Genomic DNA, 57,671 nt, shown 5'->3' with positions numbered 1-57,671 from the left:
CGGAATACCGCTATCCCACAACTCGGGGTTCACGCTGCCACGCGCGTTGTGCAGCAGGTAAATCTGCGGCACCGAGATATCGAGTCGCTGCTCGCTGGTGTCAAAGGCGATTTCGGCATGCGGAAGCTTCTTTTCCAGATCGAGACAGCGCTCGCCCTGCTGAAAAGGCATCAGGAAATCTTTAGGCAGCTTTTCGTAATTAAACGGGATGGTTTTAATTAACTCGGGCGTCAGACAGACGCGGCTTGATTTATCGGGTTGCGCCACCACGTCGATTTCACGGGTCATCGCCGCTTCCCCGTTGACATAAATCAGCGCGCGATAACGCCCCGGCAGTGCCGCCGCGCCATTGGCGAAACGGCTTAAATCCACCGCGTTTTTATTTTCCAGATTCAGGAAAATATTATCGAATTCGACATGCTCTGCGATATCGACGGGTTTTTCCGTCGGCTTTCCCGGCATATTTTCCGCCTCTCCCGGCGCCGCCAGTAAAAAAGACATCACAGCCACAATGCCGCGGGCGCGCGTCGCCGCACATCCCTGGCGCAACCTGTTTTTCATCACGCTTCTCTTTTAGGGTGAAAATGAATAAACCGTGCGGCGACTTATTTCAGCGTCGCCTCAAATTCATTCAGCGCGCCATAATCATTGACATAGACGCCTGCGAGTTTATTTCCCGCATTACCGGGCAATTTCACCGTCATGGTGGATTTCGGGGATATCATGTCGCCGTCAACGCTTTTTCCGTTGAGCTTTAGCCTGACCAGAGAAATAAAATAAGGCGTCGGGTTTATCGCCTCGATCGTTTGTCCGTTCGCGCGCCAGGTCACTTGCTCCACCGCCAAGTTCGGATTGCCCTCAAGCCCTTTCGGGCGAAGAAATAATTTAATGCGTGACCGAAACGCGACCTGTAAATAGTTATCGCTCACCGGGGACGCTTTTCTGGCGGGGATTTCCAGCACATTAAGCCAGTAAACGGATTCACGATCCGCCGGCAGTAATTTTCCGGTAAACGTAATGCGCAGCGTCTGGCCTTTTCCCGGCTCTACGCGGTTAATCGGCGGCGTTAAGATAAAAGGCACCTGCAACGTTTCGGGCGCGGCGTCAGCGTTGCCGTTATCGATCCAGCTTTGAATTAATACCGGCGAGCCGCCTTTATTATCGAGCTTAACGCTCACCTCCGGCGCGTCGCTCGGGTAGATAACGCGAGTGCCGGTAATCACGACACTGGCATTGGCCGCCGGGCAGGCGAACCACGCCGCCAGTGCAAAAAGCGCGCCTTTCCAGGAGAAGGTATCCGCCATGCTATTCACTCCCTTGAAGAGAGACAGGAGGGTTTACCCCTCCTGTCGCGTTTTTACTTGTACATCAGCGAGTAAACGACGCTGCTGTTAACCTTACCGGCAGCGGCAGCACCTTCTGCGTAATATTCCACTGCGTAAGGCAGCGTTGCGGTGCCTTTGGTGGCGTCATACGCGATATAGGTGGTTTCAGTGGCCTGACTGGCGTTACCGGCTTTGATGACGGCATATGAGGAGCTGGAGCCATCACGCAGCTGGAGGCTGACGTTTTTCGCGTTATCCGTGCCCGTTGCGTTTAGCAGGCGACCTGTGACCGGATCAACCGAGGCGCCCGCTTCAAAATAGGCTGCCACCGTCGTCAGGGTGCCCTGGCAGTTGGTCAGATCCATCAGGAAGTTGGTGCGACCTGCGGTTTTGCCCGCCGTATCGAGCTGAGAAATACCCAGCGTCGGCAGTTTCACGGTTGCATCTGCGCCCTGACCGTCAACTTTGACGTCGCAAGACGTGGCAGTCAGCTCTCCTTCAAAAGTAATCGTCCCAGTGGAAGCCGCCTGCGCGGTCGCGGCAAATCCCATCGCCGCGGCTAAAGAAAGGCTAAGTGCTAACTTTTTCATATATCATCCTAATTACATTAAAAGTTAAGCTATTTATAAAAATAGCCGTTTTATATCCACAGCCTGTGAATATAATATTTACCCCGAGTGCGCCTTGCGTATCAGGACAAAACCGGTGCTCATTTGACGAGATAAAACGTAACCGTTCTCGCGATTACCAGACAGCGATGCGTCTTTATGCATTTTATTTAATGGCGCTCATGCTTTTCGGCACGTCATTTACTGCGCTATCGCGAATAAATCACAGCGCGCGTCATAATGATGGGCGCATTATAAAAAGCGGCATTCTGGTGACAATAGACGAACCTTTAACAGGTTCAATCAACAAACGACTATCTTCTAAAAAAATACTTTTAAAAATAACCATCTGAATAACATCAGGGCTATTTCCTAAATCATAAAAAGCATTCGATTTAGCATAATGTGTTCAACCGTTAAAAGATCATCACTCTCCCCTCAGTAAAATAAGAAGGAAAACGACACAGTAATAATTTCCCACGATATGAAAAATAATGCGCGTTATTATTTATTTGAATAGAAAAATAGTAAAAAGCCAGACAATACGGCCTCGCAAGCCTCTCGCATGCCCTGTTTTATTACAGCAATCCTTAACAGTGTTGCAAAAAAAGGGAGGCCACTGGCCTCCCTTTATCGCACCGCGTGGCTGCTTACAGCGCCATATCGTGCTGCGGGCTGGCCGCCTGTGCCGGTCTGGCCTCCGGCAGCTTCTGCTCCATCGCTTTCATCTGAATAACCGGCGGCTTGGTGAGCTGCAACGTCGAGGCTGTTTCATCCCACACCTGCTGGGTCAGTGCCACGTTACCGTTCAGCTTCTGGCCGTAGCTCGGCACGATCTCACGCAGTTTGCTCTGCCACTCAGGCGAGTTGAACTGCGCCGGGAACAGCTGTTTGAGCACGTTGAGCGAGATAGGCGCGGCGGTAGATGCGCCAGGTGACGCGCCAAGCAGCGCCGCCAGGGTTTTCTGCTGGTCGGTGACGATTTCCGTACCCAGTTTCAGCACACCGCCTTTCTCGGCGTCTTTCTTGATGATCTGTACGCGCTGACCGGCCTGGATCAGTTTCCAGTCCTCTTTACGCGCCGAGGGATAGTACTCTTTCAGCGCTTCGAAGCGGTCTTCATCGCTCAGCATGACCTGGCCCACCAGATATTTCACCAGATCGAAGTTATCAAGACCTACGTTAGTCATCGGCATAACGTTCTGCATGGTGGTGGTGCTCAGCAGATCAAAGAACGAGCCATTTTTCAGGAATTTGGTAGAGAACGTCGCAAACGGCCCGAACAGCACCACGCGTTTACCATCCAGGAAACGAGCGTCAAGGTGCGGTACAGACATCGGCGGCGCGCCAACCGAGGCCTGCCCGTAGACTTTTTCGCCGTGCTGGCGCGCGATATCCGGGTTCTCTGAAACCAGGAACGAGCCGCCGACCGGGAAGCCCGCATAATTATCCGCCTCCGGAATACCGGTTTTTTGCAGCAGCTTCAGCGCGCCACCGCCTGCGCCGATAAAGACATACTTCGCGTCAACGGCATGCTCTTTACCGCTGTTCACGTCAGTAATGGTGACATGCCAGGAGTTATCGGCGTTGCGTTTGAAATCGGTGACTTCAGACGAGGTCTCCAGCGTAAAGTTGCGGGTTTTCTTCAGACTGCCCACCAGCTGGCGGGTAATCTCCCCGTAGTTCACGTCAGTGCCGACCGGCGTCCAGGTCGCGGCGACTTTCTGGCTCGGATCGCGGCCTTCAATAATGAGCGGCGCCCATTTTTTGATTTGCTGCTGATCGGTAGAGAATTGCATTCCCTGGAACAGCGTAGTCTGTTGCAGCGCTTTATAGCGTTTGGTCAGGTACTCCACATTTTTATCGCCCCAGACGAAACTCATGTGCGGCGTGGAGTTAATAAAGGTGTGCGGGTCGTTCAGCACGCCGCGCTTCACCTGAGAAGACCAGAACTGGCGCGAAATCATAAATGCTTCGTTGATTTCCAGCGCCTTTGTGACGTCAATAGAACCGTCTTCACGCTCAGGCGTATAGTTCAGCTCCATATTCGCGGAATGCCCGGTGCCCGCATTGTTCCAGCCGTTCGAGGATTCCAGCGCCACGCCGTCAAGTTTTTCGACCATCAACTGTTTCCAGTCCGGCTGGATTTCCTGCAGAACGGTGCCGAGCGACGCGCTCATGATGCCGCCGCCAATCAGCAGGACATCTGTTTTTTCCGTAGTGTTTTCCGCGTAAGCGGCTGAACTAACCAGTAAGGCAATAAGAGAGAAAGCGGGAACCGGCTTTCTGCTAAGCGTAAACATAGACATCACAATCAACTATCATTGAAAAATTAGCCGATTATTTTAACGCATCAAATAAAATTTTAAAAATGTTTAAACAAAACATTAACAACCTTACAGCCTGTGCGGCAATATTCCCGGTTTCGCCCTTGCGTTTTGACACGCAGAGATACCCGGCACAAAAAAATACCCCTGTCATTTTCCTTAACACACGGAAATAACAGGGGTATATATCACGACGTCAACGCAAACCGATAAAACCTGACAGTCGTTGTGCTTATTAAGCGTAATGGCGCGGCCATCAGGCACTAATGGCTTTACCGATGGCGTTAACGGCTTCGAGAATATTTTTAGCGTAGCCTTCAATCTCTTTTGTCAGCGTTAACGCCTCGCGGGAGATCGCCGTCGTCGAGGCCACTTCTTTTCCGCTGCGGCAGATAGAATCCAGTGCGCTTTTTGTCAGATGATCGTTCTGCTCGGTAATGCGCGTTATTTTCCCGGTGGCGTCATCAATGCGATCCGCCAGCGATTTCACTTCGGTCGCGACGACAGAAAAGCCTTTACCGGCATCCCCCGCGCGCGCCGCTTCCACCGAGGCGTTCAAAGAGAGTAATTTAGTCTGGGTCGCGATTTGCGCAATAACGGATGACAAATCCGTTATGCTTTCAGAATCATTTTTCAGGTTAGTAACGATTGCGATAACCTGCTCCATATTGGTCTGGATGTTCTCCATCGCCGCAACGCAGTCATCTAAGGTCTTTCTTATCTCTACCGTTTTAGTCAGCGTTTCGCGAGAAACCGCTTCCGCACGCTCCGTCGCCTGACGCTCGTCACGGCTTTTCAGCACTTCAGCGGTAACGTCATAGGCGAACTTCACGACGCGATAAAGGCGGCCTTTATCGTCAAATACCGGGCTGTAGCTGGCGCGCAGCCAGAGCTCCTGGCGGTGTTTCGTCACGCGGCGGAAATCGCCTGAGGCAAATTCGCCGTGATTCAGCTTGCGCCAGAAATCCGCGTATTCCGCACTCATAGCGTATTCACGCTCGCAGAAGATACGGTGGTGTTTACCGATGATTTCACTAAGCGAATATTGCGAAGCCCGGCAGAAGTTCTCATTCGCGGAGACGATATGTCCGTCTGGCGTAAACTCAATGATTGCCATAGAACGGTGCGCTGCCTTGAGGATGGCGTCTTTGTTCAGCGCGTCGTGGATCCTTCCAGAGATATCACGCGCCAGTTTCAGAACATACTGCACCTCATTATTTTTGCCGCGAACCGGAATATAGTTCGCCTCCAGCCACATTTCGCTGCCATCTTTTTTATAGCGCAGGAATTTATCGCTGAAGGTTTCACCACGCGCAAGCCGTTGCCAGAACTGTCTATATTCCGGGCTCGCGCTATATTCCGGTGAGCAAAAGATGCGGTGATGTTTACCCACCAGCTCATTAAGGGAATACCCCACGGCATTCTGGAAAGCCGTATTCGCCTCCACAATAGTGCCATCGGGGCGGAACAAAATAACCGCCATATGCTCTTTTATTGCCGCAAGCGCCGCATTGTTTTTCAAAATATTGGTTATCGTGCTAATCATTATTACTATCCTGGAAGGTTTCTTACACAGGATATCGGCAATAAGCAGGAAGACATAATGTGTATTTTTTTATCGCTACGATAGCCATTATCCCTGGTGTTCGTCATACCGCATGATAAGCGGTAATAATGCGTTGATCGTGAGTAAGAAATAGCGATTGAGGGTTACCACTCTAAAAAAGGCGGCAAAAACGCACTGAGATTTACCTTAAGAAAAAAGATTATAGGCATGCCGGTTATTGGCCGTACGTCGCGCCCAACCATGCGGAATATATGTTTTGTAACAATAGCGTGAATAACCTGAGAATGGCAGGGCAATAAAAAAGGAGGCGTGCGCCTCCTCGTAACGTTAATCCCTTTATTATTATGCCGTTTTTAATTCCAGCGCAGGGCGGACACCGAGAGTGTGGCAGATCGCGTAACTCATCTCCGCGCGGTTAAGCGTGTAAAAGTGGAAATCTTTCACGCCTTCGCGGCTTAATATTTTCACCATGTCCATCGCGATGTTCGCGCCGACCAGCTTGCGGGTTTCGGCATCATCATCAAGGCCCGCGAACATCTGTGACATCCATGACGGAATGCGCACATTGGTCATGTCAGCGAATTTCTTCGCCTGTTTGAAGTTAGAGACCGGCAGGATGCCGGGTATGATTTCCACATCAATGCCGGTTGCCGCGCAGCGGTCGCGAAAACGCAGGTAGCTTTCGACATCAAAGAAGAATTGTGTGATGGCGCGGTTCGCGCCTGCATCGATTTTACGGCGCAGGTTGAGTAAATCCGCCTGGGCGCTTTTCGCCTCTGGATGGACTTCCGGATAAGCGGCCACAGAAATATCGAAATCGGCCACCTCTTTTAACAGCGCCACCAGATCGCTTGCGTACATGTCAGGCTTACCGCTCCCTGGCGGCAGGTCGCCGCGCAGCGCGACGATATGGCGAATGCCGTTGTTCCAGTAGTCGCGCGCGATGGTGCGCAGCTCATCCGCCGTGGCGTCGATACAGGTCAGGTGCGGGGCCGCTTCAAGACCGGTGCGGTCTTTAATGCCTTTAATAATGCTGTGCGTGCGGTCGCGCTCGCCGGAGTTCGCGCCGTAAGTCACCGAGACAAATTTCGGTTTCAGGCTGCTTAAGCGATCGATAGAGGACCAGAGCGTCTGCTCCATTTCACTGGTGCGCGGCGGGAAAAATTCAAACGAGACGTTAATCTGTCCCTGCACTTCGGCCAGGCTCTGATTCAGGGCCTCCCGCTGGTTGGCGTGAAAAAAGCTCATACCTTACCTCATCAATCGCTGTGTCATAGTCGCGTGGGTTGACTTCTATACGTTTAGACGTCCAGATGTAAAAATGACGGAAAAGCCGGGTGCCGTCAACAGGTAAATCATCACTTGATGTGAGTATTTTTCAGTGAAGATGAAAAAGGTTCATGACAAGAGAATGAACAATGATTGTACAGACGTGCGGTGGTGGTGATGCGGGGAGGTAGGTGACGCTTCGCTTAACCGGATTACGCCTTCGCCCCTCACCCCGACCTTCTCCTCAAAGAGAAGAGGGATGCAGCATAAGCCTTGCCCTCGCCGGGGCGCCCTTTTACAAGGCTGGGCCAATTCATCGGCTTCCCCACCGGAAAACAAAAAAGGAGCCATCGGCTCCTTTTTTATCGCGAACGCGTATTACAACAACTGCGCCAGACGGTTGAGATCGGACTGAATCGCGCCGGCGGTCACGTCGCGGCCCGCGCCTGGCCCGCGGATCACCAGCGGGTTGTCGCGATACCAGCGGCTCTCTATGGCGAAGACGTTGTCGCATGGCAGCAGCGAGGCCAGCGGATGTTCAGGACGCACCGCCTCGACGCCGACGCGCGCTTTGCCATTCGCATCGAAACGCGCCACATAGCGCAGCACCAGGCCGAGTTCGCGCGCCGCTTCCAGCCGTTGCACCATCTGTTCGTTTAGGGCATCGCCATATTCAAAGAAATGATCCACCGAGCCTTCCTCGCAGCCCGCAGGCACCAGCGATTCCACGCGCACCTGGTCAGGCTCAATATCGTAGCCCGCCTCGCGCGCCAGGATCACCAGCTTACGCATCACGTCTTTTCCTGAGAGGTCAACACGCGGGTCAGGCTCGGTCAGCCCCTGCTGCCAGGCCTGGTCGACAAGCTCGGTAAACGGCACCGTGCCGTCGAACTGTAAAAACAGCCACGACAGCGTGCCTGAAAAAATACCGCTGATGGAAAGAATCGAATCGCCGCTGTCACGCAGATCGCGCACCGTATGGTTTACCGGCAACCCGGCCCCGACGGTCGCGTTATACAGCCAGTGGCGGCCCGTTTTCGCAAACGCGTCGCGGATCTGGCGATAGTTCTGGCTGTTGCTCGCACCCGCCAGTTTATTGGCGCTAATGACGTGAAAACCGTAACTGGCGAAATCGAGATACTGATCCGCCAGGTTCTCACTTGCCGTCACATCCAGCACCACCAGATCGTCGTACGGGTGCGCGCGCATCCACAGAAACAGCGACTCTTCATCCTGCTCGACCGCTTCATCATTAAAGAAGGCCAGCGCGCGGCTCGCGTCCAGCCCCTCGTAGTTGAGCAGGCTACGGCGGCTGTCGACCACGCCCGCCAGCACAAACTCAAGCCCGGTACGCGCAGAGAGTGTCTCCTGCTCGCGCGCGAACAGTTCAAGCCAGCGCGAACCGATATTCCCTTTGCCGAACAGCATCAGGCCGATGCGCTTTTCCGCCCGGAACAGCGACTGGTGCAGCCCCTGAATCAGGCTCTCCGTCGGGCCCGCGCGCAGAACGGCGACAAGACTGATACTCTCTTCCGACTGCCAGATAAACTCGACCGGCTGATCTTTAAGCTGCTGCCAGAAACGGTGGCTGTGCAGCGGATTACGGCAGACGCCCGCGCCGACCAGCGCGACCAGCGCCAGACCTTCGCGCAGGCGCAGTTCTCCCGGCAGCGCGGCGTCTTCAAGCAGCTTCAGGGCGCTGCCCACCACTTCCGAGGTGTAGCAAAGCTGCAACAGGCGGCGGTCAGGATGGACGCCCACTGACAGCGGACGCAACTGCGCGCGTTTAAGCTGCGCGTCAACCTCGTGATGCGCCAGCTTGAAATCCAGGTGCGACGGTACCGTGAATTCGATAAGGCAGACGTCATCATGGCTGGTCACGATACGTGCGCCGGTGCCGGAAGCCAGCACACGCTCGATACGCGTGGAGCCTTGCTCCGGGCTGTAGCTGCAACGCAGCTGAAGATCGATATCACTGCCTGAAACTGGCTGTAACGTGCGGGCATGCAGCACCGGCGCGGCGAGACGCGCCAGTTCGCTCGCCTCATCCAGGCGCAGCAGCGGCAGCAGACAGGCATCTTTGACTTTGCGCGGGTCGGCGCTGTAAACGCCCGCCACGTCGCTCCAGATGGTGACGCGGGACACGCCGGCCAGCGCGCCGATTTGCGTCGCGGAGTAGTCCGAGCCGTTACGGCCAAGCAGAACGGTTTCGCCCGCGTCATTACGGCAGATAAAGCCGGTGACCACCAGTCGTTTGCCCGGATGCTGCACGAGCAACTGCTGCAACAGCGGGAAGGAGAGGCCTTCGTTAACCTGTGGCTGAGCGGCGCGTTCGGCGCGCAGGAAATCGCGCGCGTCGAGCCAGGCGGCGTCAAGCCCCTGCTCTTTCAGTACGGCGGCCATCAGACGCGCCGACCAGATTTCGCCATGCCCCACAACTTCGGCATAAACCGCGTCGGTGATGGTGCCGTCAAGCAGCGCCGCGAGACGCTCCAGATCGCGGATGAATTCGCTCACCAGCCCGTCAGCGACCGAGGCTGGCAGCAGTCCGGAGATAAGCTCACTCTGGTAACGGCGCAGCGCTTGTTGCACCTGATGGGCGGAGAGACGATCGTTCTGGCTTAACTTCAGCCAGCTTATCAACTGGTTGGTTGTGCTGCCTGCCGCGGAAACCACCATCATATCCCCGGCGCGGGAATAGTCGGCCATGATACCCGCGACGCGCAGGTAACATTTCACGTCGGCGAGACTGCTGCCGCCAAATTTGTGCAGCTGACGACCGTTCGTCCCTGCAGGCGCTGTAACACTCATGCTTACCCCTTAACCTGCCGCCTGGAATGCTTTTTCCAGGTCGGCAATTAAATCTTCGCTATCTTCAATACCCGTCGAGATGCGCAGCAGCGTCTCGGAAATGCCGGCTGCGGCGCGCGCTTCCGGCGCCATGCCCGCATGGGTCATCGTCGCGGCGTGGGAAATCAGGCTTTCCACCCCACCTAAGGATTCCGCAAGCGTAAACAGCTCCAGCGCGCCCAGAAAACGGCGCAGCGTCTGTTCATCGCCATCAAGTTCAAAGCTCAGCATCGCGCCGAAGCCTTTCTGCTGACGCACCGCGATGTCATGGCCCGCGTTTTCCGGCAGCGACGGATGATACAACGTTTTCACCCGCGGCTGGGTCTTCAGGAAGTCAACAATCGCGCTGGCGTTACGCTGCGCCACTTCCATACGCGGGCTTAGCGTGCGCAGGCCGCGCAGCAGCAAATAGCTGTCGAACGCGCCGCCCGTCACGCCGATGTTATTCGCCCACCAGGCAAGCTCGGTCACGGTGTCCGAATCTTTGGCAATCACTACGCCCGCGACCACATCGGAATGTCCGTTGAGGTATTTGGTGCAGGAGTGCAGCACCAGATCGGCACCCAGCGCCAGCGGGTTCTGCAATGCCGGGCTCAGGAACGTATTATCCACCACACTTATGGCTCCGGCCGCGCGCGAAAGTTCGCAAATTTTCGCAATATCCACCACGCGCAACAAGGGATTACTCGGGCTTTCGACCAGCACGAGTTTCGGCTGCTCCGCGAGCGCCGCCTTTAACGCCGCCTCATCGCCCTGATCGACAAACTTCACCCGATAACAGCCGCGTTTCGCGAGGCTGTCGAACAGACGATAACTGCCGCCGTAACAGTCGTGCGGCGCGACCAGCAGATCGCCAGGCTTCAGGAAAACGGTGGTCACCAGATGAATTGCCGACATGCCGGTGTTGGTCAGCACGGCGCCCGCGCCGCCTTCCAGCTCCGCCAGCGCACGCTGGACAACATCGCGCGTCGGGTTGCCGCGACGAGAATAGTCGTGTGCGCGCGGTTCGTTAAAGCCGGTGAAGTTATAGGTGCTGGAGAGGTGGATCGGCGGGACGACGCAGCCGTACTGCTCGTCGTCATTAAGCCCGCTGCGAACTGCGATGGTGGCCTGTTTACGCGTCATGAGGAGTCGTTTCCTGGCATTATCGGAGAAAAGTCAGGTGACAGAGTAAACATTGCCATTATGGACGTCAATACATCTGGACATCTAAACTTCTTTGCGTATAGATTGAGCAAAACAGGATTAGCCGTTAAAATCATGTGTTTTATTGCGCAGTGATGCAGCATCCGTACTGAAGTCACGGTATTATCCGTCGCTGCTAAATAACAGACTATCGGGTTAAGACCGTGAGACCTATCCGGTTTTAATCTTTTTCTACTGACTGAGAGGATTAAAGGTATCTCATGGCTGAATGGAACGGCGAATATATCAGCCCCTACGCTGAGCACGGCAAGAAGAGCGAACAGGTCAAAAAAATTACGGTTTCCATTCCTCTGAAGGTGTTAAAAATCCTCACCGATGAACGCACCCGTCGTCAGGTTAACAACCTGCGCCATGCCACCAACAGCGAGCTGCTGTGTGAGGCTTTCCTTCACGCCTTTACCGGTCAACCCTTACCGGACGACGACGATCTGCGTAAAGAGCGCAGCGACGAGATCCCGGAAGAGGCGAAGGTAATCATGCGTGAAATGGGTATCGACCCGGATACCTGGGAATACTGATTAGCATCAACGACAAAGGCGCCCATCGGCGCCTTTGTTTTGTGCTCGCAAGCAACAAAAAAGGCGCCGTCTGGCGCCTTTTTTCGGGAAACTTATTTGCTGCCCGGGATGCTGAAGCGTTTGTTGAAACGCTCAACACGACCACCGGTATCAACAACACGCTGTTTACCAGTGAAGAACGGGTGGCAGTTGCCGCACACGTCCAGGTTCAGGTCGTGGCCAACGGTGGAGCGAGTTTTGATCACGTTACCGCAAGAGCAGGTAGCGGTGATTTCAACATATTTCGGGTGAATATCTTTTTTCATGGGAAACCTCAGTTAAGGCCGCGTCGCTCTTCCAGCCCTTACGCCAGACACCACGCGATGTTGATAAAGTCGGTTTGATACTTTTAAAGGGCATCAAAGGCGGCGAATCATACAGAAAATAACCGCCCCATGCAAACTGATCCGCAAATTTATGAACACACAGTGTACACTATGACGCTCCTTTTCTCAGCCCGGATGCCTTCATGCCTGTAGCCCGCGTTGCCCTGCCCGTTCCGCTTGCCCGCACCTTTGACTATCTGCTGCCCGACACCATGACGGCGGTGGCGGGGTGTCGCGTGCGCGTGCCGTTCGGGCGTCAGCAGCGCGTCGGCGTCGTGGTGGCGGTGGGCGACGAGAGCGAACTGCCGCTCGGCGAGCTGAAAAGCGTGGATGAGGTGCTGGACGGCGCGTCGCTCTACCCGCCTACGCTCTGGCGAATGCTGCTCTGGGCGGCGGATTATTATCATCATCCCGTGGGCGAAGTGCTGTTTCACGCGCTGCCGGTGCTGCTGCGCCAGGGCAAACCCGCAAGCCCCGCGCCACTCTGGTACTGGTTCGCCACCGAAGAAGGCCAGGCGGTCGATCTTAACAGCCTCAAACGTTCGCCAAAACAGCAACAAGCGCTGGCGGCGCTGCGTCAGCGCAGGTTGTGGCGCCATGAAGTCGCACAGATGGCCTTTAACGATGCCGCGCTTCAGGCGCTGCGCGCCAAAGGCCTGTGCGAGCTTGGCAGCGAACTGCCACCGGTCGCCGACTGGCGCAGCCAGTTTTCGGTGGCGGGTGACCGCCTGCGGCTTAATACCGAACAAGCGACGGCGGTCGGCGCCATTCGCGGCGAAGCGGACAACTTCTGTGCCTGGCTGCTGGCGGGCGTAACGGGCTCGGGGAAAACCGAAGTCTATTTAAGCGTGCTTGAAAACACGCTGGCGCAAGGCAAACAGGCGCTGGTGCTGGTGCCGGAAATCGGCCTGACGCCGCAGACCATCGCGCGTTTTCGCGAGCGGTTCAACGCGCCGGTAGAAGTGCTGCACTCGGCGCTGAACGACAGCGAACGGCTGGCGGCCTGGCTGAAAGCCAAAAGCGGCGAGGCGGCTATCGTTATCGGCACGCGCTCGGCGCTGTTCACCCCGTTTAAAGATCTTGGGGTGATTGTTATCGATGAAGAGCATGACAGTTCGTATAAGCAACAGGAAGGCTGGCGCTACCATGCGCGCGATCTGGCGGTCTACCGCGCGCACAGCGAGCAGATCCCGATTATTTTAGGCTCCGCCACGCCTGCGCTGGAGACGCTGCACAATGTGCGCCAGCGTAAATACCGCGTGCTGAAGCTGACCCACCGCGCGGGTAACGCGCGCCCGGCGCAGCAGCATGTGCTGGATCTCAAAGGCCAGGCGCTACAGGCAGGTCTCGCACCAGCACTGGTCGCCCGGATGCGCCAGCATTTGCAGGCCGATAATCAGGTCATTCTGTTTCTTAACCGCCGCGGCTTCGCACCTGCGCTGCTGTGCCATGACTGCGGCTGGATAGCCGAATGCCCGCGCTGCGATCACTACTACACGCTGCATCAGGCGCAACATCAGTTGCGCTGCCACCATTGCGACAGCCAGCGTCCGGTGCCGCGCCAGTGTCCGGGCTGCGGCTCCACGCATCTGGTGCCGGTAGGGCTTGGCACGGAGCAACTGGAACAGAGTCTCGCGCCACTCTTCCCCGGCGTGCCGCTCTCGCGCATCGACCGTGACACGACGAGCCGCAAAGGGGCGCTTGAAGAGCAACTCGCCGAAGTTCATCGTGGCGGCGCGCGCATTTTGATTGGCACCCAGATGCTGGCCAAAGGACATCACTTTCCCGACGTCACGCTGGTGGCGCTGCTGGATGTCGATGGCGCGCTGTTTTGCGCTGATTTCCGCTCGGCGGAGCGCTTCGCCCAGCTTTACACCCAGGTGGCAGGCCGCGCCGGGCGCGCGGGAAAACAGGGTGAAGTGGTGTTGCAAACGCACCACCCGGAACATCCGCTGTTGCAGACGTTGCTGCATCAGGGGTACGACGCGTTTGCCGATCAGGCGCTGACCGAGCGCAGCAGCGTCTGGCTGCCGCCTTACAGCAGCCATATTTTGATTCGCGCAGAAGATCACCATAACCAGGACGCGCCCGCGTTCCTCCAGCAATTGCGTAATCTGCTTCAGGCAAGCCCGCTTGCGGATGACAAGCTCTGGCTGCTCGGCCCGGTGCCCGCATTACAACCAAAACGCGGCGGCCGCTACCGCTGGCAACTCTTGCTGCAACATCCGTCGCGTTTGCAGCTTCAGCGTATCGTCGCGGGAAGTCTGCCGCTGGTGGGCACGCTGCCTGCCGCGCGTAAAGTGAAATGGACGCTCGACGTTGACCCCACCGAAGGCTAAGCGCCCCGCCCGCTTCTGCGAAACGGATCGTAAAATTTAATATCCGTCACATCTCTGATGTAATTTTTGTAACCGCCGCGCTCAAGATCTGTTAAGAATGTGAGGCGTGTCAGATTACAGGACGAGTCTGCGCCTGCGCGCGACGAGGAGATGAAGTGAAGTCCAAAAAGCAGGTTGCCGCCGCAACCATGAAAGATGTCGCCGTTCGCGCCCGCGTCTCTACCGCGACGGTATCCCGAGCCCTGATGAACCCCGAAAAAGTCTCTCAGGCTACCCGTAACCGCGTGGAGCAGGCCGCGATAGATGTCGGTTATCTGCCCGGATCGTTAAACCGAAACCTCAAACGTAATGAATCACGCACCATTCTGGTGATTGTTCCGGACATCTGCGATCCGTTTTTCAGCGAGATTATTCGCGGCATTGAAGTCACCGCGGCGGAACAGGGGTATCTGGTACTGATTGGCGACTGCGCGCATCAAAATCAGCAGGAAAAAACGTTCATTGATCTCATCATCACTAAGCAGATAGACGGTATGCTGCTGCTCGGCTCGCGCCTGCCGTTTGACGCCAGTAAAGAAGAGCAGCGCAACCTGCCGCCGATGGTGATGGCAAACGAATTCGCACCAGAGCTGGAACTGCCGACGGTGCATATCGACAACCTCACTGCCGCCTTTAACGCGGTGAATTATCTGCATGAACTGGGTCATCAGCGCATCGCGTGTATCGCCGGGCCGGAAGAGATGCCGTTGTGCCATTATCGCTTGCAGGGCTACGTGCAGGCGCTGCGCCGCAGCGGCATGACGGTCGACCCGCATTACATCGCCCGCGGTGATTTCACCTACGAGGCGGGTGCCAGCGCGCTGGAACAGTTGTTGAGCCTGCCGCAGCCGCCGACAGCAATTTTCTGCCACAGCGACGTAATGGCGCTCGGCGCGCTGTCACGGGCGAAGCGTCGCGGCTATCGCGTACCGGAAGATCTCTCCATCATCGGCTTTGATAACATCGCGTTAGCGGAGTTTTGCGATCCGCCGCTGACCACCATCGCGCAACCACGGTTTGATATTGGCCGTGAAGCGATGCTGTTACTGTTAAGCCAGCTCAACGGCCACACTGTCAGCAGTGGTTCGCGCCTGCTGGATTGCGAACTGGTGCTGCGCGGCACCACCCGTGCCCCGAAGCCGCGAAATTAACCGGCTTTAAGACTCCTTATCTGGTCAAAGGCCCGTCCCTTAAGTAACATGGCGGGCTGATAACGAATGGATACAGCGAAACGATAGTGGCACAACGAGATTATGTACGCCGCGGACAGCCGACGCCCGCGCGGCGCAAGAAAACCAACACCCGCAAAAAGCAACGTAACCTGCCTGCTGTTTCACCGGCGATGGTCGCTATAGCAGCGGCGGCGCTGGTCGCCTTTATTGGTGGTCTGTACTTTATTACGCATCATAAGAAAGAAGAGTCGGAAACGCTGCCGGGTCATAAAGTCACAGGCAATGGCCTGCCGCCTAAGCCTGAAGAGCGCTGGCGTTACATCAAAGAGCTGGAGAGTCGCCAGCCGGGCGTATTGAAGCCGACCGAGCCTTCCGCAGGCGGGGAAATCATGAATCAGGATCAACTGACCAACGAACAGCGTCAGTTGCTCGACCAGATGCAGGCGGATATGCGCCAGCAGCCGACCCAGCTCAGCGAAGTGCCGTGGAACGAACAGACTCCGGCGCAGCGTCAGCAAACGCTGCAACGCCAGAGACAACTTCAACAACAGCAACAGCAACAGCAACAACAGTGGAATAACACGGCGCAACAGCCGATGCGTGCCGCACCGCGTACGGAAACGCCGCGCGTTGAAACGCGTCAGCCGCCGGCGTATCAGCCGCCGCAGACCCGCACGGTGCAGACCCCGCCACCGGCGCGCACTACGCAACCAGCGCAGCTGCGTTCGCAGCAGGCGACCAACGCGCCGTATCAGGATTTGCTCCAGACGCCAGCGCATACCTCGCAGCGTGAAACCGTGCAAAGCAAGCCCGCGCAGACCGCACCGGTGACGCGTGAAGCAGAGACAGCGAAACCTGCCGAGAAAAAAGACGAACGCCGCTGGATGGTACAGTGCGGTTCGTTCAAAGGTACCGAACAGGCAGAAACCGTCCGTGCCCAGCTGGCCTTTGAAGGTTTCGATTCGCGCATTACCTCTAACAATGGCTGGAACCGCGTCGTTATCGGGCCGATTAAAGGCAAAGATAACGCCGATGGCACCCTCAACCGCCTGAAGATGGCGGGCCATTCAAACTGCATTCGTCTCGCCTCCGGGGGTTGAAACCCCCGAAACGCCCCCCATCTATAATTGCATTCTGCCCCGTATCACCTGCGGGGCGCTGTCTTCAGCTTATGCAATAAGGGGTTTGCTCGTGACAACAATAGTAAGTGTGCGCCGCAACGGCCAGGTAGTGATCGGTGGTGACGGCCAGGCCACCCTGGGCAACACCGTAATGAAAGGCAACGTGAAGAAAGTCCGCCGTCTGTATAACGACAAAGTTATCGCGGGCTTTGCAGGCGGCACCGCCGACGCCTTTACCCTGTTTGAACTCTTTGAACGCAAACTGGAAATGCACCAGGGCCACCTGGTGAAAGCCGCTGTTGAACTGGCGAAAGACTGGCGTACTGACCGTATGCTGCGCCGCCTTGAAGCGCTGCTGGCAGTGGCGGACGAGAACGCCTCACTGATTATCACCGGTAACGGCGATGTAGTGCAGCCGGAAAACGATCTGATCGCCATTGGTTCCGGCGGGCCTTACGCGCAGGCTGCGGCACGCGCGCTGCTGGAAAACACCGAGCTTGGCGCTCGTGACATTGTGGAGAAGTCGCTGGGGATTGCAGGTGATATCTGCATCTACACCAACCACTTCCTCACTATCGAAGAATTGACCTCCAAAGCGTAAGGACCCTCCCATGTCTGAAATGACTCCACGCGAAATTGTCAGCGAACTCGACAAACACATTATTGGTCAGGACGCGGCGAAGCGTTCTGTCGCTATTGCGCTGCGTAACCGCTGGCGCCGTATGCAGCTTGATGAAGAGCTGCGCCATGAAGTCACGCCGAAAAACATTCTGATGATTGGCCCGACCGGCGTGGGTAAAACGGAAATCGCCCGTCGCCTGGCGAAACTCGCCAACGCGCCGTTTATTAAAGTTGAAGCAACGAAATTCACCGAAGTGGGTTATGTTGGTAAAGAAGTAGATTCTATCATCCGCGATCTGACCGACTCCGCCATTAAAATGGTACGCATGCAGTCCATTGAGAAAAACCGCTACCGCGCCGAAGAGATGGCCGAAGAGCGCATTCTTGATGTGCTGATCCCGCCGGCTAAAAACAACTGGGGCCAGCCGGAACAGCAGCAGGAGCCATCCGCCGCGCGTCAGGCGTTTCGCAAAAAACTGCGCGAAGGCGAACTCGACGACAAAGAGATTGAAATCAATCTGGCCGCCGCGCCAATGGGCGTTGAGATCATGGCGCCTCCGGGCATGGAAGAAATGACCAGCCAGCTGCAGTCCATGTTCCAGAACCTGGGCGGCCAGAAGCAGAAGCCGCGCAAGCTCAAAATCAAAGACGCGATGAAACTGCTGGTCGAAGAAGAAGCCGCTAAGCTGGTCAACCCGGAAGAGCTGAAAGAACAAGCCATCGAAGCGGTCGAGCAACACGGCATCGTGTTTATTGATGAGATCGACAAAATCTGTAAGCGCGGCAACGTGTCCGGTCCGGATGTCTCTCGTGAAGGCGTACAGCGTGACCTGCTGCCGCTGGTGGAAGGTTGCACCGTATCGACAAAGCACGGCATGGTGAAAACCGACCATATTCTGTTTATTGCTTCCGGCGCGTTCCAGGTGGCAAGCCCGTCCGATCTCATTCCGGAACTGCAGGGTCGTCTGCCTATTCGCGTTGAGCTTCAGGCGCTGACTGCCGAAGATTTCGAGCGCATCCTCACCGAGCCGAATGCTTCCGTCACGGTGCAGTACAAAGCGCTGATGGAGACCGAAGGCGTGCACATTGAGTTTACCGACGACGGCATCAAGCGTATCGCGCAGGCGGCGTGGCAGGTGAACGAAACTACCGAGAACATCGGCGCACGCCGCCTGCATACCGTACTGGAGCGCCTGATGGAGGATATCTCCTATGACGCAAGCGATCTGGGCGGCGAGACTATCACTATTGATGCGGAATATGTGAGCAAACACCTGGATGCACTGGTGGCAGATGAAGATCTGAGCCGTTTTATCTTATAATCGCGCTCAACGCATTTTCATCACTTTTGGTGAGGGCTTTTGTCCCGCCTGACGTGAGGTGCGGTAAGGCGGTCAGCCTGTCCCCGGCGGCATTATTACGCCGGGCTCCACAGGCCGCGCCGACAACCCGCAGCTTCGTCAGGCAGACAAGCCCTCATTTTTATTGGCGCAGATTCGTCTATGAATACACACTCGCATTCGGTAAGTCGTACCCAGGCCTGGCTTGAGAGCCTGCGACCGCGCACGCTGCCGCTGGCTTTTTCCGCCATTCTTGTCGGCAGCGCGCTCGCCTGGTGGCAAGGCCATTTTGACCCCGTCGTTACCCTGCTGGCGCTGCTGACCGCCGGCCTGCTGCAAATTCTCTCTAATCTGGCTAACGATTATGGCGATGCCGTGAAAGGCAGCGATCAACCGGATCGCATTGGCCCGTTGCGCGGCATGCAAAAAGGGGCCATCACCGCGCCGCAGATGAAGCGCGCAATTATGCTCACCGTGGCGCTGATTTGCCTTTCGGGGCTGGCGCTTGTGAAAGTCGCCTGCCACAGCCTGGCTGATGTACTCGGGTTTCTGGCGCTCGGCGCGCTCTCAATTCTCGCCGCGATTACCTACACCGTCGGCACGCGCCCGTACGGGTACATGGGGCTTGGCGATCTCTCGGTGCTGGTGTTCTTCGGCTGGCTGAGCGTGCTCGGCAGCTGGTATTTACAGGCGCACTCGCTGATTTCGCCCGTCTGGCTGCCGGCGACAGCCTGCGGTTTACTGGCTGCGGCCGTTCTTAATATCAATAACCTGCGAGATATCGACAGCGATCGCCGCAACGGTAAGAACACGCTGGCGGTGCGCCTTGGGCCCGTCGTGGCACGCCGTTATCACGTCACCCTGCTCTTTGGCGCGCTGGCGTGTCTCGCGGTGTTTAACCTGCTCTGGCTGCAAAACCTCTGGGGCTGGCTGTTCCTGCTGGCAACGCCGCTGCTGGTCCGTCAGGCGCGTTTCGTTCTGCGCGAAACCGAACCGGCGGCGATGCGCCCGATGCTCGAGCGCACCGTGAAAGCAGCGCTGCTGGTGAATCTGTTATTCATCCTCGGGCTGGTAGTCAGTCAGCGCCTGGTTTAACTGACCCGCATCAATTAACAATTGATGATTTTGCCAACAGCGCGCGTTAAGCGATATACTGACAGCTCTTGCAGCAACTGAACGTTAAACCTATGAAATACGATACTTCTGAGCTTTGTGACATCTACCAGGAAGAGGTCAACGTTGTGGAGCCTCTGTTCTCCAACTTCGGCGGCCGTGCTTCTTTTGGCGGGCAAATCATCACGGTGAAATGTTTCGAGGACAACGGGTTGCTGTATGAGCTGCTCGAGGAAAATGGCCGCGGACGCGTTTTACTGGTTGATGGCGGCGGTTCCGTTCGCCGCGCCTTGATTGATGCTGAACTGGCGCGCCTTGCGGTGCAGAACGAATGGGAAGGCATTGTGGTTTACGGCGCTGTGCGTCAGGTTGATGATCTCGCGGAGCTGGATGTAGGTATCCAGGCGCTGGCGGCTATTCCGGTGGGAGCAGCTGGCGAAGGCATTGGCGAGAGCGACATACGCGTTAATTTCGGCGGCGTCACCTTCTTCTCCGGCGACCATCTTTACGCCGACAACACCGGTATCATCCTTTCCGAAGATCCGCTGGATATCGAGTAATAAAAACGGGCGCCCTGAGCGCCCGTTCTTTTTGGTCAAAGCCGTATAATCATACTTCTTCCATTTTACCCAGCAGCGCCTGAAGGCGTTCCTGCCAGACGTGCTGCTGTTCGCGCAGCTGGTGGTTTTCCTGCTCCAGCGCTTCGCGGCTGCCCTGCGCGTTCTGTACTTCCTGAGCAAGATGATTATTCTTGTCTTTCAGCTCTTCGATTTCCATCTGCAACAGGGTGATGGTATCAACAGCCTGCTGTACTTTCGCTTCCAGTTTTTCAAACACTTCAAATGACATCGTACTACCTCTCCTGAATTGCAAGGCGTTGATGGATGACTATCCTCGTCCCGGTGTCCGGCGACGCCTTAAGTAACCTGTGCGCACAACACTAGTCCCGATTGTATGAAGCCCTTGTGCCCCTGTCCAGCGACAAGCCGCACGGATTGCGGTTTGCGCGGATTTTCAGTCTAAACCGAGTGTATTCGCCTCACGCTTCGGTAAATTGTTAACATGATAGTTAATGAAATGATTCAGCTCTCACTCCCGGATGTCCGAAAAACGCGTCATCGAGCGCGAAAACGCTCATTTTCTTGACGTAACACACACATTTCAATTTCGATATTTCTCGTTTTTGTTCGTTAACGATAAGTTAACACCATGTCTACAAGACATCATGGTCGTCTTCGGCGCCATGCATACAATAATCATCAATTAGCCTTCAGGACCCGATTATGAGTCAAACATCAACCTTAAAAGGCGAGTGCATCGCCGAATTCCTCGGTACCGGGTTGTTGATTTTCTTCGGTGTGGGCTGCGTGGCGGCGCTGAAAGTGGCAGGAGCCAGTTTCGGACAGTGGGAAATCAGCATCATCTGGGGTCTGGGCGTGGCGATGGCCATTTACCTGACTGCAGGCGTTTCCGGCGCGCATCTTAACCCGGCGGTAACCATCGCGTTGTGGCTGTTTGCCTGTTTCGACAGGCGCAAAGTTGTTCCTTTTATTATTTCTCAGTTTGCCGGCGCCTTTTGCGCAGCGGCGTTAGTTTACGGGCTTTATTACAATCTTTTCCTCGATTACGAACAGACTCACCATATGGTTCGCGGCAGTGTCGAAAGTCTCGACCTGGCCGGTATTTTCTCTACCTATCCCAACCCGCATATCAACCTGGTTCAGGCGTTTGCGGTTGAAATGATTATTACCGCCATTCTGATGGGCGTTATCCTGGCGCTGACTGACGATGGCAACGGTATTCCGCGTGGCCCGCTGGCCCCGTTGCTGATTGGTCTGCTGATTGCGGTCATCGGCGCGTCCATGGGTCCTCTGACCGGCTTTGCCATGAACCCGGCGCGTGATTTAGGGCCGAAGGCGTTCGCCTGGCTCGCAGGCTGGGGTAACGTCGCCTTTACCGGCGGGCGTGATATTCCTTACTTCCTGGTGCCGGCCCTGGGCCCGGTCGTCGGCGCGGCGCTTGGCGCGTTCGGCTATCGCAAACTGATTGGCCGCCATTTACCGTGCGATACCTGTGAGGAGGAAGCGGACAAAGCTTCGACGACCAGCGCACAACAGAAAGCTTCGCTGTAACAGATTGACGGGACAAAAAAATGATGACTTCAGAAAAAAAATATATTGTTGCGCTCGACCAGGGCACGACCAGCTCCCGCGCCGTGGTGCTGGATCACGACGCGAATATCGTCAGCGTCTCCCAGCGCGAATTTGAACAAATCTATCCGCGTCCAGGCTGGGTAGAGCACGATCCGATGGAGATTTGGGCATCTCAGAGCTCCACGCTGGTCGAAGCGCTGGCGAAAGCGGATATCAGCTCTGATCAAATCGCCGCCATCGGCATTACCAACCAGCGCGAAACCGCGGTGGTCTGGGAACGTGAAACCGGCAAGCCGATTCACAACGCTATCGTCTGGCAGTGTCGCCGTACCTCAGAGATTTGCGAGAAGCTCAAGCGCGACGGCATGGAAGAGTACGTGCGTGAGGCGACAGGCCTGGTTATCGACCCGTACTTCTCCGGCACCAAAGTAAAATGGATCCTCGACCACGTTGAGGGGTCCCGCGAGCGCGCCAGGCGCGGCGAACTGCTGTTCGGCACCGTGGATACCTGGCTTATCTGGAAAATGACCCAGGGCCGCGTTCACGTGACCGACTACACCAACGCCTCGCGCACCATGTTGTTCAACATCCACGAGCTGGACTGGGATGACAAAATGCTGGACGCGCTGGATATCCCGCGCGCCATGTTGCCGCAGGTGCGTAAGTCGTCCGAAGTTTATGGCCAGACTAACATCGGCGGTAAAGGCGGCACGCGTATTCCTATCGCCGGTATCGCAGGCGACCAGCAGGCGGCGCTGTTCGGCCAGCTCTGCGTGAAAGAAGGGATGGCGAAAAACACCTACGGCACCGGCTGCTTTATGCTGATGAACACCGGCGAGAAAGCCGTGGCATCAACGCATGGCCTACTGACGACCATTGCCTGCGGCCCACGCGGTGAAGTGAATTACGCGCTGGAAGGCGCCGTGTTTATGGCAGGCGCGTCCATTCAGTGGCTGCGCGACGAGATGAAACTCATCAGCGATGCGTTTGACTCCGAATATTTCGCGACCAAAGTAAAAGACACCAACGGCGTCTACGTAGTACCGGCATTTACCGGCCTCGGCGCGCCCTACTGGGATCCGTACGCCCGCGGTGCGATTTTCGGCCTGACCCGTGGCGTCAACTCCAACCACATTATCCGTGCAACGCTTGAATCCATCGCTTACCAGACCCGCGACGTGCTGGAAGCGATGCAGGCGGACTCGGGGATTCGTCTGCACGCCCTGCGTGTCGACGGCGGTGCCGTTGCCAACAACTTCCTGATGCAGTTCCAGTCTGACATCCTCGGCACCCGCGTGGAGCGCCCGGAAGTTCGTGAAGTGACCGCACTGGGCGCGGCCTACCTGGCGGGCCTCGCGGTGGGCTACTGGCAGAACCTGGATGAGCTGCAGGAAAAAGCCGTGATTGAGCGTGAGTTCCGCCCGGGTATTGAAACCACCGAGCGTAATTACCGCTACGAAGGCTGGCGTAAAGCGGTGAAACGCGCGATGGCCTGGGAAGAGCACGACAACGAGTAAGCGTTAACCTCATTGGTCTCCCCCCTTTTCTCCCGCCTTCGGGCGGGAGACTTTTGCCCCTTTTTTCATTCATTCCCCGCAATAGTGTATCCTTTGCAGCAACTCCCCCTTTTCTGATGGTTTGTGTGAATGAAAGAGATCGAAAAAGCTGAAATTAAACGTCTGAGCGACAAGCTCGACGCCATGCGTCACCAGCAGGCGGCCGTTTCCCTGACGGAAGCTGCCGACAAATATGCCGAGCTTGAGCAAGAGATAACGAAGCTGGAAGCAGAAATCGCTCGCCTGAAAGACGTGCGTACCGACAAGCTCAGCAAAGAAGCCCAGAAGCTGATGGCGATGCCGTATAAGCGCCCCATTACCAAAAAAGAGCAGGCGGATATGGGCAAGCTTAAGAAAAGCGTGCGCGGGCTGGTTGTCGTTCACCCGATGACGGCGCTGGGCCGCGAAATGGGCCTGAAAGAAATGACTGGCTTTGCAAAAACCGACTTTTGATCCCACACGCGGGCTGGCATACCGGCCCGCTATCTTTTTATCCCACCGCTAAAAACATCATGCTGAGCGCACTGGCCGGGAAAAGTGCCGCTAACGCCCCTCTCCTGAAAGTACGTCACTCTGTTGTTCAGGGAAACGCCGTACGCTCCATTGCCCCTCGCCTCCAGTTTTATGCTTTCCCTGTCAGCTTTTAATCACAGCGAGTATCACGCCTGAGCCTGTTTACCAAACCCACCACGCGTCCTGGCGAGCCTCCCTCCCGAAACTTAACGTTCTTGAAAAGAGCTAAGTGGCCCTACCAATTCTCTCGCAAATTTGCCGTCCTCTCACAAAACCCCAAAAAACCATAACCAATCTGTTGCTGATAACTAACAAATGGTTAACCTTTTGTTGTCATTACCCCTACAACAACACATTGGTTGGGCCACTTTTACAAATGCCGCGCTATAAAGAAGCTCAGACTTCCGGCACGTGCAGGCCCGCAGGAGATTCGCTATGCACCTCTGGCAGCAGAATTACGACCCGGCAGGGAACCTCTGGCTTTCCAGCCTGATTGCCGCTTTGCCGATCCTGTTTTTCTTTTTCGCACTGATTAAGCTCAAGCTCAAAGGGTATCTGGCGGCGACGATCACCGTTGCCATCGCGCTGATGGTGGCGCTCTTCTTTTACAAAATGCCGACGGAGCGCGCGTTCGCGTCCGTTATTTATGGCTTTTTCTATGGCCTGTGGCCCATCGCCTGGATTATTATCGCCGCGGTCTTCGTTTATAAAATCTCGGTGAAAACCGGGCAGTTCGACATTATCCGCTCGTCTATCCTCTCCATCACGCCGGACCAGCGTCTGCAGATGCTGATTGTCGGGTTCTCATTCGGCGCGTTTCTGGAAGGCGCTGCAGGCTTTGGCGCGCCGGTTGCCATTACGGCGGCCTTGCTGGTGGGGCTGGGGTTTAACCCGCTTTATGCCGCGGGCCTGTGCCTGATTGTGAATACCGCCCCGGTGGCGTTTGGCGCGATGGGCATCCCGATTCTGGTCGCAGGCCAGGTCACCGGTCTCGACAGCTTCCAGATTGGCCAGATGGTGGGCCGTCAGTTACCGTTCCTGACCATTATCGTGTTGTTCTGGATCATGGCGATTATGGACGGCTGGCGCGGCATTAAAGAGACCTGGCCTGCTGTGCTGGTCGCGGGCGGATCGTTCGCTATCGCGCAGTATTTAAGCTCAAACTTTATCGGGCCAGAACTGCCGGACATCATCTCTTCGCTGGTATCGCTGGTCTGCCTGACGCTGTTTCTCAAACGCTGGCGTCCGGTGCGCATCTTCCGGTTCGGTGATGTGGGTGCCTCGGTGGTTGATCAAACGCTGGCGCGTAAGAACTATACGCCAGGGCAGGTCATCCGCGCCTGGTCGCCCTTCCTGTTCCTGACCGCCACGGTCACGCTCTGGAGTATTCCGCCGTTCAAGGCGTTGTTCGCGAAGGGCGGCCCGCTCGCGGATCTGGTGTTTAACTTCTCCGTACCGTTCCTGGACGGCCTGGTGGCGCGCATGCCGCCGGTTGTCGCGAAGGCGACCGCCTATGCCGCTGTCTATAAATTCGACTGGCTCTCCGCTACTGGCACCGCGATTTTCGTGGCGGCCATCATCTCTATTATCTGGCTGCGCATGAAGCCGAAAGCCGCCGTGGAGACGTTCGGCCAGACGATGAAAGAGCTGGCGCTGCCGATTTACTCCATCGGGATGGTGCTGGCCTTCGCGTTTATCTCTAACTACTCCGGCCTCTCTTCCACGCTCGCGTTAGCCCTGGCGCATACCGGCAGCGCGTTTCCATTCTTCTCGCCGTTCCTCGGCTGGCTCGGCGTGTTCCTGACCGGCTCCGACACGTCGTCGAACGCGCTTTTCGCGGCGCTCCAGGCGACAGCGGCACAACAGACCGGCGTCTCGGATATCCTGATGGTGGCGGCGAACACCACTGGCGGCGTCACCGGCAAGATGATTTCGCCGCAATCTATCGCTATCGCCTGCGCGGCGGTGGGGCTGGTCGGGAAAGAGTCTGATCTGTTCCGCTTTACCGTGAAGCACAGCCTGATTTTCACCTGCATGGTGGGGCTTATCACGCTGCTGCAGGCGTACTACTTTACCTGGATGATCCCATGACATTAATGACCCGACGACTGGCCGACCATCTGGTGGAGCGCATTCGTGCGCTCATCACCGAGCGCGGGCTGGAAGCCGGAATGCGCTTGCCCGCTGAGCGACAGCTGGCGCAGGAGCTTGGCGTCTCGCGCAATTCGCTGCGCGAGGCGTTGCAGATCCTCATCCGTGACGGACTGCTGATAAGCCGCCGCGGCGGGGGCACCTTTGTGCGTTACCAGCTTGAGCCGTGGTCAGAACAGCGCATCGTCCAGCCTATCCGCAACCTGATGGCAGACGATCCGGGTTATCGCTATGACATTTTAGAGGCGCGTCACGCAATTGAGGCCAGCACCGCCTGGTATGCGGCGCTGCGCGCCACTGCGCAGGATAAAGAAAAGCTGCGCTACTGCTTTGACGCAATGCTGCAATTTACCGAACGCGACGACCCGGACCTCGCCTCTCAGGCCGACGTGCGCTTTCATCTGGCGATTGCCGAAGCCTCGCACAATGTAGTGCTGCTGCAAACCATGCGCGGCTTTTTCGATCTCCTGCAATCGTCCGTGATGGAAAGCCGCCAGCGCATGTACCAGCAACAACCGATTTTCGCGCAGCTTACCGGTCAGCACCGCGAGATGCTGGAGGCGATAGAAGCTGGCGACGCCGAACGCGCGCGCAAAGCGGCACTGCGCCACCTCGGCTTTGTCCACTCCACCATTAAACAGCTTGATGAAGATGTCGCCCGTCAGGCGCGCGTTACCCGCCTGCCCGATGACGTACTGAAACCCTCTAGGGAGAATGATTGATGATTATTTCCGCAGCCAGCGATTACCGCGCGGCAGCCCAGCGTATCCTGCCGCCATTCCTTTTCCACTACATCGACGGCGGCGCGTACGCGGAGTACACCCTTAAGCGCAACGTGGAAGATCTCTCGCAGGTCGCGCTGCGCCAGCGCGTGCTGAAGAATATGTCGGACCTGAGCCTTGAGACGAAGCTATTCAACGAAACGCTCTCCATGCCGGTGGCGCTCGCCCCGGTCGGGCTGTGCGGCATGTATGCACGACGGGGTGAAGTGCAGGCCGCGCGAGCCGCGGCGGCGAAGGGGATCCCGTTTACGCTCTCCACGGTTTCCGTCTGTCCGATTGAAGAGGTTGCGCCCGCGATTAATCGTCCGATGTGGTTCCAGCTTTATGTGCTGCGCGACCGTGGCTTTATGCGTAACGCGCTGGAGCGCGCTAAAGCGGCGGGCTGCTCGACGCTGGTCTTCACGGTAGATATGCCCACACCTGGCGCACGCTATCGTGATGCTCACTCAGGAATGAGCGGCGCGAACGCCGCCATGCGCCGTTACTGGCAGGCTGCGACGCACCCGCAGTGGGCGTGGGATGTAGGGCTGCATGGCCGCCCGCACGATCTCGGCAATATCTCGACGTATCTTGGCAAACCAACCGGGCTTGAGGACTATATTGGCTGGCTGGCGAACAATTTTGACCCGTCCATTTCATGGAAAGACCTCGAGTGGATCCGCGAATTCTGGGATGGCCCGATGGTCATCAAAGGCATTCTTGACCCCGAAGACGCACGCGACGCGGTGCGTTTCGGCGCCGACGGGATTGTGGTTTCTAACCACGGCGGCCGCCAGCTTGACGGCGTGCTCTCCTCCGCCCGCGCGCTGCCCGCTATCGCTGACGCGGTAAAAGGGGATATTACAATTCTGGCCGACAGCGGCATTCGCAACGGGCTCGACGTGGTGCGCATGATTGCGCTGGGCGCCGACAGCGTGTTGCTGGGACGTGCATATCTTTATGCGCTCGCGACCCACGGCGAGAAAGGCGTGGCGAATCTGCTGAACTTGATTGAGAAAGAGATGCGCGTGGCGATGACATTGACCGGCGCGAAATCGATTAAAGAGATCACCCGCGAGTCGCTGGTGCCCGCCCCGGAGTTTACCTCGGTGCTAGCGGAACTGCCTGCAACCAGCGCGCAGACCCACCGGCACGACGCGGCATAAGAAACGAGTAGCGCCGCCAGCCTTGCCGAACGCGGTATGCCCCCCTCCCCGCTGGAGAGAGGGGCAAAGCAGGTTAACCACGCCCCCACAACCGGCGCGAAAAACTCTCAATCTTGCCGCTAATACGACGGTTTTGCAGCGTTTTTGCCCAGCTGGCAGACAGCCCGGCGGCGCTTAACAACCGGTGATACTGCTCGTCGTCAAACGGCGTATGCCAGGCGATGGCCGCCGCCTCGCGTACCGATATCGCACTTACGCGTGACACCAGCGCCAGCGGCGCGTCGGTGAACACCTTACCCTCGCCTATCACCCGGTAAAGCCAGCCGCAACGCGCGGTGTCCTGCATCCGCCCGGAAAGTTCGCTGATGCCCGAATGAAAATTGACCTTAAAACAGGGCGAGCGCGGCTGCGTTATCTGGATGAGCGCCTCGCCCCAGCGAAAGATATCGCCGATAAACGCGTTTTCTTCGGTAAGCCCCAGCGTCGAGAGATTCTCGCCGAACGCAGGCGCGGAAAACCATTCCGCCCGTTCAGGATATTCCCTCGCCCAGACGGCGTAATGTTCGCGCGGATAATGGCACAGCGCGCGGTCCGCACCGCCGTGAATTTTCTTCTCCGCTTGCTGATCGCCCACCAGCCCCCGGCTGGTCAGCGACAGCTCGCCCTCAACCTGCACTTTGCCGATGGCGCTCGGCCGGCTGCCCTCGTAGTCGCGGATTTTGCCGAGATAAACCTGAACCGGGAAATGCATACGCGCCTCCTTTTGCGGATATAAAAAAAGCGAGCCGTCAGGCTCGCTTTTTACAGGTCAGGTTGCAACCTTATTTCTGAGAAGCGAAACGCGCGGCAGCTTCGTCCCAGTTAACCACGTTCCAGAACTCTTTGATGTAGTCCGGACGACGGTTCTGGAATTTCAGGTAGTACGCGTGCTCCCACACGTCCAGGCCCAGGATCGGGTAGCCGGATGCGCCAGAAATCGCTTCACCCATCAGCGGGGAATCCTGGTTTGCCGTGGAAACGACAGCCAGTTTGTCGCCTTTCAGCACCAGCCACGCCCAGCCAGAACCGAAACGGGTAGCGGCTGCTTTCTCGAACTCTTCTTTGAATTTCTCAACAGAGCCGAAATCGCGCTCGATAGCCGCTTTCAGGTCGCCCTGCAGGGTGGTGTCTTTTTTCAGGCCTTTCCAGAACAGGCTGTGGTTAGCGTGGCCGCCTGCGTTGTTGCGCAGTACGGTTTTCTTATCCGCCGGCACCTGATCCAGTTTGGTGATCAGCTCTTCAACAGGCAGGTTCGCCAGCTCCGGCAGGCTTTCCAGCGCCGCGTTGGCGTTGTTGACGTAAGTCTGATGGTGTTTGGTGTGATGGATTTCCATCGTCTGCTTGTCGAAATGCGGTTCCAGGGCGTCGTATGCGTACGGCAGGGATGGCAGTGTATAACTCATATTCATCATCTCCATTATTGTCGGGCGGCAGAGGTGTTAACGCCGCGTAAGCAGTGGGTTCATTATAGTTAATTAAATGATATTGAAAATGTTTATCGATGCCGCAGTTTTTATATGGTTATAACTTAACGCAATAATGGCTAAAAAAGGACGCCTCACGGCGATTTTCGCACACTTTTCCGAGCCTTAAGCATCGTCCGAATTCGCCGCAAAGTGTGATCCCCGTTCGGCTTACCCGCTGTTTTTTGCCACCCGCTGCCCCCCGGCGGCAGCACCCCGAAGGTGAAAGATCCCATGCCTCAATAGACTCGTTTGGGTTAGGGAGCGGCTTTCGCTCTCCTCTGGCTCTACAACGGAAACGAGGACGAGAAGCATGAATAACGCGATAACCATGGGGATCCTGTGGCACTTAATTGGCGCGGCGAGCGCCGCCTGCTTTTACGCGCCGTTTAAAAAGGTTCGCCACTGGTCCTGGGAAACCATGTGGTCGGTAGGCGGGATAGTCTCGTGGCTGATTCTGCCCTGGGCCGTCAGCGCCCTGCTGCTACCTGATTTTTGGGCCTATTACGGTTCGTTCAGCGCCTCCACGCTGCTGCCGGTGTTTCTCTTCGGCGCGATGTGGGGCATTGGCAATATTAACTACGGCCTGACGATGCGCTATCTCGGCATGTCGATGGGCATTGGCATCGCTATCGGCATCACGCTGATTGTCGGCACGCTGATGACGCCGCTGCTGAACGGCAAATTCGCGGTACTGGTCGGTACGCCCGGCGGGCGGATGACGCTGCTTGGGGTTTTCGTCGCGCTGATTGGCGTCGGCATCGTCACCCGCGCAGGCCAGCTTAAAGAGCGCCAGATGGGCATCCGGGCCGAAGATTTTAACCTCAAGAAAGGGCTGCTGCTGGCGGTGATGTGCGGCGTTTTTTCGGCGGGAATGTCCTTTGCGATGGACGCCGCGAAGCCGATGCATGACGCGGCCGCTGCGCTGGGGGTCGATCCGCTCTATGTTGGCCTGCCAAGCTATGTGGTGATTATGGGCGGCGGCGCGCTGGTTAACCTCGGCTTCTGTTTCATCCGTCTTGCGAAGGTGAAAGACCTGTCGATCAAGGCCGATTTCTCGCTGGCGAAGCCGCTCATTATCAGCAACCTGTTGCTTTCCGCGCTGGGCGGGCTGATGTGGTATTTGCAGTTCTTTTTCTACGCCTGGGGCCACGCGCGCATTCCGGCGCAGTATGACTACATCAGCTGGATGCTGCACATGAGCTTCTATGTGCTGTGTGGCGGGCTGGTGGGGCTGGTGCTGCGCGAATGGAAAGCAGCGGGCCGTCGCCCGGTGAGCGTGCTGAGCCTCGGCTGCGTGGTGATTATCGTGGCGGCGAATATCGTCGGGCTGGGGATGGCCGCGAATTAACCGGTCATCACCCCGCACTGCTGACGCCACACCCGTGGCGTCACGCCCGTTTCGCGCGTAAACACCACTGAGAAATAGTTACTGTCTTCAAAGCCGCAGCGCGCGGCGATATCGCTAATCAGTAGCTCGGAGTGGCGCAGCAGGTACTGCGCCTGGCAGATGCGCAACTGACGCAAATACTGGCTGATGGTCATGCCCGTCTGCTGACGGAACAGCTGACGCAGCGGGCGCTCGGCAATCTGGTAGTGGCTGCAAAAATGCTGGAGGTCGAACGGCACGTCAAGGCTGTTACCAAGTGCGGCCATCAGCAGATCGAGTTTCTCTCCTTCGCCCGGCCCCGCGCCGCTCGATGCCTGATAGCGATGACGGCGCAGCGTAATCGCCAGTTGCAAGAACAGGCTTTCGGACAAACAGTGCGAGAGCGCGTCATGCTTTGGGCTTTCATGTTCAAGCTGGTCGATGACCTGTCGCGCCTGCACCATCCCCTGACTGCTGAGCCGCCAGCGCGGATCGCCGTTGTTACCGTGCGGGTTTTCCAGCAGATCGCGCCAGTTAACGTTCAGTTGCAGCCTTTCCGGGCAATAAATAATGTTGTGGAGCACCAGATCGTTGACCGACTCGTAACTGTGGCGGTCTTCCGCGCGGATATAAAAGAGATCGCCGCAGGTAATGCGATAAGGGCGGTCATTCAGCACGTGCAGCCCGTTGCCGCGCCACACCAGCACCAGTTCGCAGAACTCGTGGGTATGCTCGGCAAAGACATTTTGCGGATAGCGATCCGCCACCACCACCGGCTGGGTGGGCGTGGCGAAGAAATCCGCTTTCCTTAGCACTAACTGAGGGGCCACTGCGCATCTCCGGGGCAAATAGCTGCAAAGTATCCCCTTTTTTGCCGCAGAAAACGGTGATTCCCTTCGCGTTACTGCATTTGCTCGTCTCGCCCAAGACGAATGTCGCGTGGCGACCAGGAGAACTCACGCCGGAACAGCGTGGAGAAATGGTTGCTGTCGCCAAAGCCGCACTGATAGGCGATATCAGTAACGCTCTCTTCGCTGTGGCGAAGCAAATAGCGCGCTTTCATCAACCGTAAGCGGTTGAGATAACGCTGCGGCGTCAGGCCGGTGCGCTGTTTAAGCTGACGATGCAGCGTGCGCAGCGAGAGCATATGGCGGTCAGCGAGCTGTTCCCAGCAGACATCTTCCGCGTAGTGCTCTTCAAGCCAGGCGATCAGCTGATTCAGCCGCTCATCGGCATGACCAGTGCCCTGCGCCTGGCTGCCGCGACGCAGCAGGATCAGCAGTTGCATAAAGAGCATTTCCATACTGGCGATGGTGTGCACATCGCTGCTCTCGCGCAGCACCTCCAGTTGATCCACCAGCGGGCGGGCCTGATGCAGCGTCTGCTGGCTCACGCGCCAGTGCGAGGGGTAGTGCCCGTCCTGCTCCTGCGGCAGGAGCTTTTCAAGCCCTGACAGGAAACTGAACGCCTGCGGAGAACGATATAACACGTTCGTCAGGCAGAGGTTTTCAGTGTGTTCATATAAATGGCGATCGTGATCGCGTACAAAGCAGACGGAGCCGCCGCTTAAGGTATACGGCTGACCGTTGAACACATGCGTGCCGGTACCGTGTTCGACGATGACAATTTCATAAAAATCATGGTGATGCTCAGGAAAAGCCGCCTGCGGCAAACGCGGTTCAATGGTGACCGACGCCGCGCCGGTTGGGAAAAAATCAATACCCTGTAGTACCGTCATCATCGACCCCGCTTTCAGTGAAACCTGCCTGATAGTAGATAACGGTTCTCACTTACACCTTAAATTTTCGACGTCAAAACGCGCAAAGCACGTCGCTTTTTTAAGAAACGTCGTGAAATTTCTGGAAATGCGGCGCGGCTCACACCCCTGCCTGCCGCGTGCTCAAACGCCGTTCTGTGAACTTCCTCACGTTCATCTTTGCTTCCTTGCCAGCGCCGGTAACGCGCTGTCAGTGGGATGAAGGTGCGCCACCGCGCCGCTCCCTAGACTGGCATCAGAGATTCCAACAAGGACCCCCATCATGACTATTCGCCATAGCGTCGCGGTCGACCTGGGCGCCTCCAGCGGCCGTGTGATGCTGGCCTGCTACGACAGCCAGGGACAGCGCCTGACGCTTCAGGAGATCCACCGTTTTGGCAACGGCCTGCGCCGCGTGGACGGTTTCGACACCTGGGATGTCGATGCGCTGGAGCGTGAAGTGCGCACCGGCCTGCAAAAAGCCTGCGCGTGCGGCACACCTATCGACAGCATTGGCATCGACACCTGGGGTGTAGATTTTGTGCTGCTGGATAAACATGGCGAGCGCGTCGGCCTGCCGGTCTCTTACCGCGACAGCCGCACCGACGGCGTGATGGCCCGCGCGCAGCAACAGGTGGGCCGCGAGGAGATCTATCGCCGCACCGGCATTCAGTTTCTGCCCTTCAACACCCTTTATCAGTTCCGCGCGCTGGTGGAACAGCAGCCGGAACTGGTCGGGCGCGTGGCGCATGCGCTGCTTATCCCCGACTACCTCTGCTACCGCCTGACCGGCGTGCTGAACTGGGATTACACCAACGCCACTACCACGCAGATGATGAATATCGGCACCGATAACTGGGACGAGACATTGCTCGACTGGGCAGGCGTGCCGGCGCACTGGCTCGGTACGCCAACGCATCCGGGCAACGTTATCGGCTACTGGCGCAGCGCGCAGGGCGTTGACATTCCTGTGGTCTCCGTCGCCACCCACGATACTGCGAGCGCCGTCATCGCCGCGCCGCTGGAAAACCAGGAGGCGGCTTATCTCTCCTCCGGCACCTGGTCGCTGATGGGGTTTGAAAGCAAAACGCCGTACACCGGCGACAACGCGCTGGCCGCCAACATCACCAATGAAGGCGGCGCTGAAGGGCGCTACCGGGTGCTGAAGAACATTATGGGATTGTGGCTGCTGCAACGCGTATGCAAAGAGCAGGCGGTCGACAACCTGCCTGCGCTTATTGACGAGGCCCGCGCGCTACCGGCCTGCCGCTTTGTGGTGAACCCCAACGACGACCGTTTTATCAACCCGGAAAACATGAGCCGCGAGCTTGAGGCTGCCTGCCGTGAAAGCGGCCAGCCGGTGCCTGATACCCCGGCGGCGCTGGCGCGCTGTATCTTCGACAGCCTGGCGCTGCTGTATGCCCGCGTACTCGATGAACTGACCGCCCTGCGCGGGCGCCCGTTCACGGTGCTGCATATCGTGGGCGGCGGCAGCCAGAATCAGTTCTTAAATCAGCTCTGCGCCGACGCCTGCGGCATTCCCGTCATGGCCGGCCCGGTAGAGGCCTCTACGCTCGGCAACATCGGCTGCCAGCTTATGGCGCTGGATGACATTCCCGACGTTGACGCGTTTCGCCGCATCGTCACTGCAAGCCAGCCGCTGACCCATTTTCATCCTCAGACTGACAGCGAGATTGCCCGCCAGGCGGCGCGAGTTTCGCCGTATCGCCAAACCAAGAAGGAGCTTTGCGCATGACCACTCAAATCAACCAGGCCTGGGAACTGGCGAAGCAGCGCTTCGCCGCCGTTGGCGTCGATGCCGAAGCCGCATTGCGTCAGCTCGACCGCCTGCCGGTATCCATGCACTGCTGGCAGGGCGACGACGTGGCCGGGTTTGAAAATCCGCAGGGGCAGCTTACCGGCGGCATTCAGGCCACCGGCAGCTACCCGGGTAAAGCGCGCAACGCCGAAGAGCTGCGCGCGGATCTGGACCAGGCGTTAAGCCTTATCCCTGGGCCGAAACGCCTTAACCTGCACGCTATTTATCTGGAATCTGACGCGCCGGTTGCACGCAACGAGATCAAGCCTGAGCACTTCGCGAACTGGGTCGCGTGGGCGCGTGAAAACCATCTCGGGCTGGACTTTAACCCTTCGTGTTTCTCGCACCCGCTGAGCGCTGACGGCTTTACGCTGTCGCATGCGAACCCGGAGATCCGCCAGTTCTGGATTGAACACTGCCAGGCAAGCCGTCGCGTCTCCGCGTCGTTCGGCGAACAGCTCGGCACGCCCTCGGTGATGAATATCTGGATCCCTGACGGCATGAAAGACACGCCGGTAGACCGCCTGGCGCCGCGCCAGCGGTTGCTTTCAGCGCTCGATGAAGTGATAAGCGAGAAGCTCAATCCGGCGCACCACATCGACGCGGTGGAAAGCAAACTGTTTGGCATTGGCGCAGAGAGCTACACCGTGGGCTCCAACGAGTTTTACCTGGGCTACGCCGCGACGCGCCAGACCGCGCTGTGCCTTGACGCCGGGCATTTCCATCCAACCGAAGTGATTTCCGACAAAATCTCCAGCGCGATGCTTTATGTCCCGCGCCTGCTGCTGCACGTGAGCCGCCCGGTACGCTGGGACAGCGACCACGTGGTGCTGCTGGATGACGAAACCCAGGCCATCGCCGGAGAAATCATTCGTCACGACCTGTTTGACCGCGTGCATATCGGCCTCGATTTCTTCGACGCCTCCATCAACCGCATCGCGGCGTGGGTGATTGGTACCCGCAATATGAAAAAAGCGCTGCTGCGCGCGCTGCTTGAGCCGACCGCCGAGCTGCGCCAGCGGGAGCTGGAAGGCGATTACACGGCCCGTCTGGCGCTGCTTGAAGAGCAGAAGTCACTGCCGTGGCAGGCCGTCTGGGAGATGTATTGCCTGCGTCACGACACCCCGGCCGACGCCTCGTGGCTCTCCACCGTCCGTCATTATGAACAACACGTATTAAGCAAGCGCTAAGGAGCACTCATGCAACGCATTCTTTCTTCCTGGTTTGTACAGGGTATGGTGAAAGCCACCAGTGATATGTGGCTGAAAGGCTGGGACGAACGTAACGGCGGTAACGTGAGCCTGCGCCTGGACGCAGCCGACGTGGAGCCGTATCGCGCCGAATTTTACCCGGAGCCGCGCTGCGTGGAGCTGACGCAGCCGCGTACCGAACTGGCGGGCTGCTGGTTCCTGGTGACCGGCTCGGGCAAATTTTTCCGCAACGTTCAGCTCGATCCGGCAGATACGCTGGTGCTGCTGCAAATCACCGACGACGGCATGGCGTATCACATTCACTGGGGGCTGACCAACGGCGGCCTGCCGACCTCGGAACTGGCCTCGCACTTCCAGTCTCACGCGGTGCGTAAAGCCGTCTCTGACGGAAAAGACCGCGTGATCATGCACTGCCACGCCACCAACCTGATTGCGCTGAGCTTTGTGCTGGAGCTGGACGAGGCGCGCTTCACCCGCCTGCTGTGGGAAGGCAGCACCGAGTGTCTGGTGGTGTTCCCGGACGGCGTCGGTATTGTGCCGTGGATGGTGCCTGGTACCGATGGTATCGGCAGCGCCACGTCAGAGCAGATGAAAACCCACACCCTGGTGTTGTGGCCGCATCACGGCATTTTCGGTACCGGGCCGACGCTTGATGAAGCGTTCGGGCTTATCGACACCGCCGAGAAATCGGCAGAGATCCTGGTCAAAGTGATTTCCATGGGAGGCATGAAACAGACCATTACCCGTGAAGAGTTAATCGCGCTTGGCGAGCGCTTCGGGGTGACCCCGCACGCCGGCGCTATCGCACTTTAAATAACAACATCGCTCGACGCTCAGGTCGCCTTCGGGCGGCCTGAAGCCGATCGTGAAACCTCTTACACCTGCAAACTGAGTCACTACGTGGAGTACAAGCAATGAAAATAAAAGCCATTTTAGGTTGTACCTTCGCTGTTGCCGCCTGGGCATTTTCCAATTCCGTGTATGCGGAAGTCAAAATCGCGCTGGTGGCGAAATCCCTCGGCAATGGATTTTTCGAGGCCGCGAACACGGGTGCTCAGGAAGCCGCCAAAGAGATTGGGGATGTGAAAGTGATTTACACCGGCCCCACCACCACCACCGCCGAAGCGCAGATTGAAGTGCTGAACGGGCTTATCGCCCAGGGCGTGGACGCGATTGCTATTTCCGCTAACGACCCGGACGCGGTCGTGCCGGTGCTGAAAAAAGCGATGCAGCGCGGCATTAAAGTGGTGTCCTGGGATTCCGGCGTCGCAAAACAGGGCCGTCAGATCCACCTGAATCCGTCCAATAACGCGCTGATTGGCGAAACCAACGTGAAGCTCGCCGCCGACGCGCTAAAAGCGCTGAACGTCGAGAAAGGCGACGTGGCGATTTTAAGCGCCACGCCGACCTCAACGAACCAGAACACCTGGATTGCCGAGATGAAAAAGGTGCTGCCGAAGTACCCTTCGGTAAACCTGGTGACGGTCGCGTATGGCGATGACCTGTCGGATAAAAGCTACCGCGAAGCGGTCGGGCTGCTGAAGTCATACCCGGATTTAAAAGTGATTGTGTCGCCGTCGTCGGTCGGGATTGTTGCGGCGGCTCAGGCGGTGAAAGACCAGGGCAAGATAGGCAAGGTGTATGTGACCGGGCTAGGGTTGCCGTCTGAGATGGCAGGTGCCGTGAAGTCGGGCGCGACCAAAAGTTTCGCCATCTGGAACCCTATCGACCTTGGGTATGCGGCGACATACCTTGCGGATGACCTTGTCAAAGGTACTGCCACCAAAACCGAAGCCAGCATGGGTAAGCTTGGCAAGGTCAAATTGGATGCCGACGGCAGCGGCGCGATGGCTGAACCCTTCGTCTACGATGCCAGCAACATTGATAAGTTTTCGAAGATTTTCTGAGTAGAAGCGCGTCAAAAAAGACGTGCGTAAGGTGAGCCACTGGGCGGGTAAGCGTAGCGCACCCGCCCTTGCATACGCCACTCAGAACCCGAACAGGAGAACATCATGTCGGCATCCACCCCTCTGCTTTCGCTCAAGGGGATCTGCAAAACCTTTCCAGGCGTGCGTGCGCTGGAAAACGTGCAACTTGAGCTCTGGCCCGGCCGCGTCACCGCGCTTATCGGTGAAAACGGCGCGGGCAAATCCACGCTGGTGAAAGTCATGACCGGCATCTACCAGCCAGACGGCGGCGAAATCCTCTATAAAGCGATCCCCATTACCCTGCCTAACCCGGAGGCTGCGCATAAGGTAGGCATTACCGCCATCCATCAGGAAACGGTGCTGTTTGATGAACTCACCGTCACCGAAAACATTTTTACCGGCCACTATCTTGTGAAAGGCCTCTTTAAAAAACTCGACTGGCCCGCCATGCACCGTCAGGCGCGGGACATCCTCAACCGACTTGAGGTCAATATAGACCCGCATGCGGTGCTGAAAACCCTGAGCATCGCCCAGCGCCATATGGTGGCGATCGCCCGTGCGCTCTCTTTCGACGCCCAGGTCGTTATCCTCGATGAGCCCACCGCCGCACTCTCCCAGCATGAGATCCTGGAATTCTACCAGATAGTCGAGCGCCTGAAACACGAGGGCAAAGCTATCCTGTTTATCTCGCACAAGTTCGACGAGATTTTCGAGCTGGCGGATCACTACACCATTCTGCGTGACGGCGTGTTTGTCAGCGCGGGCGACATCACGGACATCACCGAAGAGCGCATGGTGGCGATGATGGTCGGGCGCGCCATTACACAAACGTACCCGAAAGTAGTCTGTGAACCGGGCGACACCGTGCTGGAGGTGCGCGATCTCTGCCACCCGACCGAATTCGCACATATCGATTTTTCGCTACGCAAGGGCGAAATCCTCGGCTTTTACGGGCTGGTCGGCGCGGGGCGCACCGAGCTGATGCAGGCGTTGTGCGGCGTCACGCGCCCTTCCAGCGGCGAGATAATCCTCAACGGAAAACACATGGCATTCCACCAGCCCGCGGACGCTATCGAGGCCGGTATTGTCTGCGTGCCGGAAGAGCGCCAGAAACAGGGCGCGATCATTGAGTTGCCCATTGCCCAGAACATCAGCCTGCCGCAGTTAAGCCGGCTCAACCCAAATGGCATTCTGCACGATGACCGCGAGTGGGCGCTTGCCGACGAATACGCCAGGCGTTTGCAGGTGAAGGCATCGGGCTGGCGGCAGCCCGTAGAGACGCTCTCGGGCGGCAATCAGCAGAAAGTCGTCATCGCTAAATGGCTCGCCACCCGCCCTGAAGTCATTATTCTCGATGAGCCGACCAAAGGCATCGACATCGGCTCCAAAGCCGCAGTGCATCAGTTTATGTCTGAGCTGGTCGGCCAGGGGCTGGCGGTGATCATGGTCTCCTCCGAACTGCCTGAAGTGATGGGCATGGCGGATCGCATCATCGTGATGCACGAAGGGCTAATGGTGGCGGAGTATGCCGCCGGGAAAGCGACCGCCGAAAGCATCGTCAGCGCCGCCAGCGGCGCGGGCCGGGAGGCAGCCTAATGAAGACCCTGCTGAAACACCGCGAAGCCCTGCTTGGGCTGGTGATTGCCCTGATGCTGCTGGTTATCGGCAGCCGAGTGCCCTCCTTCCTGGCACCTGCCAACCTGGTAGAGATGTTCAACGATACGTCCATTCTCATTATCCTGGCGCTCGGCCAGATGATGGTGCTGCTCACCAAAGGCATCGACCTGTCGATGGCCGCCAACCTGGCGCTGACCGGCATGATTGTGGCGCTCATCAACGCGCACCATCCGGACATCCCGGTTGCGCTGCTGCTGGCACTTGCCACGCTGCTGGGGCTGCTGATGGGTGTGATCAACGGCCTGCTGGTCTGGAAGCTCGGCATCCCGGCGATTGTGGTGACGCTGGGTACCATGAGCGTTTACCGCGGCATCATCTTTTTACTTTCCGACGGTGCCTGGGTGAATGCGCATCAGATGAGCGCCGATTTTCTCGGCCTGCCGCGTCTGCCGGTATTGGGCCTGCCCCTGCTCGGCTGGTGCGCTATCGCGGTGCTGCTGCTGGTGAGTTATTTCCTGCGCTACAGCCGCACCGGACGCGCGCTCTACACCGCAGGCGGCAACGCGACAGCCGCGTATTACACCGGCATCAACGCCGGAAAAATGCAGTTCATCAGCTTTTGTCTCTCCGGCGCGCTGGCGGGCTTTTGCGGCTACCTGTGGATCTCGCGCTTCGCCATGGCCTATGTCGATGTGGCAAACGGCTTTGAGCTGCAAATCGTCGCGGCGTGCGTGATTGGTGGCATCAGCACGATGGGCGGCATCGGGCGTGTCGCCGGGTGCCTGCTGGGCGCGCTATTCCTCGGCGTTATCAACAACGCGCTGCCGGTTGTCGGCGTCTCGCCATTCTGGCAGATGGCCGTCTCCGGCGTGGTGATTGTGGTGGCAGTGCTGCTGAACGAGCGTGGCAATAAACGCAAAGGCCGGCTCATTCTGCGCGATGTCGCGCTGGCCCGACAAAAACAGGCGGTGAAATCATGAGCAAAATTCTGATGACTGAACCCTCCGCGCCAGCGCCCGCCACGCCTTCGCCGCTGCGCCGGTTACTGTGCTGGGAAGGTTTCCTGCTGGCGGTGACGCTGCTGGTGTTTCTCGTGAACGCGTGGGCATCGCCCTATTTTCTCAATATCTGGAACCTGTCGGACGCCACGTTCAACTTCACCGAGAAGGCGATCATCGTGCTGCCGATGGCGATGCTGATTATCGCCCGCGAAATTGACCTGTCGGTGGCGTCTACGATGGCGCTCAGTTCGACCCTCATGGGCTTTTGCGCGCAGGCAGGGATGGGAACGCCGCTGCTGGTCGGCGTCGGGCTTGGCGTCGGGCTACTGTGCGGGCTGTTTAACGGCGTGCTGGTAACGCGCTTTAACCTGTCATCGATTGTGATAACTATCGGCACCATGAGCCTTTATCGCGGCCTGACATACATCCTGCTGGGCGATCAGGCGCTGAATCAGTACCCGGAAAGTTTCGCCTGGTTTGGACAGGGTTACGTCTGGGGCGCGCTGTCGTTTGAGTTCACGCTCTTTCTGGTGCTCGCCGCCGTGTTCTGGTTTGTGCTGCACAAAACCAACTTTGGCCGCCGTACCTATGCCATTGGCAACAACCCGACGGGGGCCTGGTTTTCCGGCATCAATGTGAAGCGCCACAACCTGATCCTTTTCGCGCTGGTCGGTCTGATGGCGGGGCTTGCCGCCGTCCTGCTGACCTCGCGGCTCGGCAGTACGCGCCCGACTATCGCGCTCGGCTGGGAATTGAGCGTGGTGACAATGGCGGTGCTGGGCGGCGTAAGCATTCTGGGCGGCGCGGGCAGCATGGGCGGCGTAATCATCGCGGCTTTCCTGATGGGACTTGTCACCTTCGGGCTGAGCCTGCTCAACGTACCGGGGATTGTGATGTCGATTATCGTCGGCCTGATGCTGATTGCGGTGATTTCTTTGCCGATTATGACCCGCCGTCTGATGGCGCGAAAACGGCGTTAGCCCCTCACCCCGGCCCTCTCCCACAGGGGAGGGAAAATCGCGCGACATGCAGGCGCTCCCCCCGCCGTGGCCCGGCATAACGGCGACAAGACGGATTTGCCCTCTCCCCTGCGCGGGGGGAGGAGAACTGATTTCCCAAAATCAACGTTAAGGAGAATTTTCATGAGCTTTATGTTGGCACTTCCCAAAATCAGCCTGCACGGCGCGGGCGCGATTGAAGACATGGTGAAACTGGTCGCGAATAAGGGCTGGGGCAAAGCGCTCATCGTGACCGACGGGCAGCTGGTGAAACTGGGCCTGCTGGAGAGCCTGTTCGCCGCGCTGGATGCGCATCAACTCTCTTATGAGCTGTTCGACGACGTGTTTCCTAACCCCACTGAAACGCTGGTGCAGCGTGGCTTCGCGGCGTATCAACACGCGCAGTGCGACTATCTGATCGCCTTCGGCGGCGGCAGCCCTATCGACACCGCGAAAGCCATTAAAATTCTTACCGCCAACCCCGGCCATTCCACCGACTACGCAGGCGTCGGCAAGGTGACAAACCCCGGCGCGCCGCTGGTGGCGATTAACACAACCGCAGGCACGGCGGCAGAAATGACCAGTAACGCGGTGATCACCGACGAAGCGCGGCGCGTGAAGGAAGTCATTATCGACCCGAATCTGATCCCCGATATCGCCGTGGATGACGCAAGCGTCATGCTGGACATTCCGCCTGCCATTACCGCCGCCACGGGCATGGATGCGCTGACCCATGCGGTAGAGGCATTTGTCTCAGTGGGCGCACACCCGCTCACCGATGCCAACGCACTGGAAGCGATTCGCCTGATTAACCTCTGGCTGCCGCTTGCGGTGGAAGATGGCCACAACCTGGAGGCTCGCGAACAGATGGCCTGCGGCCAGTATCTGGCGGGTATGGCGTTTAACAGCGCGGGGTTAGGGCTGGTGCATGCGCTGGCGCATCAGCCGGGCGCGACGCACAATCTGCCGCACGGCGTTTGCAACGCGATTTTGCTGCCGGTGATAGAAAACTTTAACCGTCCAAATGCCGTGAAGCGCTTCGCACGCGTGGCGCAGGCGATGGGTGTCGATACCCGCGGCATGAGCGATGAACAAGCCAGCCACGAAGCTATCAATGCCATTCGCGCGCTGTCGACATGTGTCGGCATTCCTGCCGGTTTCAGCCAGCTTGGCGTCACCGAAGCTGATATTGAAACCTGGCTCGACAACGCGCTCGCTGACCCTTGCGCGCCCTGTAATCCGCGCGTCGCCTCGCGTGATGAGGTTCGCGAACTCTATCTGGAGGCCTTATGATCCGTAAAGCGTTTGTGATGCAGGTCAACCCGGACGCCCATGAGGAGTACCATCGTCGCCACTCGCCTATCTGGCCGGAGCTGGAAGCGGTGCTGAAAGCCCACGGCGCGCACCATTACGCCATCTGGCTTGATACGCAGCGCCATCTGTTGTTTGCGACCGTCGAGATAGAAAGCGAAGCGCGCTGGGACGCCGTCGCACAAACCGAGGTCTGCCAGCGCTGGTGGAAACATATGCGCGATATCATGCCGTGCAACCCGGATAACAGCCCGGTGAGCCAGGCATTAAAGCCCGTGTTTTATCTGGAGTAAGGCAGCAAAAAGCCCGCGCAGGCGGGCTTTTTTATACACCTGTTTCGCGGCTTGTCAGGCCCGCCGTGGATGACCAACAGGCGGGTGAAACCCGGGATTCAAGATGATGAGGGAGAGCATCCTGCTTCTTTGGCCCTTCATGCAGCTTGTCACGCAGCAGACGCAGGGATCACGCATCACGCCGCCTCTGTGAGGTTAATGCTTACAGATGTATCACCGGCGAGGTCATTGCGCCACCCGCTCAAACGCTATCAGTATCGCGGTTTCCGGGTCGAGCACCGGCAGTTGCAGGCCCGCCTGCGCAAGCCATTCGCCGCTCGCTATCACCGGCACGTTCATCCAGCCCGGTAGCTGGCGCATGGTGTGGCCGCCTGCGCCAGTAAGCTGAATATTCGGGTGATCCACCAGCCGCACCTGGTAGCGGGTATCCGGTGCGAGCCCCGGCACGCGTAACGCACCCGGCAGCGTGTAATCCGGCATTGCAAGCTGGCTTATGAGAAACAGCCCCTGCGACCGATCGTGGCTGACGACTCCCTGCACCTGGGTGGCCGCATCCGGCATCTCCACGCGCCACAGGTCGCCGGTATGAATAAGCTCGCGCCACGCTTTATACAGCGCGGCGTAGCGCTGATAGCCCGCCGCCTCGCGGGCGTCGGCGGTCACCGGATCAAGCTCAAGCCCCATATGGCCAAACAGCGCCGTCAGGCCGCGAAATTCAATGCTGTGCTGGCGGAACGTCGCGTGGCAGCGCAGGTTGCCGATATGCGCGCCCATGACTTCCGGCGGGAAAAAGTAGCTCATGCCGCGCTGGATAGTGCTGCGCTCCAGCGCGTCGTTGTTATCAGACGCCCAGAAACGGTGCGTGCGCGTCAGCACTTCGTAATCGATGCGCCCGCCGCCGGAGGCGCAGGATTCAAACTCAACGTGCGGAAACCGCTCGCGCAGCAGGTCAAGCAGGCGGTAAAACTGGCGCGTCTGGAGGTCTGCGGCGGCCCGTCCCTGATGCCCTGGCTGTACCAGTTCGCGGTTCATGTCCCACTTCACGTAATCGATCGGGTGCTCGCCCAGCAACCAGCTCAGGCGTTCCACCAGATAGTCAAACGCCTCGGGGATCGCCAGGTTAAGCACCCACTGATGACGCCCCGTCGCCTGCGGATACCCCGGCAGCGCCAGTACCCAGTCCGGATGCGCCCGATAAAGATCAGAGTCCGGATTAATCATCTCCGGCTCGACCCAGATGCCGAACTCCATACCGAGATTTTTCACGTGGTCGATTACCGGCATCAGGCCGTCCGGGTATTTTTGCTCATCCAGATACCAGTCGCCGAGCGCGGCGTGATCGTCATTGCGCCCCTTAAACCAGCCGTCGTCGATAATAAACCGCTCCACGCCGAGCGCGGCGGCGTCGGTCGCCATACGCATGATGTACGCCGGATCATGGTCGAAATAGATCCCCTCCCACGTGTTGAGATGCACCGGGCGCGGTTTGTTGCCGGGAAAACGGATAACCTCCTCACGCAGAAAGCGATGAAACTGCTGGCTCATTCCGTTGAGGCCGCGCGCGGAGTGGCTCGCGTAAAGCCAGGGCGTATGCAGCGTCTCACCCGTCATGAGCGCCATTTCGCCCGGCAGGTAGAGCGCTTCCGCCTGGAGATAACGCCGCCCGTCGGTTTTCACCTCGCACTTGAGCCGGTGGTTACCGCTCCAGCCCAGATGCACGCCCCAGACATCCCCACGCTCCTCGCCAAAGCCCGCTGTGCCCGCGATGAGCGCCGGGAAATGTTCATGCGAAGTACGCCCGCGGCGATTTTCCAGCACAAAGCCATCATGACTTAACGCCACGCGGTGCGGCTGGAACTCACGCGTCCAGCGGCCATGAAATGCCATCACCTCCAGCGCCCGCTCGGCCACCGGCAGCGTGACTGCGAAACGGTCTACCTGCCAGGCGCCGTCGCGCAAGTTGGTTAACCCGTGGCGCACTTTCAGCACGCCGCTGGCGCTCAGCGCCAGCTCGCTCACCAGCCGCAGCCCGGCGCTGTCATCTTCACTGACGATAGTCAGCGCTTGTCCGTTCTGCGTGACCTCGCGCGTGGTAAATACCGGCGAGGCGTCCAGTCCGTTGCGGTGCCCTTCAAGCCCCGGCGCGCCAAAAAGCCCGCGTCCGGTTTCGGCCATTAAGGTGACAGGTGAGTCTACATCCAGCCGCCCGTTGGCGACCGGGCGGGCGAGGCTTGCGCAATCTTCTGCACAAAAATGCGCAAGATGCGGCCCCCAGTAGAGAATTTCGGCGAACGGCAGCGTGTTGATAATGACATCGGTGTTGGCGCTGGTCAGACGATGAATGCGAGTTTCCATAAGAGTCTCTCCCGATATGAGCATGCATTCACTGTTGATCCGAAACGTTTCGGATGCCATACGGCGGCGCAAAATTTGTGATCGCGACACGATTAACGAACGTTATTGATGGGGAGAGAGCGTAACACCTGGATGGAACGCGGGTTGCCAGAGCGTTTGCAGATGCTCTACGGCCTCGCCGTTCATCAGGCGCAGCACCATGCCTGCAATCTGCTGTCCTACGCTCTGCCGGGTGGACTGCATGACCGCCGCGACATCGATATCGACAATGCTGTCAGGCGGCAAACCGTCGTAAACGACCAGCGACACGGCGTTTTCGCCCGTCAGGCGGCCCAGCATTTGCAGCGCGGTCGCGGCACCGTCGCCCAGTGTGTTGCCGTCAGTCACGATAGCGTCTGGCGGGTTCGGTAACGCAAGCAGTTCCAGTGTTGCCTGATAACCGGCGCGGCGCGACGGCGGCAGGCGCCTGAGCCATTCCTCAGAGAGCGAATGCGCCTTAAGTGCCTCCTGCCAGCCCGCATGCCGCTGGGCAATAAAAGCCTGGTCGTTGTGCTCGCCAAGGAGTGCGATGCGCTGGCGGCCGCACGCGATCAGACGTTCTACCGCCTCGCGCATACCCGCCTGACTGTCGAAATCAAACCAGGCGTAAGGCGCTGAGAGCTGGCTGCGCCCCAGCGCCAGAAAAGGGAAATTCGCCGCCTGCAACTGGCGCAGACGCGGGTCATCCTCAAGCGTGTGGGCCACAATCAGCGCATCGACGCGGCGGCTTTCCACAAGGCGCATATAGCTGTGACTGGCATCCGGCGCGTCGTCGGCAATCAGCAGCAGATCGATTTCCTGCTGTGCGAGACCGTGGCTTATCTCGCCCACCATTTCCATAAAAACGCTGTTGCGCAGCGGTGCCGGGCGTACCGGGAAAAGCAGCCCGACGGCATCAATTTTGCCCATCTTCAGCCGACGCGCGAACGTATTCGGCCGGTAACCGCGCCGCGCCGCCTCGGCCTCTACCCGCGCGCGGGTCTCCTGAGAAACGTCGTCATAACCGTTCAGCGCCCGGCTGACGGTGGTCACAGAGAGGCCAAGTTGTGCGGCGATAGCTTTAAGCGACATAGTTTAAGTGCCTGATTACACGGTGCATAAGAGTGTTACTCAAGGCGCCGCTGGCGTCCATAATTTCTGTAAGGCTTAATTTTGTTCCGCCACGAGAATCGCGTGGGTGTCCGGCTCCAGAGCGCGAAAAACATGCTCCTGATCGGCGGGGTAACAGATGTAATCACCCGCGCACAGCTCCTCCGGCGCTTCCGCCAGCCCCACCAGCGCCCGCCCCTGCGTCACGATGATATGTTCCACCGATCCTGTCGGGTGCGGGTGCGACAAACGCTCGCCTTCCGGCTGCGTGAGCAGCAGATAGATGTCACGTCGCGCGCCGGGCGGGCAGGTCGCCAGCAAAATGGCCTGATAGTTGGCAAGTTCCGCAACCACTTTTGGCCCTTCGCCCCGGCGGATCACCTGCGTTTTATTGACCTGCGGCTCCATCAGACGCGCGAAAGGGATATCCAGCGCCACGCATAATGCCCAGAGCGTCTCCAGACTCGGGTTCCCGTTACCGGCTTCCAGCTGGGAGAGCGTAGATTTGGCGATGCCCGCGCGTCGGGCCACCTCGGCCAGCGAAAGCCCGGCGCGCGTACGTTCCCGCACAAGGCTCTTTGCGATCACGCTGATTGGCTGTGTCATGTGGGACTCCCTGGTTCGTTAAAATGAACGAACGTTCGTGTTGAAAATCAGGCCTGGCATGTTCATTATAATGTTCATTCGTTCGTTATGGGTGAAAAACGTATGATTATGCACCGGTTCGCCTGCCTTAAAGGCGACATTATAAGGGCTATTGCACTGGTCTGTCTGGCCGTCGGCGTGGTCGGGATTTCATACGGCACGCTGGCGATGACTTATGGCTTTTCGCTATGGGTGCCATTGCTGTTATCCGTCTCGGTACTGGCAGGCGCATCGGAATTTATTTTTATCGGGATCGTTGCCAGCGGCGGTAGCCCACTTGCCGCCGCGGCTGCCGGTTTGCTGGTCAACGCGCGTCATTTGCCGTTCGGCATCACGGTACGGGATCTGGTCGGTCAGGGGGCAAAAAGGTTGCTCGGCTCGCACATCATGAATGATGAAAGCGTGGTGTTCGGTTTATCGCAGAAGACCCCGGAGACCCGTAAAGCCGCCTATTGGCTGTGCGGAATGGGCGTGGCGCTGGTGTGGCCGCTTGGCGTGGTTATCGGCGCGGCGATGGGCGCGCTGCTGCCCGCACCGGAAACCATCGGCCTGGACGCCGTGTTCCCGGCGATTTTGCTCGCGCTGGTCCTGCCCGCGCTTAAAAATAAAACCACGCTTATTCGCGCAGGCAGCGGTGCGGCGCTCTCTCTCGCCGCTGTGCCGTTCGCACCGGTCGGGCTGCCGGTACTGCTCTCTCTGGTCGGTTTATTCACGAGGAGAAAATAATGGCGAGCACAATGACGCTCCTTGCTGGTATCGCCGTGCTTTCTGTCGGCACCTGGCTGATGCGCTTTAGCGGCGCGAAACTGGGCAATAAGCTGGCGCTGAGCGAACGCGCGCAGGGCCTGCTTTCGGATGCAGCCACTACGTTGCTGTTTGCCGTGGCGCTGGCGGCAACGTTTTATGAAGGCGAAAGTTTTGCGGGTATGGCGAGGGTGCTGGGCGTGGGGTTTGCGCTGTTTCTTGCCTGGCGCAAGGCGCCATTAATCGTGGTTATTGCCGCGGCAGCGGTCGTGACCGCGCTGCTGCGTCTGGCGGGTATGCCATAAAAAAGCGCCCGCAGGCGCTCTTTCGACAACTTCTGGCTTATTTGTTCAGTTCGGCCGTCATGTGAACCTGATTGCCGGTGAACGCTTCGGTAATGGTATACGTCGCGCCCATCTGCTGTGCCTGCGCAGCGATTTTTGCTTCTGCGCCGGAGAGCGTGGTGTCAGTGGCGGTAACGGACTGGCCAGCAAAAGCGCCGAAAGCGGTAGCGAGGGTCATAACTGCAACAAAAGTTTTGATAGTTTTCATGGCTAAATTCCTTCAGGTCTTGTTTAGGTGAGAAGGCACAGCGCCTTCGATGTGTGTAATACTAGACCTGCACCTCAAAAACAAAAAGCGGAAGGATTTGCCAATCTTTTTCAGAAAAACTGAACAATAATCACACGTGCGCGTCATCTGCAATCAGCCGCTGCGGATGTGTGTAGACTGTTGCGCGGCCAGGGCGCGAAAAGCCCACCAGCGTCAGGTTGCAGCGCTCGGCAACCTCAACGGCAAGCGTGGTCGCGGCAGAAACCGCAAACAGGATCTCCACGCCACAGGTGGCGGCCTTTTGCACCATTTCATAACTGGCGCGGCTTGAAACCAGTACGGCGCCCTGCTGCCAGCCTTCGCGCGCGCGGCGGCCCAGCAGTTTATCCAGCGCGACGTGACGCCCGACATCTTCATGCCCACCCGCGATATCGCCTTCTGGCGTGAGCCAGGCGGCGGCATGGGTGCAGCCGGTGAGTTCGCCGACAGGTTGCACGCTCGCAAGGCCACGCAGCGCGCCGTCGAGATGCGCAAGCGCAAATGTCTGGGTAAACGGCAGCGGTGCCAGCGGACGCACGATATCGTTGAGCTGCTCTACGCCACACACGCCACAGCCGGTACGGCCCGCCAGATTACGACGGCGCTCTTTAAGCCCCATGAAGCGACGGCTGGAAAGTTCCACCTGAATTTCGATACCATTACACCCATGGATAATATCCATACCGTAAATTTCGTGTGAAGATTCGACAATTCCTTCCGATAAAGAAAATCCAAGGGCAAAATTTTCCAAATCTTTGGGAGATGCCATCATCACGACGTGGGATATCCCGTTGTAGACCAGTGCTACCGGCACTTCTTCCGCCAGCCAGTCCGGCTGCGTGGTGGTGAGATTCTCTCTTTTCCAGAGCGGAAGGGAACGAGCGGCGGTGACGTCGGTCACGTTTTGCAACAGTTCTGGATGGTTCTTATTCACTTTTTATTAACCGTCTGAAACAGCCTCAGCAACATTGTGGTATTCTGTTGCGCCTAATCCCTCCGCGTTTAGAAGGGAATGATGATTGTGAACCGTTGCGGCGGCATCCGCAAAAGAAAAACCATACGACTTACTTTGTGACAATGTCTGAACAAGGAGCAATCCATGCAGGTCAGCAGAAGGCAGTTCTTTAAGATCTGCGCTGGCGGTATGGCAGGCACCACGGCAGCCGCACTGGGATTCGCTCCCGGCGTCGCGCTGGCGGAAACACGGCAATATAAATTGCTGCGCACCCGCGAAACCCGTAATACCTGTACGTACTGCTCCGTTGGCTGTGGGCTTTTGATGTATAGCCTCGGCGACGGCGCGAAAAACGCAAAATCTTCGATTTTCCACATCGAAGGGGACCCGGATCATCCGGTCAACCGCGGGGCGCTTTGCCCGAAAGGCGCAGGCCTGGTGGATTTCATCCACTCCGAATCGCGTCTGAAATACCCTGAATACCGCGCGCCAGGCTCCGATAAATGGCAGCGCATCAGCTGGGAAGACGCGTTCGATCGCATCGCTAAGCTGATGAAAGAAGACCGCGACGCTAACTTTATCGCGCAGAACGCCGAAGGCACCACCGTCAACCGTTGGCTCTCCACCGGTATGCTGTGTGCTTCCGCGTCCAGTAACGAAACCGGCTATTTAACCCAGAAATTTACCCGCGCCCTCGGCATGTTAGCCGTGGATAACCAGGCGCGTGTCTGACACGGACCAACGGTAGCAAGTCTTGCTCCAACATTTGGTCGCGGTGCGATGACCAACCACTGGGTTGATATGAAGAACGCCAACCTCATCGTTGTGATGGGTGGGAACGCGGCAGAAGCGCATCCGGTGGGTTTCCGCTGGGCGATGGAAGCCAAGATCCACAATGGCGCGAAGCTTATCGTTATTGACCCGCGCTTTACGCGCACGGCGTCGGTGGCCGATTTCTATACGCCTATCCGTTCCGGTACTGACATCGCCTTCCTGTCAGGCGTACTGCTGTACCTGCTGAACAACAATAAGTTTAACCGCGAATATGTCGATGCCTACACTAACGCCAGCCTTATCGTGCGTGAAGATTACGGTTTCGATGATGGCCTGTTTACCGGCTACGACGCGGAAAAACGCAAATATGACAAAACCAGCTGGCACTATGAGCTGGACGAAAAAGGCTTCGCCAAACGCGATACCACGCTCTCGCATCCGCGCTGCGTCTGGAACCTGCTGAAAACGCACGTTTCACGCTATACGCCGGATGTGGTTGAGAACATCTGTGGTACGCCGAAAGCCGACTTCCTGAAAGTGTGCGAGTACATCGCCGAAACCAGCGTGCACGACAAAACCGCGTCGTTCCTGTATGCGCTCGGCTGGACGCAGCACTCCGTTGGCGCACAGAACATCCGTACCATGGCCATGATCCAGCTGCTGCTGGGTAACATGGGGATGGCGGGTGGCGGCGTGAACGCGTTGCGCGGACACTCCAACATTCAGGGCTTGACCGACCTCGGCCTGCTGACCCAGAGCCTGACCGGCTATATGTCGCTGCCAAGCGAAAAACAAGCCGATCTGCAAACGTACCTGACCGCCAACACGCCGAAACCGCTGCTGGAAGGCCAGGTGAACTACTGGGGCAACTACCCGAAATTCTTTGTCTCGCTGATGAAAGCCTTCTATGGCGACAAAGCGACGGCTGAGAATAGCTGGGGCTTCGACTGGCTGCCGAAGTGGGACAAAGGTTACGACGTCCTGCAATATTTCGAGATGATGCATCAGGGCAAAGTCAACGGCTACATCTGCCAGGGCTTTAACCCGGTCGCGTCGTTCCCGAACAAAAACAAAGTTATCGCTTCGCTTTCTAAGCTGAAGTTCCTGGTCACTATCGATCCGCTCAACACCGAAACGGCTACCTTCTGGCAGAACCACGGCGAGCAGAACGATGTCGATACTGCGAGCATCCAGACTGAAGTGTTCCGTCTGCCATCGACCTGCTTTGCCGAAGAGAACGGTTCTATCGTGAACTCCGGCCGCTGGCTGCAGTGGCACTGGAAAGGTCAGGACGCGCCAGGTGAAGCGCTGAACGACGGCGAAATCCTGGCCGGTATCTTCCTGCGCCTGCGTAAAATGTACGCCGAGCAGGGCGGCGCCACGCCAGAGCCGGTTCTCAACATGAGCTGGAACTATTCGACGCCGGAAAACCCGTCGTCGGAAGAAGTGGCCATGGAGAGCAACGGTAAAGCGCTGGAAGACATCATCGACCCGGTCACCGGCAAGGTCCTTGCGAAAAAAGGCGATCAGCTTGGCACCTTCGCGCACCTGCGCGACGACGGCACCACGTCAAGCGGCTGCTGGATCTTCGCAGGCAGCTGGACGCCGGACGGCAACCAGATGGCGCGTCGCGACAACGCCGACCCGTCAGGCCTTGGCAACACGCTGGGCTGGGCATGGGCATGGCCGCTGAACCGCCGCATCCTGTATAACCGCGCCTCCGCGGATCCGCAGGGTAAACCGTGGGACCCGAAACGTCAGCTGCTGTCTTACGCCAACGGCAAGTGGGTCGGCGCCGATATTCCGGACTACAGCACCGCGCCTCCGGGCAGCGATGTCGGTCCGTTTATCATGCAGCCGGAAGGCATGGGCCGTCTGTTCGCCATCGACAAAATGGCGGAAGGCCCGTTCCCGGAACACTACGAGCCGTTCGAGACGCCGCTTGGCACCAACCCGCTGCACCCGAATGTGGTGTCTAACCCGGCGGCGCGTGTGTTCAAAGGCGATCTGGAAGCGATGGGCAAAGCGGATAAGTTCCCGTACGTCGGCACGACGTACCGTCTGACGGAGCATTTCCACTACTGGACCAAGCACGCGCTGTTGAACTCCATCGCGCAGCCGGAACAGTTTGTGGAGATCGGCGAAAAGCTGGCCGGTAAGCTCGGCATCGCACAGGGCGACACCGTGAAAGTCTCCTCCAACCGCGGCTACATCAAAGCCAAGGCGGTGGTGACCAAGCGTATTCGCACGCTCAACGTGAACGGCAAGCAGGTGGATACCATCGGTATTCCGATTCACTGGGGCTACGAAGGGGTCGCGAAGAAAGGCTTTATCGCCAACACGCTGACGCCGTTCGTCGGCGACGCCAACACCCAGACGCCGGAATTTAAGGCGTTCCTGGTGAACGTGGAAAAGGTGTAACGGAGACGACTTATGGCTTATCAATCGCAAGACATTATCCGTCGTTCCGCGACTAACGGTTTCACGCCCGCGCCTCAGGCGCGGGACCACCAGCTGGAAGTGGCGAAGCTTATCGACGTGACCACCTGTATCGGCTGTAAAGCCTGTCAGGTGGCCTGTTCGGAGTGGAACGATCTGCGTGACGAAGTCGGTCATAACGTCGGGGTGTATGACAACCCGGCGGATCTGACCGCCAAGTCCTGGACCGTGATGCGCTTCTCGGAAGTCGAGCAGAACGACAAACTGGAATGGCTTATCCGCAAGGATGGCTGTATGCACTGTGCCGATCCGGGCTGCCTGAAGGCGTGTCCGTCGGAAGGGGCTATCATTCAGTATGCGAACGGCATCGTCGATTTTCAGTCTGAACAGTGCATCGGCTGCGGCTACTGCATCGCGGGCTGTCCGTTCGATGTGCCGCGCCTGAACCCGGAAGATAACCGCGTCTACAAATGTACCCTGTGCGTAGACCGCGTGACCGTGGGCCAGGAGCCGGCGTGCGTGAAAACCTGCCCAACTGGCGCTATCCACTTTGGTTCTAAAGAGGATATGAAACAGCTGGCGGGCGAGCGCGTGGCGGAGCTGAAAACGCGTGGTTACGAAAACGCGGGCCTGTACGATCCGGCAGGCGTTGGCGGTACACACGTCATGTACGTGCTGCACCACAACGACAAGCCGAATCTGTATCACGGTCTGCCGGAGAACCCGGAAATCAGCGAAGCGGTTAAGTTCTGGAAAGGCATCTGGAAACCGCTCGCCGCGATAGGCTTTGCGGCGACCTTCGCAGCCAGCGTCTTCCACTATGTCGGTATCGGTCCGAACCGCGCCGAGGAAGATGACGAGAACCTGCACCATGACGATGATGAGGTGCGTAAATGAAAAGACGTGACACCATCGTGCGCTACAGCGCGCCGGAACGTATCAACCACTGGATCACCGCCTTCGCCTTCGTGCTGGCGGCGGTGAGCGGGCTGGGGTTCTTTTTCCCCTCCTTCAACTGGCTGATGAATATTCTCGGTACGCCGCAGCTGGCGCGCATCCTCCACCCCTTCGTTGGGGTGGTGATGTTCGCCTCGTTCATGCTGATGTTTTTCCGCTACTGGCACCACAACCTCATTAACCGTGACGATATCCTGTGGGCGAAAAATATCCACAAAATCGCCATGAACGAGGAAGTGGGCGATACCGGGCGCTATAATTTTGGTCAGAAGTGCGTCTTCTGGGCGGCTATCCTGCTGTTGCTGCTGTTACTGGCAAGCGGCGTGGTTATCTGGCGCCCGTGGTTCGCACCGATGTTCCCCATCCCGGTAATTCGCCTGGCTTTGCTGGCGCATTCATTTGCCGCGGTGGCCTTGATTGTGGTTATCATGGTGCATATTTACGCGGCCCTGTGGGTCAAAGGCACCATTACCGCCATGGTGGAAGGCTGGGTTACCAAAACCTGGGCGAAGAAACACCACCCGCGCTGGTATCGCGAAGTGCGCGAGAAACAGGAAAAATCGACTGAATGAGTATTCGCATCATCCCGCAAGACCAGCTGGAGAAGAGCGATAAACGCACGGCGGAAGTGATTCCGCCGTTATTGTTCCCCAGACTGAAAAACCTGTATAACCGCCGCGCTGCTCGTCTGCGTGAGCTGGCTGAAAACAATCCGCTGGGCGATTACCTGCGTTTTGCCGCGCTGATCGCGCATGCTCAGGAAGTGGTGCTGTATGACCACCCGCTGGAGATGGATTTGACAGCCCGCATCAAAGAGGCGGCAGACCAGGGCAAGCCCCCGCTCGATATTCACGTGCTCCCGCGTGACGGTCACTGGCAAAAGCTGTTGCAGTCACTCATTGCAGAGCTGAAGCCGGAAATGACCGGCCCGGCGCTGGCGGTGATTGAGAATCTGGAAAAGTCCTCCGCGCAAGAGCTGGAAACGATGGCGAGCGCGCTGTTTAGCGCCGATTTCAGCGCCGTCAGCAGCGATAAAGCGCCGTTCATCTGGGCTGCGCTCTCGCTCTACTGGGCGCAGATGGCAAGCCTCATTCCCGGCAAAGCACGTGCTGAATATGGCGAAGCGCGCCAGTTCTGCCCGGTCTGCGGCAGCATCCCGGTTTCCAGCATGGTGCATATCGGTTCAAGCCAGGGCCTGCGCTACCTGCACTGCAACCTGTGTGAAACCGAGTGGCACGTGGTGCGCATCAAGTGCAGCAACTGCGAGCAGACCCGCGATCTGCACTACTGGTCGCTTGAGAGCGAGCAGGCGGCGATCAAAGCCGAAAGCTGCGGCGACTGCGGCACTTACCTGAAGATCCTGTATCAGGAAAAAGACCCGAACGTAGAACCGGTAGCCGACGATCTCGCTTCGCTGGTGCTCGACGCCCGTATGGAGCAAGAAGGCTTCGCCAGAAGCTCTATCAACCCATTCCTGTTCCCGGGAGAGGGTGAATAACGCGGCCTTTGGCCCGCTCTCTACAGAGCGGGCTTCTTCTTTCCGCGTTCACGTCTGCCTTCACACATCAAGCCAAAAGAGAGGCGCATTATCACGCCAGGGCCGGAATCGCTCGCCAAAAAGCGCCTTATCCATCCCCCCTGTCATTAAGCATTCTGAGCACGGTCTTTTCCTGGGGCGTCAGATTGTCTTTTACCCCGTTGCGGTAAACCAGCAGCAGCCGAAGGTAGTAAACAATGCCTGTTACGCAAGGATTCCCTTCTGCGAACTGCCTTCCGTAATGGTTTCTCACGTGACATAAACCACATCCATCTCTGCCTGTAGCCACCGCTTATTGCAACAGCGCCAGGGCGGACGAGAGCGTGAGAACCAACAGAAAAAGCCCGCCGCCGGTATCGACGACCACTTTCAGCCAGCGCACCGAAAAACGGCGGGTGGTCACAACGATTGCGCCGCCACACACGATAAGCCACAGCGCCATGATGGCGACATGCACGCTGGCGAGCGCCAGATAATGCACAAACGCAGAACCCGCAAAGGCTGGCACAACCGTCAGCCAGAGCAGAATCGCTTTGAGGTTAAAAAGGTTCGCCAGTAGTGCTTCTTTCACGCCTGCGCCGCGTCCGGTATCGTGCCGGGGCCGTCGCCAGGCCTGAATCCCGCTGGCAATAAGCCGCAGCGCCAGCCAGAGCAGATAGAGCGTGCCCGTCACCTGTAAAGCACCCATCACCGGCGGATAACGCACCAGCAGTTGTGTAACGCCAAGCCCGACCAGCGAGGCGTGAATATAAATCCCGAGCATCGTGCCCACGATGACGCTAAACACGCCCGAAAGCCCCCGGTGAATCACATTGTTCATCGCCAGCGTAAAGCTGGCTCCGGGTGAGAGCGCGACTGGCGCAATGGCCAGCACAAAACCTGAAATATCCACAGTATCCCCGCCTGTTCACATAAGCGGTTACTTAACCATAATCACGGCGGGTGCGATATTCACCAGAAATTGCGGCGCATTACCTTCCTTTACGATGCGTTTTTGCAGGTGCGCCATACTCAATAATGGAATCCGGTTTGTCACAGAAGGAAAGACCATGCGTAAGTTTATTGGCTTTGACGTAGGCGGTACCCATATCAAACACGGCCTTATCACCGAAGAAGGCGAAGAGCTCTTAAACGACGAATATGACACTCACTACGATCCCGAAGACTTTAAAAACGCGTGGCGCGAGGTGGTGGAGCACTATCAGCAACAGCATGATATTGCCGGTATCGGCGTGAGTTTCCCGGGCTATATCAACCCCGGCACCGGGCATGTGCCGAAGGCTGGCGCGCTCGATTTCCTCGACGGCTGTAACCTGCTGGACCTCTTCGGCGAACTGACCTCGCTGCCGGTGACCGTAGAAAACGATGCTAACTGCGCCGCGCTCGGCGAGATGTGGCGCGGCGCGGGGCAGCGATATGACTCGTTTATCTGTATGACCATCGGCACCGGCATTGGCGGCGGGCTTATTCTCAACCGCGAGCTGTTACGCGGCGCGCACTTTCGCGCTGGCGAGTTTGGCGTGATCCCGGTGGGCGATAACGGTGAAAACATGCACCAGATAGCCTCAGCGCGCGGGCTGATGGAGGCAAGCCGTCAGGCGCTGGCGCTGGCGTCCGACGCCCCGCTGCATGGCAAAGCGATTTTCGAGCGCATGGAGCATGACGTGCATCTGCGTGAAGTGGTGGAACGCTGGGTCGGGTATCTGGCGCGCGGCGTTTATAGCGTGGTGTCGCTCTATGATCCGCAGGTGGTGTTAATTGGCGGCGGCATCAGCCAGCAAAAGGCGCTGTATCCAATGCTTGCGCGCAGCCTCGAAAAATATAACTTCTGGGATGCGCTACAGGTGCCGATTCAGCCCTGTCAGCTTGGCAATCAGGCCGGGCGACTGGGCGCGGTATGGCTTGCGAAACAAAAATCATAGCCCCGCCAGCGCGGGGCAGCAGGGTTACATCGCCGCGCGATAAATCGCCATGATTTCCGCGTGGCTTGCCTGTAGCGGATTAGTGAAACCACAGGCATCTTTGAGCGCGTTTTGCGCCAGCTGCGCGATGTCCTCGTCACGCACTCTCAGCTCCCGTAAACCTGTGGGAATATTAACCTTACGGGCCAGCTCGCAAATAGCCGTGATACAGGCCTCGGCTCCTTCTGTATCGCTCATATTGCGCACGTCGATATCCATCGCCGCCGCGCAATCACGCAACCGGCGCGCCGCCACTTTACTGTTGAAGCGCTGAACATGCGGCAGCAGCACCGCGTTGCACACGCCGTGGGGCAGATCGTAAAAACCGCCTAACTGGTGCGCCATCGCATGCACATAGCCCAGCGAGGCATTGTTAAACGCCATACCCGCCATGAACTGCGCCCAGGCCATCGCTTCGCGCGCGACAACGTTATCGCCCTCTTCCACCGCCTGCGGCAACGAGCGGACGATCATGGCGATCGCTTTCAGCGCGCAGGCATCAGTAATGGGCGTGGCGGCAGTGGAAACATACGCCTCTATCGCGTGGGTCAGCGCATCCATACCCGTCGCGGCGGTCAACGATTTCGGCATTCCCATCATTAACGCCGGATCGTTAACTGACATCACCGGCGTCACGTGTTTATCGACAATCGCCATTTTTACGTGCCGCTCTTTATCGGTAATAATGCAAAACCGCGTC

At 57.9% G+C, this 57,671-nt stretch carries 53 protein-coding genes and 1 pseudogene (2 of these 54 running past the window's edge); 32 read left to right on the top strand and 22 right to left on the bottom strand.

Annotated features, from left to right (window positions below; translation table 11 throughout):
* The 3 genes in view from AFK62_RS01080 to AFK62_RS01070 are tightly spaced (at most 53 nt apart) and all read right to left on the bottom strand, a layout consistent with a single transcriptional unit that may run on beyond the window.
* On the bottom strand, nt 1-561 hold the beginning of the coding sequence (locus AFK62_RS01080) for a fimbria/pilus outer membrane usher protein (RefSeq protein ID WP_007667853.1). 2,109 nt of this gene lie to the left of the window's left edge; only the first 561 of its 2,670 coding nucleotides appear in the window; the start codon lies at nt 559-561; the stop codon falls past the left edge of the window.
* A gap of 44 nt (nt 562-605) precedes the next feature.
* Nucleotides 606-1,304: a fimbrial biogenesis chaperone gene (locus AFK62_RS01075; RefSeq protein WP_007667851.1), complete on the bottom strand. Its 699-nt coding sequence runs from the start codon at nt 1,302-1,304 to the stop codon at nt 606-608.
* 53 nt (nt 1,305-1,357) lie between these two features.
* On the bottom strand, nt 1,358-1,915 hold the full coding sequence (locus AFK62_RS01070) for a fimbrial protein (RefSeq protein ID WP_007667843.1): 558 nt from the start codon (nt 1,913-1,915) through the stop codon (nt 1,358-1,360).
* On the opposite strand from AFK62_RS01070, the gene AFK62_RS22020 reads away from it, so the two are divergent.
* Complete coding sequence (locus AFK62_RS22020; RefSeq protein ID WP_129232846.1) at nt 1,900-2,286, top strand: hypothetical protein; 387 nt, start codon at nt 1,900-1,902, stop codon at nt 2,284-2,286. The genes AFK62_RS01070 and AFK62_RS22020 overlap by 16 nt on opposite strands.
* 297 nt (nt 2,287-2,583) lie before the next feature.
* On the opposite strand, the gene mqo is transcribed toward AFK62_RS22020, so the two are convergent.
* The 5 genes from mqo to metB form a co-directional block, all read right to left on the bottom strand.
* Entirely contained in the window at nt 2,584-4,242 is a 1,659-nt protein-coding gene (gene mqo, locus AFK62_RS01065) for a malate dehydrogenase (quinone) (protein ID WP_007667836.1), read from the bottom strand.
* Between the two features lie 274 nt (nt 4,243-4,516).
* The gene (locus AFK62_RS01060) at nt 4,517-5,806 is read right to left on the bottom strand and encodes a methyl-accepting chemotaxis protein (RefSeq protein WP_007667831.1); all 1,290 of its coding nucleotides are present in this window, start codon (nt 5,804-5,806) and stop codon (nt 4,517-4,519) included.
* Nucleotides 5,807-6,169: 363 nt separating this feature from the next.
* Nucleotides 6,170-7,075: a methylenetetrahydrofolate reductase gene (metF, locus tag AFK62_RS01055; protein WP_007667828.1), complete on the bottom strand. Its 906-nt coding sequence runs from the start codon at nt 7,073-7,075 to the stop codon at nt 6,170-6,172.
* 399 nt (nt 7,076-7,474) lie between these two features.
* Entirely contained in the window at nt 7,475-9,907 is a 2,433-nt protein-coding gene (locus AFK62_RS01050) for a bifunctional aspartate kinase/homoserine dehydrogenase II (protein WP_007667810.1), read from the bottom strand.
* Nucleotides 9,908-9,916: 9 nt separating this feature from the next.
* The gene (gene metB, locus AFK62_RS01045; protein WP_007667808.1) at nt 9,917-11,071 is read right to left on the bottom strand and encodes a cystathionine gamma-synthase; all 1,155 of its coding nucleotides are present in this window, start codon (nt 11,069-11,071) and stop codon (nt 9,917-9,919) included.
* Nucleotides 11,072-11,352: 281 nt separating this feature from the next.
* On the opposite strand from metB, the gene metJ reads away from it, so the two are divergent.
* Nucleotides 11,353-11,670 (top strand): met regulon transcriptional regulator MetJ, encoded by a 318-nt coding sequence (metJ, locus tag AFK62_RS01040; protein WP_004385727.1) that lies wholly within the window; start codon nt 11,353-11,355, stop codon nt 11,668-11,670.
* A 92-nt stretch (nt 11,671-11,762) separates the two neighbouring features.
* Here the strand turns inward: metJ and rpmE are convergent, their stop codons facing one another.
* The gene (rpmE, locus tag AFK62_RS01035; RefSeq protein WP_004385728.1) at nt 11,763-11,975 is read right to left on the bottom strand and encodes a 50S ribosomal protein L31; all 213 of its coding nucleotides are present in this window, start codon (nt 11,973-11,975) and stop codon (nt 11,763-11,765) included.
* A 203-nt stretch (nt 11,976-12,178) separates the two neighbouring features.
* Between rpmE and priA the strand changes: the two genes are divergently transcribed.
* The 7 genes from priA (at nt 12,179) to rraA (ending at nt 20,340) form a co-directional block, all read left to right on the top strand.
* On the top strand, nt 12,179-14,374 hold the full coding sequence (gene priA / locus AFK62_RS01030) for a primosomal protein N' (RefSeq protein WP_007667802.1): 2,196 nt from the start codon (nt 12,179-12,181) through the stop codon (nt 14,372-14,374).
* A 155-nt stretch (nt 14,375-14,529) separates the two neighbouring features.
* Nucleotides 14,530-15,564, top strand: coding sequence for a DNA-binding transcriptional regulator CytR (gene cytR, locus AFK62_RS01025; RefSeq protein WP_007667771.1), 1,035 nt, complete (start codon nt 14,530-14,532; stop codon nt 15,562-15,564).
* 86 nt (nt 15,565-15,650) lie between these two features.
* Complete coding sequence (gene ftsN / locus AFK62_RS01020; protein WP_007667768.1) at nt 15,651-16,685, top strand: cell division protein FtsN; 1,035 nt, start codon at nt 15,651-15,653, stop codon at nt 16,683-16,685.
* Nucleotides 16,686-16,776: 91 nt separating this feature from the next.
* Entirely contained in the window at nt 16,777-17,307 is a 531-nt protein-coding gene (hslV, locus tag AFK62_RS01015) for an ATP-dependent protease subunit HslV (protein WP_032984129.1), read from the top strand.
* A gap of 10 nt (nt 17,308-17,317) precedes the next feature.
* Entirely contained in the window at nt 17,318-18,649 is a 1,332-nt protein-coding gene (gene hslU, locus AFK62_RS01010) for an HslU--HslV peptidase ATPase subunit (RefSeq protein ID WP_007667765.1), read from the top strand.
* Between the two features lie 180 nt (nt 18,650-18,829).
* Nucleotides 18,830-19,762, top strand: coding sequence for a 1,4-dihydroxy-2-naphthoate polyprenyltransferase (menA, locus tag AFK62_RS01005; protein WP_053531675.1), 933 nt, complete (start codon nt 18,830-18,832; stop codon nt 19,760-19,762).
* A 92-nt stretch (nt 19,763-19,854) separates the two neighbouring features.
* Nucleotides 19,855-20,340 carry a ribonuclease E activity regulator RraA gene (gene rraA / locus AFK62_RS01000; RefSeq protein ID WP_007667760.1) on the top strand — a complete coding sequence of 162 codons (486 nt, stop codon included), beginning with the start codon at nt 19,855-19,857 and terminating at the stop codon, nt 20,338-20,340.
* Nucleotides 20,341-20,389: 49 nt separating this feature from the next.
* Here rraA and zapB read toward each other — a convergent pair whose 3' ends face one another.
* Entirely contained in the window at nt 20,390-20,629 is a 240-nt protein-coding gene (zapB, locus tag AFK62_RS00995; RefSeq protein WP_007667757.1) for a septal ring assembly protein ZapB, read from the bottom strand.
* Between the two features lie 434 nt (nt 20,630-21,063).
* Here zapB and AFK62_RS00990 point away from each other — a divergent pair, with 434 nt between their 5' ends.
* From AFK62_RS00990 to lldD, 6 genes are all read left to right on the top strand, one after another.
* Complete coding sequence (locus AFK62_RS00990) at nt 21,064-21,912, top strand: MIP/aquaporin family protein (RefSeq protein WP_007667754.1); 849 nt, start codon at nt 21,064-21,066, stop codon at nt 21,910-21,912.
* A 20-nt stretch (nt 21,913-21,932) separates the two neighbouring features.
* Entirely contained in the window at nt 21,933-23,450 is a 1,518-nt protein-coding gene (gene glpK / locus AFK62_RS00985; RefSeq protein WP_007667751.1) for a glycerol kinase GlpK, read from the top strand.
* Between the two features lie 129 nt (nt 23,451-23,579).
* On the top strand, nt 23,580-23,942 hold the full coding sequence (locus AFK62_RS00980) for a YibL family ribosome-associated protein (RefSeq protein WP_007667748.1): 363 nt from the start codon (nt 23,580-23,582) through the stop codon (nt 23,940-23,942).
* Between the two features lie 495 nt (nt 23,943-24,437).
* Nucleotides 24,438-26,093: an L-lactate permease gene (lldP, locus tag AFK62_RS00975; RefSeq protein WP_007667746.1), complete on the top strand. Its 1,656-nt coding sequence runs from the start codon at nt 24,438-24,440 to the stop codon at nt 26,091-26,093.
* On the top strand, nt 26,090-26,875 hold the full coding sequence (gene lldR / locus AFK62_RS00970) for a transcriptional regulator LldR (RefSeq protein WP_007667743.1): 786 nt from the start codon (nt 26,090-26,092) through the stop codon (nt 26,873-26,875). Before lldP ends, lldR begins: the two co-directional genes overlap by 4 nt.
* Nucleotides 26,875-28,080: an FMN-dependent L-lactate dehydrogenase LldD gene (gene lldD / locus AFK62_RS00965; protein WP_007667741.1), complete on the top strand. Its 1,206-nt coding sequence runs from the start codon at nt 26,875-26,877 to the stop codon at nt 28,078-28,080. Before lldR ends, lldD begins: the two co-directional genes overlap by 1 nt.
* 73 nt (nt 28,081-28,153) lie before the next feature.
* On the opposite strand, the gene yiiM is transcribed toward lldD, so the two are convergent.
* Nucleotides 28,154-28,831: a 6-hydroxyaminopurine reductase gene (gene yiiM, locus AFK62_RS00960; protein WP_007667739.1), complete on the bottom strand. Its 678-nt coding sequence runs from the start codon at nt 28,829-28,831 to the stop codon at nt 28,154-28,156.
* A gap of 70 nt (nt 28,832-28,901) precedes the next feature.
* Nucleotides 28,902-29,522: a superoxide dismutase [Mn] gene (gene sodA / locus AFK62_RS00955; RefSeq protein ID WP_032984136.1), complete on the bottom strand. Its 621-nt coding sequence runs from the start codon at nt 29,520-29,522 to the stop codon at nt 28,902-28,904.
* 373 nt (nt 29,523-29,895) lie between these two features.
* On the opposite strand from sodA, the gene rhaT reads away from it, so the two are divergent.
* Entirely contained in the window at nt 29,896-30,933 is a 1,038-nt protein-coding gene (gene rhaT / locus AFK62_RS00950) for an L-rhamnose/proton symporter RhaT (protein ID WP_007667734.1), read from the top strand.
* On the opposite strand, the gene rhaR is transcribed toward rhaT, so the two are convergent.
* Nucleotides 30,930-31,781, bottom strand: coding sequence for an HTH-type transcriptional activator RhaR (gene rhaR, locus AFK62_RS00945; RefSeq protein WP_007667732.1), 852 nt, complete (start codon nt 31,779-31,781; stop codon nt 30,930-30,932). The genes rhaT and rhaR overlap by 4 nt on opposite strands.
* Before the next feature lie 71 nt (nt 31,782-31,852).
* Entirely contained in the window at nt 31,853-32,689 is an 837-nt protein-coding gene (gene rhaS, locus AFK62_RS00940; protein WP_032984135.1) for an HTH-type transcriptional activator RhaS, read from the bottom strand.
* 301 nt (nt 32,690-32,990) lie between these two features.
* Between rhaS (AFK62_RS00940) and rhaB the strand changes: the two genes are divergently transcribed.
* From rhaB to rhaM, 9 genes are all read left to right on the top strand, one after another.
* Nucleotides 32,991-34,463 carry a rhamnulokinase gene (gene rhaB, locus AFK62_RS00935; protein ID WP_007667725.1) on the top strand — a complete coding sequence of 491 codons (1,473 nt, stop codon included), beginning with the start codon at nt 32,991-32,993 and terminating at the stop codon, nt 34,461-34,463.
* Complete coding sequence (locus AFK62_RS00930; protein WP_053531674.1) at nt 34,460-35,716, top strand: L-rhamnose isomerase; 1,257 nt, start codon at nt 34,460-34,462, stop codon at nt 35,714-35,716. The genes rhaB and AFK62_RS00930 overlap by 4 nt, the downstream gene beginning before the upstream one ends.
* A 9-nt stretch (nt 35,717-35,725) precedes the next feature.
* A complete protein-coding gene (rhaD, locus tag AFK62_RS00925; RefSeq protein WP_007667721.1) occupies nt 35,726-36,550 on the top strand; it encodes a rhamnulose-1-phosphate aldolase in 825 nt (274 codons plus the stop codon).
* Between the two features lie 101 nt (nt 36,551-36,651).
* Complete coding sequence (rhaS, locus tag AFK62_RS00920; protein ID WP_007667718.1) at nt 36,652-37,644, top strand: rhamnose ABC transporter substrate-binding protein; 993 nt, start codon at nt 36,652-36,654, stop codon at nt 37,642-37,644.
* A gap of 105 nt (nt 37,645-37,749) precedes the next feature.
* Complete coding sequence (locus AFK62_RS00915) at nt 37,750-39,261, top strand: sugar ABC transporter ATP-binding protein (RefSeq protein WP_007667715.1); 1,512 nt, start codon at nt 37,750-37,752, stop codon at nt 39,259-39,261.
* Nucleotides 39,261-40,262, top strand: a complete 1,002-nt coding sequence (locus AFK62_RS00910; protein WP_007667712.1) for an ABC transporter permease — start codon at nt 39,261-39,263, stop codon at nt 40,260-40,262. The genes AFK62_RS00915 and AFK62_RS00910 overlap by 1 nt, the downstream gene beginning before the upstream one ends.
* Nucleotides 40,259-41,263, top strand: a complete 1,005-nt coding sequence (locus AFK62_RS00905) for an ABC transporter permease (RefSeq protein WP_007667709.1) — start codon at nt 40,259-40,261, stop codon at nt 41,261-41,263. The genes AFK62_RS00910 and AFK62_RS00905 overlap by 4 nt, the downstream gene beginning before the upstream one ends.
* A 162-nt stretch (nt 41,264-41,425) precedes the next feature.
* Nucleotides 41,426-42,574: a lactaldehyde reductase gene (fucO, locus tag AFK62_RS00900; RefSeq protein WP_053531673.1), complete on the top strand. Its 1,149-nt coding sequence runs from the start codon at nt 41,426-41,428 to the stop codon at nt 42,572-42,574.
* Nucleotides 42,571-42,885 carry an L-rhamnose mutarotase gene (rhaM, locus tag AFK62_RS00895; protein ID WP_007667706.1) on the top strand — a complete coding sequence of 105 codons (315 nt, stop codon included), beginning with the start codon at nt 42,571-42,573 and terminating at the stop codon, nt 42,883-42,885. The genes fucO and rhaM overlap by 4 nt, the downstream gene beginning before the upstream one ends.
* Nucleotides 42,886-43,110: 225 nt before the next feature.
* Here the strand turns inward: rhaM and AFK62_RS00890 are convergent, their stop codons facing one another.
* The 3 genes from AFK62_RS00890 to AFK62_RS00880 form a co-directional block, all read right to left on the bottom strand.
* Nucleotides 43,111-45,240 carry an alpha-galactosidase gene (locus AFK62_RS00890; protein WP_007667704.1) on the bottom strand — a complete coding sequence of 710 codons (2,130 nt, stop codon included), beginning with the start codon at nt 45,238-45,240 and terminating at the stop codon, nt 43,111-43,113.
* Nucleotides 45,241-45,342: 102 nt separating this feature from the next.
* The gene (locus AFK62_RS00885; protein WP_007667703.1) at nt 45,343-46,350 is read right to left on the bottom strand and encodes a LacI family DNA-binding transcriptional regulator; all 1,008 of its coding nucleotides are present in this window, start codon (nt 46,348-46,350) and stop codon (nt 45,343-45,345) included.
* A gap of 75 nt (nt 46,351-46,425) precedes the next feature.
* Nucleotides 46,426-46,974, bottom strand: a complete 549-nt coding sequence (locus AFK62_RS00880; protein ID WP_007667701.1) for a helix-turn-helix domain-containing protein — start codon at nt 46,972-46,974, stop codon at nt 46,426-46,428.
* Between the two features lie 105 nt (nt 46,975-47,079).
* Between AFK62_RS00880 and AFK62_RS00875 the strand changes: the two genes are divergently transcribed.
* Nucleotides 47,080-47,739 carry an AzlC family ABC transporter permease gene (locus AFK62_RS00875; protein ID WP_144420973.1) on the top strand — a complete coding sequence of 220 codons (660 nt, stop codon included), beginning with the start codon at nt 47,080-47,082 and terminating at the stop codon, nt 47,737-47,739.
* On the top strand, nt 47,739-48,062 hold the full coding sequence (locus tag AFK62_RS00870) for an AzlD domain-containing protein (RefSeq protein WP_007667696.1): 324 nt from the start codon (nt 47,739-47,741) through the stop codon (nt 48,060-48,062). Before AFK62_RS00875 ends, AFK62_RS00870 begins: the two co-directional genes overlap by 1 nt.
* 37 nt (nt 48,063-48,099) lie before the next feature.
* Here AFK62_RS00870 and AFK62_RS00865 read toward each other — a convergent pair whose 3' ends face one another.
* Nucleotides 48,100-48,309, bottom strand: coding sequence for a YdgH/BhsA/McbA family protein (locus AFK62_RS00865; protein WP_007667694.1), 210 nt, complete (start codon nt 48,307-48,309; stop codon nt 48,100-48,102).
* Nucleotides 48,310-48,439: 130 nt separating this feature from the next.
* Nucleotides 48,440-49,282, bottom strand: a complete 843-nt coding sequence (fdhD, locus tag AFK62_RS00860; protein ID WP_007667692.1) for a formate dehydrogenase accessory sulfurtransferase FdhD — start codon at nt 49,280-49,282, stop codon at nt 48,440-48,442.
* Nucleotides 49,283-49,447: 165 nt separating this feature from the next.
* Between fdhD and fdnG the strand changes: the two genes are divergently transcribed.
* From fdnG to fdhE, 4 genes are read left to right on the top strand one after another with little or no spacing between them, the layout of a single operon-like run.
* The gene (gene fdnG / locus AFK62_RS00850) at nt 49,448-52,498 is read left to right on the top strand and encodes a formate dehydrogenase-N subunit alpha (protein WP_085960956.1); all 3,051 of its coding nucleotides are present in this window, start codon (nt 49,448-49,450) and stop codon (nt 52,496-52,498) included.
* A 12-nt stretch (nt 52,499-52,510) separates the two neighbouring features.
* Entirely contained in the window at nt 52,511-53,413 is a 903-nt protein-coding gene (gene fdxH, locus AFK62_RS00845) for a formate dehydrogenase subunit beta (RefSeq protein WP_007667686.1), read from the top strand.
* Complete coding sequence (gene fdoI / locus AFK62_RS00840; protein WP_007667684.1) at nt 53,410-54,045, top strand: formate dehydrogenase cytochrome b556 subunit; 636 nt, start codon at nt 53,410-53,412, stop codon at nt 54,043-54,045. The genes fdxH and fdoI overlap by 4 nt, the downstream gene beginning before the upstream one ends.
* Nucleotides 54,042-54,971, top strand: coding sequence for a formate dehydrogenase accessory protein FdhE (fdhE, locus tag AFK62_RS00835; protein WP_007667681.1), 930 nt, complete (start codon nt 54,042-54,044; stop codon nt 54,969-54,971). The genes fdoI and fdhE overlap by 4 nt, the downstream gene beginning before the upstream one ends.
* 127 nt (nt 54,972-55,098) lie before the next feature.
* Here fdhE and AFK62_RS22995 read toward each other — a convergent pair.
* Together AFK62_RS22995 and AFK62_RS00830 are read right to left on the bottom strand one after the other, a co-directional pair.
* Nucleotides 55,099-55,203, bottom strand: a pseudogene (locus AFK62_RS22995) (type II toxin-antitoxin system RelE/ParE family toxin); the annotation flags it as partial.
* A 99-nt stretch (nt 55,204-55,302) separates the two neighbouring features.
* Nucleotides 55,303-55,902 (bottom strand): LysE family translocator, encoded by a 600-nt coding sequence (locus AFK62_RS00830; RefSeq protein WP_007667678.1) that lies wholly within the window; start codon nt 55,900-55,902, stop codon nt 55,303-55,305.
* Nucleotides 55,903-56,059: 157 nt separating this feature from the next.
* On the opposite strand from AFK62_RS00830, the gene AFK62_RS00825 reads away from it, so the two are divergent.
* Nucleotides 56,060-56,932 carry an ROK family protein gene (locus AFK62_RS00825; protein WP_007667666.1) on the top strand — a complete coding sequence of 291 codons (873 nt, stop codon included), beginning with the start codon at nt 56,060-56,062 and terminating at the stop codon, nt 56,930-56,932.
* Nucleotides 56,933-56,956: 24 nt separating this feature from the next.
* Here the strand turns inward: AFK62_RS00825 and yiaY are convergent, their stop codons facing one another.
* Nucleotides 56,957-57,671 carry the 3' portion of an L-threonine dehydrogenase gene (gene yiaY / locus AFK62_RS00820; RefSeq protein WP_007667663.1) on the bottom strand. 437 nt of this gene lie beyond the right edge of the window, so only the last 715 of its 1,152 coding nucleotides appear in the window; its start codon lies off the right edge, out of view; its stop codon occupies nt 56,957-56,959.

Source organism: Cronobacter condimenti 1330 (assembly GCF_001277255.1).
In the GTDB taxonomy this organism is placed as follows: domain Bacteria; phylum Pseudomonadota; class Gammaproteobacteria; order Enterobacterales; family Enterobacteriaceae; genus Cronobacter; species Cronobacter condimenti.
This window is presented reverse-complemented; position numbering and strand designations above follow the sequence as displayed.

Excerpts from the sequence above, each read along its gene's own strand:
- AFK62_RS01075 (WP_007667851.1), bottom strand. The coding sequence starts at position 1,304 with ATGGCGGATACCTTCTCCTGGAAAGGCGCGCTTTTTGCACTGGCGGCG.
- AFK62_RS01070 (WP_007667843.1), bottom strand. The coding sequence starts at position 1,915 with ATGAAAAAGTTAGCACTTAGCCTTTCTTTAGCCGCGGCGATGGGATTT.
- mqo (WP_007667836.1), bottom strand. The coding sequence starts at position 4,242 with ATGTCTATGTTTACGCTTAGCAGAAAGCCGGTTCCCGCTTTCTCTCTT.
- AFK62_RS01060 (WP_007667831.1), bottom strand. The coding sequence starts at position 5,806 with ATGATTAGCACGATAACCAATATTTTGAAAAACAATGCGGCGCTTGCG.
- metF (WP_007667828.1), bottom strand. The coding sequence starts at position 7,075 with ATGAGCTTTTTTCACGCCAACCAGCGGGAGGCCCTGAATCAGAGCCTG.
- AFK62_RS01050 (WP_007667810.1), bottom strand. The coding sequence starts at position 9,907 with ATGAGTGTTACAGCGCCTGCAGGGACGAACGGTCGTCAGCTGCACAAA.
- metB (WP_007667808.1), bottom strand. The coding sequence starts at position 11,071 with ATGACGCGTAAACAGGCCACCATCGCAGTTCGCAGCGGGCTTAATGAC.
- metJ (WP_004385727.1), top strand. The coding sequence starts at position 11,353 with ATGGCTGAATGGAACGGCGAATATATCAGCCCCTACGCTGAGCACGGC.
- rpmE (WP_004385728.1), bottom strand. The coding sequence starts at position 11,975 with ATGAAAAAAGATATTCACCCGAAATATGTTGAAATCACCGCTACCTGC.
- priA (WP_007667802.1), top strand. The coding sequence starts at position 12,179 with ATGCCTGTAGCCCGCGTTGCCCTGCCCGTTCCGCTTGCCCGCACCTTT.
- hslU (WP_007667765.1), top strand. The coding sequence starts at position 17,318 with ATGTCTGAAATGACTCCACGCGAAATTGTCAGCGAACTCGACAAACAC.
- menA (WP_053531675.1), top strand. The coding sequence starts at position 18,830 with ATGAATACACACTCGCATTCGGTAAGTCGTACCCAGGCCTGGCTTGAG.
- rraA (WP_007667760.1), top strand. The coding sequence starts at position 19,855 with ATGAAATACGATACTTCTGAGCTTTGTGACATCTACCAGGAAGAGGTC.
- zapB (WP_007667757.1), bottom strand. The coding sequence starts at position 20,629 with ATGTCATTTGAAGTGTTTGAAAAACTGGAAGCGAAAGTACAGCAGGCT.
- AFK62_RS00990 (WP_007667754.1), top strand. The coding sequence starts at position 21,064 with ATGAGTCAAACATCAACCTTAAAAGGCGAGTGCATCGCCGAATTCCTC.
- glpK (WP_007667751.1), top strand. The coding sequence starts at position 21,933 with ATGATGACTTCAGAAAAAAAATATATTGTTGCGCTCGACCAGGGCACG.
- AFK62_RS00980 (WP_007667748.1), top strand. The coding sequence starts at position 23,580 with ATGAAAGAGATCGAAAAAGCTGAAATTAAACGTCTGAGCGACAAGCTC.
- lldP (WP_007667746.1), top strand. The coding sequence starts at position 24,438 with ATGCACCTCTGGCAGCAGAATTACGACCCGGCAGGGAACCTCTGGCTT.
- lldR (WP_007667743.1), top strand. The coding sequence starts at position 26,090 with ATGACATTAATGACCCGACGACTGGCCGACCATCTGGTGGAGCGCATT.
- lldD (WP_007667741.1), top strand. The coding sequence starts at position 26,875 with ATGATTATTTCCGCAGCCAGCGATTACCGCGCGGCAGCCCAGCGTATC.
- yiiM (WP_007667739.1), bottom strand. The coding sequence starts at position 28,831 with ATGCATTTCCCGGTTCAGGTTTATCTCGGCAAAATCCGCGACTACGAG.
- sodA (WP_032984136.1), bottom strand. The coding sequence starts at position 29,522 with ATGAGTTATACACTGCCATCCCTGCCGTACGCATACGACGCCCTGGAA.
- rhaT (WP_007667734.1), top strand. The coding sequence starts at position 29,896 with ATGAATAACGCGATAACCATGGGGATCCTGTGGCACTTAATTGGCGCG.
- rhaS (WP_032984135.1), bottom strand. The coding sequence starts at position 32,689 with ATGACGGTACTACAGGGTATTGATTTTTTCCCAACCGGCGCGGCGTCG.
- rhaB (WP_007667725.1), top strand. The coding sequence starts at position 32,991 with ATGACTATTCGCCATAGCGTCGCGGTCGACCTGGGCGCCTCCAGCGGC.
- AFK62_RS00930 (WP_053531674.1), top strand. The coding sequence starts at position 34,460 with ATGACCACTCAAATCAACCAGGCCTGGGAACTGGCGAAGCAGCGCTTC.
- rhaD (WP_007667721.1), top strand. The coding sequence starts at position 35,726 with ATGCAACGCATTCTTTCTTCCTGGTTTGTACAGGGTATGGTGAAAGCC.
- rhaS (WP_007667718.1), top strand. The coding sequence starts at position 36,652 with ATGAAAATAAAAGCCATTTTAGGTTGTACCTTCGCTGTTGCCGCCTGG.
- AFK62_RS00915 (WP_007667715.1), top strand. The coding sequence starts at position 37,750 with ATGTCGGCATCCACCCCTCTGCTTTCGCTCAAGGGGATCTGCAAAACC.
- AFK62_RS00910 (WP_007667712.1), top strand. The coding sequence starts at position 39,261 with ATGAAGACCCTGCTGAAACACCGCGAAGCCCTGCTTGGGCTGGTGATT.
- AFK62_RS00905 (WP_007667709.1), top strand. The coding sequence starts at position 40,259 with ATGAGCAAAATTCTGATGACTGAACCCTCCGCGCCAGCGCCCGCCACG.
- fucO (WP_053531673.1), top strand. The coding sequence starts at position 41,426 with ATGAGCTTTATGTTGGCACTTCCCAAAATCAGCCTGCACGGCGCGGGC.
- rhaM (WP_007667706.1), top strand. The coding sequence starts at position 42,571 with ATGATCCGTAAAGCGTTTGTGATGCAGGTCAACCCGGACGCCCATGAG.
- AFK62_RS00890 (WP_007667704.1), bottom strand. The coding sequence starts at position 45,240 with ATGGAAACTCGCATTCATCGTCTGACCAGCGCCAACACCGATGTCATT.
- AFK62_RS00885 (WP_007667703.1), bottom strand. The coding sequence starts at position 46,350 with ATGTCGCTTAAAGCTATCGCCGCACAACTTGGCCTCTCTGTGACCACC.
- AFK62_RS00880 (WP_007667701.1), bottom strand. The coding sequence starts at position 46,974 with ATGACACAGCCAATCAGCGTGATCGCAAAGAGCCTTGTGCGGGAACGT.
- AFK62_RS00870 (WP_007667696.1), top strand. The coding sequence starts at position 47,739 with ATGGCGAGCACAATGACGCTCCTTGCTGGTATCGCCGTGCTTTCTGTC.
- AFK62_RS00865 (WP_007667694.1), bottom strand. The coding sequence starts at position 48,309 with ATGAAAACTATCAAAACTTTTGTTGCAGTTATGACCCTCGCTACCGCT.
- fdxH (WP_007667686.1), top strand. The coding sequence starts at position 52,511 with ATGGCTTATCAATCGCAAGACATTATCCGTCGTTCCGCGACTAACGGT.
- fdoI (WP_007667684.1), top strand. The coding sequence starts at position 53,410 with ATGAAAAGACGTGACACCATCGTGCGCTACAGCGCGCCGGAACGTATC.
- fdhE (WP_007667681.1), top strand. The coding sequence starts at position 54,042 with ATGAGTATTCGCATCATCCCGCAAGACCAGCTGGAGAAGAGCGATAAA.
- AFK62_RS00825 (WP_007667666.1), top strand. The coding sequence starts at position 56,060 with ATGCGTAAGTTTATTGGCTTTGACGTAGGCGGTACCCATATCAAACAC.